Source organism: Klebsiella sp. JN_Kp126, from assembly GCF_033843325.1.
Classification (GTDB): Bacteria; Pseudomonadota; Gammaproteobacteria; order Enterobacterales; family Enterobacteriaceae; genus Klebsiella; species Klebsiella michiganensis.
This window is the reverse complement of sequence record NZ_JAWXQV010000100.1, coordinates 1-48020: the sequence shown is the minus strand read 5'-3', so window position 1 is coordinate 48020 and position 48020 is coordinate 1. Positions and strand designations below refer to the sequence as shown.

The following is a 48020-nucleotide window of genomic DNA, read 5'->3' as shown; positions in this document are numbered from 1 at the left end:
TACCGAAGTATGGTGCTGGTTTATTAGCACTGTTTTATGGGGATCCCTCAGCGCCTCGTGCGGGTTTTTTCGTTTTTACCAACGACTCCTCGTCCTGCATCGCGAATATCGCTACACGGCAGAAAGATGAGGCGTTGCGATCTATCAACGATTGCTCCGCAGTAAATCATGAAGATGATAATTATAGCCCCTTCGAGGCGTGATATCCTTTGTGACGGGAGACGTTGGAAGAAAATTACGTCATCATGCCAATCATGCAATTAACAATAAAAAACAGAAAACTCACAATATTTTCACTCCCCGCCCTCAGCCCTATCCGGGAGGTTTAAACTGTTTTTTCTTCTTGAGCGCAGCAACGTCCGCGCATAAATACCGTAACAGTAGACAAGTTAATACCGCAGCTCTGCCTGATATGACCGCACCAGAGCTCACGCCTCCGATTGCTTTCCTGCTTTTATATCACCGCCATTCGGCATTATCATATCCATACAAGCTCAGCCAGAGAAACGTAAAACAATACCCGCCGAGGAATATGTCCACGGTAATAAAAACCCAGGTTGACACCGACCACGAGTTGGCGTCAAATACTTATATTCCAGGGGCTCATTGCTTATATCGACCGTGCATTCAGTCTCTTAGCCGCCCCTTTGCAAAATTGATGTAAATCAATAAATGATTAATTACACCTTGAAAAAAAATATATCCAGAGAAGCGTTCAGGTACATTATCGTTGGCCTGGCAAATACAGCCATTACGGCAGTTGTTATATTTGGCCTGATGCATGTCGGCGTGGGAGTCTACCTTTCAAATGCAACAGGTTATGTCGTTGGTATTATTTTCAGTTTTGTTATGAATGCGAAGTTCACTTTCTCAACGACATTAAGCCCCCTGAGATTTATCAAATTCCTGTCCACATGCGCTTTTTGTTACATTTTAAATTTAATAGCAATGAAAGTTTTTTTCATCGTCATACCTAATGCTATTTATACAGCGCAAGTTGTAGGCATGGTGATTTACACAACAGCTGGTTTTATTCTAAACAAATACTGGTCAATGAAATGAAAGAAATTAATATAAACCACACGAGGAGCAAAATACCTTCGTTAGCAATCGTTGTTCCTTGTTATAATGAAAAAGAGGCCTTTCCATACTGCCTGGAGGGGCTTACCACGGTATTACAAAACCTCCTCGAAAAAGAAAAAATCGCTCGAAATAGTTATATCCTCTTTGTCGATGATGGCAGTAAAGACAACACCTGGGAACAAATTAAATCCACATCACAGGAAAAGTCATTCGTCCGCGGTCTGAAATTATCAAGGAACCGGGGCCATCAGATCGCCCTGCTGGCGGGGTTGGCAAACGCGGATACGGACGTTACCGTAAGTATTGATGCAGACTTACAGGATGATATAGGTTGCATTGAGGAAATGATAGACAAATATAATGAAGGGTTTGAGATTGTTTATGGCGTACGCGACAACAGGAGTAGTGACTCAGTATTCAAAAGGGCAACAGCCAATAAATTCTATTCTCTGATGTCAGGGCTGGGTGTCAATCAGGTTCCTAACCATGCGGACTTCCGGCTTCTTAGCCGTACAGCGTTGACAGCATTAAAGGATTTTAAAGAACAAAATTTATATTTAAGGGGGCTAATTCCGCTGTTGGGTTATAAGTCCAGCAGCGTTTATTATAGCAGAGATGAAAGGGTTGCAGGCGAATCAAAATACCCCTTAAAAAAGATGGTAGCACTGGCGTTAGAAGGAATAACGTCTCTGACAATTACCCCATTACGTATGATCGCTGCCGCTGGGGTTGCCACATGCCTTCTATCTTCACTAGCTGCAATCTATGCCTTCATTGAGAAGCTCCTGGGAAATACCGTTGCGGGTTGGACATCGGTAATGATTGCGATTTTCTTCCTTGGCGGTGTCCAGATGCTTTCTTTGGGGATAATTGGCGAATACGTTGGGAAAATATATATGGAATCCAAAAATCGGCCCAAATATTTTATCGAAGAGGTAGCAAAACACGAAATGAGAGGCGAGCAATGAACACTGAGGACGAACGGATGACGTCTTACTCTAAAAAAATTATTGCAATGTTTTACCTCGCGGCAATTTTCTTAGTTTATAGCCCAACGATTATATTTAGTTACGCATTTTCAGATGACTGGTCGACACTTTCCGATGTTTTTTCAGGGAAAGGCTCTCCGTTTCAATGGGATATGCAATCCGGCAGACCCTTGTATGCCGTTGCCAGACGACTTGCCTTTACGCTAGTTCACAATATCGATGACCTTGCCTATCTTAGATTTTTTACCGTAATATCGGTATTTATGCTTTGCTTTTTCCTTTTTTCATTTATAGAAAAAAGAAACATATTCGAGCGTAAAATAACAACGATCGTATTCCCTTTATTAATATGCCTGACGCCCGCAGTACAGGTTTATAATTCCTGGGCGACATGTTTCCCTTTTGTACTCTCCATACTCCTTGCCGGAATAAGTTATGCGACATTAAAACCGATCAATAAGAAAACGACAATTATAAGATTTGCAGCATCCGTCATTATTTTATGGTTTGCATTTGCCATATATCAACCAACGGCGATGGCATTTTTATTTTTCGTCATGCTTGATAACTGTCTGAAAAAAGACAAACCCTTTTCCATCAACATTGTTTTAATCAGTGGCGCAGCTTTATTTATCGGCATGCTTGGCAGCCTGCTATTTTCAAAATTTATACCTGTATGGTTATATGGCAGTTCAATTGCACGTGCCGAGTTAACTAATAATCCACTTGAGAAATTACGATGGTTTATAAAAGAACCGTTGATTAACGCTATCAACAACTTTAATATAACTCCAGGCACCTTTTTCACAACGCTCTCATTAATAATTTGCGCAATAGGTTTACTTTCAATAATAAAAGGCAAATCAGGCCCGATTAAGGTTCTCATGTTTATTATCATGGGGATTGGTGCCTACTCTCCAAACTTATTAGTCAAGGAAAACTGGGCTGCATATAGATCACTGATAGCACTGGAATTCTTCACATGCGCTCTTATTATTATTGGGTTAGATGCCTTGACAAGCAAACTCAACATAGCAAAAAAAGCGCTACCCATATTGACGGTATTCGCGATGATCGCTGCATCATACAATATCTTTAATGGTTTCATTATCCCACAAAAATCGGAGTTAAACGCATTAGCCAGCGCGCTTTCCTACAAGGTGGGGAAAACATTTACAGGGGATGTTCTTTTTGACATCCAAGATCCTGCCTATAACGCCTTTACTAAAACACAACGTTATGACGAGTTTGGCAATATTTCCCTTGCGGCTCCCTGGGCTATCAAGGGGATGGCGGAGCAAATCTTAATTAGCAAGTCAATGCATTTCAGGCTTCCCGATAATGTTATTCTGACGGCAAAGGAGCAATGCGCCACTGATTGCATCATTATAAAAACGGGCGATGCGATGAGGAGTTCAACCTCCAACTATTGAAACTTTTCGCCACCCCGCATACCGGTATATGATCCCGCGCCAGATCCGCGCGGGATAGTTTTTATCCCGGCAGCTCGGGCCTGGGTCATAAGTCTCTCTATCACCTCACAGCGCTCGACAGTCAACCATGCTTCCTGTGCTTTTCTGAGTTCGCTTCTTTTCATCCATCAACCCTTCTCTTGAGGATATCCTTACAGAATCCTAGTGTAGCAAGGGCAGTTAACTGCTTTGTTATCTGTGATGCAAGACGGGCTAAGCTATTGTAAAGAGTGTGAGCTTGTGAACTAAAGAGGATAAAAGTGGATGCCCAACAAGAGGCAACATGGTAAAAAAGACAGCGTTAGAGGCGAGAAAACAGAGCGATAGAAAGAAATTTTAATGCAGGGATTCATGCAGGGCAAAATCAAAAGCGCTTTGCGACTGGTTGATTTTGATGAATAGTGGCGGAGAGAGGGGGATTTGAACCCCCGGTAGAGTTGCCCCTACTCCGGTTTTCGAGACCGGTCCGTTCAGCCGCTCCGGCATCTCTCCGCTGTTGAGGTTGCTATAATGCCAGGTTCTTTGGCATTTTAATAGTTCCTGTCTCTTTAATTCAGTTCAAGTGACGACTTTGCGAGCAATATGATGTTTAAATGGCCCTGGAAAGTAGATGAAGAGTCCGGCAACGCGGAAATCCCCTGGGAAAAGGCGCTTGCCATCCCTGTATTAGCCAACCTCTCCGACCATGAGCAGCAGCAGCTGGCGCAAATGGCATCCCGCTTTTTGCAACAGAAGCGTCTGGTTGCATTACAGGGGCTGGAGCTCACTCCCCTACAGAGCGCACGTATCGCGCTCCTGTTTTGCCTGCCGGTTCTCGAACTGGGCATCGAGTGGTTAGATGGTTTTCACGAAGTACTTATCTACCCTGCCCCGTTCGTTGTCGACGACGAATGGGAAGATGATATCGGCCTGGTGCATAGCCAGCGAATCGTGCAATCAGGGCAAAGCTGGCAGCAAGGGCCCATTGTTCTAAACTGGCTGGACATTCAGGACTCCTTCGACGCTTCCGGTTTCAATCTGATTATTCATGAAGTGGCGCATAAGCTGGATACCCGCAATGGCGATCGCGCGAGCGGCGTGCCGTTTATCCCCCTGCGCGAGGTGGCAGGCTGGGAACACGATCTCCATGCTGCCATGAACAATATTCAGGATGAGATCGATCTGGTCGGTGAAAGCGCCGCCAGTATTGACGCCTACGCGGCCACCGATCCTGGCGAATGTTTCGCCGTGCTCTCTGAATACTTCTTTAGCGCGCCAGAGCTGTTCGCCCCGCGTTTTCCCGCGCTTTGGCAGCGTTTTTGCCTGTTCTATCGCCAGGATCCGCTGGAGAGATTACGTGAGAATACCCCACCGGATGGCGGCGATAGCCCGGCAGTACACTAAAACAACGACCTGCACTAAATTTAGCCATTTGAATCAGCAAGTTAAATTTAGGGTTGACACAAAAATCCGAGACCAGTAGTATTCGCCCCGTTCACACAATTCCTCTGTAGTTCAGTCGGTAGAACGGCGGACTGTTAATCCGTATGTCACTGGTTCGAGTCCAGTCAGAGGAGCCAAATTTGAAAAGCCTGCTTTTGAAGCGGGCTTTTTTATTTTCATTTTCTCCTCCACATCGGAAGAATTTTGAGGTCAAGCGGATTCGAGGACGGCGTGCCCCCAATGTCCCTTAACGCCTCAAAATCAGAAAGTTAGTACCATCCGAAAAACGCTTCTAATAGCATCCTGCCGCCACGCACTCATCCTGGTCAAACGCGCGTCATGGCTTCATCACGATCCGGCCAAGCGGTTTCGCTGTCTCAGCAAATTCGTGGGCCGCGGCAGCGTTAGCCAGGGGAAAGATGCGGTCAATGACAACCGTGACGCGCCCTGCTGCTACAGCCTGCAGCATCTCGTCCACGCTGGTTCGAACTCCATGCCTTGCAAAAAGAGGTCCCATGAATACCCCCATGAGCGTCTGGTTAGACTGCATTGCCGGCCATAAGTCGACAGTCAGACTGTCGCCGCCAGCATTACCGACGAAGACCAGACGACCTTCCGGAGCGAGTGCAGAAAGCGAAACAGGCAACGTCGTTCCCACCGGATCGATGACGAGGTCAACACCGGTACCATGGGTGTACTGTCGGACACTGTCCACGATGTTATCCTTTGTACGATCCACAACATGATCGGCACCAAGTTCACGCAACCGACCTCGTCGCTGCGTTCCGCTTACCACGGCGATGACCGTTGCGCCTGCTTGTGAGGCAAGCTGAACGGCCGCGAGCCCCACGCCACCCGCTGCGGCCTGAATAAGAACGGTTTCTCCCTGCCGGAGCATGCCTCGCGTGAAAAGGCAATGATGCGCGGTACCAAATGAAATCGGCAACGCTGCCGCTTCTGCCATTCCCACCCCATCGGGTATAAGCCAGGTGCGTTCCGCGGGCACAGCCCAACGTTCCGAATGCGATCCCTGCATGTGAAAAGCAGCGACTCTGTCCCCAACCGTACGGCTTCGGACTTTCGATCCGACGGCAACAACTGTGCCCGCGGCCGCGTAGCCACCGATCCATAAAGGAAGCGGCGGCGGCGTTGAACGGCGGTTAATCAGATCGCCACCCTCAATCGAGATAGCCTCGACAGAAATCAGGATGTCGTCGGGCCCTGTGACCGGCTCCGGGACATCGACATATTTCAGGACGCCGGGAGAACCTTCCACGTCATAGACCGCTGCTTTCATAAATTTTCCTCTGTCTTATCTTTTGACTGGCGGAAAGCCCCGTCACGCGCAGGGCAGCCTGGCAATCACCTTAATCTCAAACTGGAATCCGTAAAGCCACGTCACGCCGATCCCGGTCAACGTAGGGTAAGGCGCTTCCCCCCAATATTCTGGCAGGATACTCCAGATAGCGTCGAGATTTGACTCGGGATCGACAACAAAGAGGGTCACGTCAATCACGTCACCGAACGTGCAGCCCGCAGCCGCGAGAACAGCATTGAGATTATTGAATGCCAGCCTGACCTGCGCTTTTAGTTCGGGCTCAGGCGAACCATCCTCGCGGCTACCAACCTGCCCGGAAACGAACAAGAAACCATTGGATTTGATGGCCGGTGAATAGCGATTGCGCTCATAGAGCGCCTGCCGACCGAGGGGAAAAACGGCTTCGCGTGCTGTCATGTTTGTACCTCTGCAATGGGGCAAAATCAGCCCGGTGAACGTAAAGACACTTTACAGGTGCTGAATCGGGCGGATAAACAAGCGACTTTGTCCATCATTGTTTGTAAAATCCAAACAATCGGTGAAAAGGGGGGGGGTAAGGAATGGATCGTTTCGATGCGATGCGCGCCTTTGCTCGCGTGGTGGAGGCAGGGAGCTTCACAAAGGCTGCCCAAACGCTTCATATGAGTAAAACCACGGTGACGCAGCTCATTCAGCAGCTGGAAGCGCGCCTGCGCGTCAAGTTGCTCCATCGCACCACCCGCAGGCTCGGCGTGACTGCCGATGGCGCGGTCTACTACGAGCGCGTCATCCGCCTGCTGGCGGACATGGAGGATGCTGAAAACAGCCTGTCCAGTGCGGCGATGACCCCCAGGGGACGGCTACGGGTGGATGTGCCCAGTCCGCTGGCCCGCCTCGTCCTGATACCGGAGCTACCGGCTTTCCACGCGCGCTACCCTGACATCCAGTTCGACATGGGCGTCAGCGACCGGGTGGTGGACCTGATCGGCGACAACGTGGATTGCGTCCTGCGCGGTGGCGACATTAACGACCAGTCCCTGATCGCGCGCCATGTCGGCGATTTGCAAATCGGCGTCTACGCCGCCCCTGGCTATGCGGAACGCCTTGGCGCCCCTGCGCACCCGCGAGAGCTGGAAAACACCGACCATCGCATAGTGGGATTCTTGTCCTCACGCACCGGTAAGATTGAGCCTCTGGTCCTGCGCAGTGGGAGTGAACATATTGAAATCACAGGCCGCTATGTACTTGCCGTGGATGATGGCAATGCTTACCTCGAAGCGGGGCTCGCTGGCTTAGGCGTGATTGCGCTGCCAACCTATATGGCGGCAAAACATCGGGCCAGTGGCGCTTTAATTCCGTTATTTGAACAATGGCGTATCAGTCCAATGCCATTGTACCTGGCGTTTCCGCCAAACCGCCATGTCAACGCCAAACTGCGTGTTTTTATTGATTGGATCGTTGAATTGATGCAGCAGCATGTTCCCAATTCCAATAATAAGTAACGCCATCCCGGTCAGAGGATCCCTGTTTAAGAAGCCCGGCAGCCATCGCGCAGCCGGGATCACCCCCTGCGGTGCCAGCGCAGCGCGTCGACCACCAGCGTAAACGCCGCCGGAAGATGCTGTCGGCTCGGGTAGTAAAGATAGTATCCCGGGAAATGAGGGCACCAGTCGGCAAGTAGCGGTACCAGTTCCCCCGTAGCGATATATTTCGCCGCTAAGTCGTGAGGAACATAGGCAATCCCTGCTCCGTCCAGCGCGGCCTGAATCATCAGAAAGGTATTGTTGAAAACGGTTTGCCCGTCAACGCGAACGCTGGTCTTTTGACTTCCCTTTTCAAACTCCCAGGCGTAAAGCCCGCCGTGGGTGGGCAAACGCAAATTAACGCAGTTATGCGTCATCAGATCCTCAGGACGTCTTACTGCCGCCCTGCCGGCAAGATAAGCGGGGGCGGCAACCACCGCCATCTGCACATCGGGCGTGATGCGCACCGCAATCATGTCCTTATCCACCTGATCGCCCATCCGTACGCCGGCATCAAAACGCTGGGCGGCAATGTCGGTCAGCTCGTACCCGACGCTGAACTCAATATGAATATCCGGGTATTGCGTTAATAAAGGCCGCAGACGCGGCCACAGCACGGTGACGATGGCATGATCGTTGGCGGTAATGCGTACCGTTCCGGCGGGTTTATCTCGTGAAGCGCGCAGAGAAGCCAGTTCAGCTTCGATTTCATTCAGCCGCGGCGCCAGAACGGCCAGAAGACGGTTCCCGGCATCGGTTGGCGAGACGCTGCGCGTGGTGCGGATTAACAGCCTTATCCCGAGACGCGCTTCCAGAGCCAGCAGCGTATGGCTCAGCGCTGACCGGGAAACACCCAGAATCGCGGCCGCCCGGGTAAAGCTGCGCTCGTGAGCCACCGTGGCAAAAGCCTGCAGGTCGTTAAGTTTTTCTTTGCTCATCATTGGTGAATTTTGTGCACCAGTGTATTCATATTTGCGCATCTTATCATTTAATCAAACCTTCTCTACACTTTGTTCAACGAGTCGTAAGGGGCCGCTTAAAAGCCCGAAACTGAAATGTGGAGACATCATGAACCAACAATTTGACGGTAACGGTATCTTCCCCAAGGGGGAGAAAAACGAGGCCTATGCGCAGTATTTTCAGGGTACCAGCTACCTGAATATGCTCTCCACGGAAGGGGTCAATATCGGTAACGTGGTCTTCGAGCCCGGCTGCCGTAACCACTGGCATATCCATCATAAAGGCGGGCAAATTTTACTGGTGACCGGCGGTCGCGGCTGGTATCAGGAGTGGAATCAACCGCCGCGCGAGCTTACCGCTGGGGACGTCGTGAATATTCCCGCCGGCGTCAAGCACTGGCACGGCGCGGCCGCCGATAGCTGGTTTGCCCATATCGCCGTTGCCGTCCCTGCCGAAGGTGCGTCTAACGAATGGCTGGAGCCGGTCGCCGACGACGCCTATCGTCAGCTGCCTTAAGCATCGAAACAGCAGGGCTCGCCAGTTAATGCGCCCTACTCTCATTCGGCGGTATGCGAAAATGCATCTTCGACTAATTGCCCGAGCCCAGGGGAAAACCGCTCATCGCCAGCAGCGCGCTTTGCAGCGAGGCGCTAAACATCTCCCCGTGAGACAGCCCGGGATAGGGCCACCAGTTGACCGCCACGCCATTTTTCTTGAGCAGGGAAACCGTCTGCAGAACGTTGCTCCGGATCTCTTCTGCCCCTGTGGAAGAGGCCCGCTGGGTCGCAACCGCCCCCTCCATCAGGTACAGGGACTTCCGGTTAAACGCATCCGCCTTCGCCTCGGCCATTTTTGCTAACAGCGAGGCGTTGCCCCGTCCCAGAGAGGGACTGGCAGAAAAATAGATTTGGAAGCGGGATGACGCCAACCAGGCGTCAATGATAAATAATCCGCCATAGGAGTGCCCCCAGATAGCCCGCTGCTGAGGGTTGATCGCGATCCCGCGCTCAACTTTTTCCACGATGGTATTTTCTAATAGCTGACGAAATGCTTCGCTGCCGCCGCTCTTCCGTCGGTCCCATCCGGCGTCGGCAGGATTCTCCTCTACTTTCGGCCGGTAGTCATAGGCTCGGGCAGGCTGATCGAAGGGCAAATTCGTTTGATAGCCGATGGCCACAATAACGGGCGGCGTTTTTTGCGTAAACGTCTCAAGCAGCGAGTCGGACAACCGGTCCATCACCGCGTTGCCGTCCAGAGCGTACAGAATCGGATACCCCTGCGCGGGCGGCGCCGCGTTCGGTATCGCAGTCCAGACCTTATAATGCCGTTCGCCATCAAGGGAATCGAAATAAGCAACGTTGAAGTGATAATACGCGGAGCCGCGGTCGGCGATATTCGGCCCCAGCGGGCGCATATCCGGCCTGGCGTAAGCGTTAATGCCATAAAGCGTGGAGACCAGCGCGGCGATAAAAATCCGCCCTTTCGGCGGAGAAGCAAAACAAAACTTGCGAAGCGACATCGGTTGATTGTTTCCAGCACACCCTCGGTATTGATAATGATTGCTAATATCAATCTCAATTGCAAGCAACGAGGTTATCCCGGGAGCGGCGAGTTGCGCCTGCCCGGGGAACCCATCATCACATCACGGGTAGCCCGGCTCGCGCAGCGCTTAGCCGGGCTACCGGGAATGCCGCGTTCTGCTCAATATCAGGCCGTACGCCATCTCCGGGTCAGCGGCTTCTCGACTTCCACAATCAGGAACATCACAAAACCGATAATAAAGGTGATAACCCAGTAGCGGAACGGCAGCGCTTCGGTACCAAACAGCATCTGCATAAACGGCGCGTAGATAATCAGCAGCTGCAGCACCAGCAGCACCCCGCTGACAATCCAGATCCCCCGGTTCGCCAGCAGCCCTTTACTCAGCGAGAAGCCGTCCGCCACCCGGCAGTTGAGCATATAGAACCACTGGGCGGTAACCAGCGTCTGCAGCAGCACCGTGCGGATAAACTCAGGCGAATAGCCGCGCGGCTGTAGCCAGGCTTCAAGCACAAAGGCGCTGACGGCAATCATCGAACCGACAAAAATCACCCGCCAGATAGCAAAGCCGTCCATTACGTGCAGTTTGGGATCGCGCGGCGGACGCCGCATGATGTTCTTCTCGCCCGCTTCGAACGCCAGGCCGAACGACAGCGTGGCGGAGGTTGCCATGTTCATCCACAGGATCAGCACCGGCGTCAGCGGAATTAAATTCCCCGCCAGCAGCGCAATAATGATCAACAGCCCCTGCGCCAGGTTGGTCGGCATAATGAAGAGAATGGTTTTCTTCAGGTTGTCGTATACCCGACGCCCTTCCCTGACGGCGCTGGCGATGGTGGCGAAATTATCGTCGGTCAGCACCATATCCGCGGCCTCTTTGGTCACTTCGGTGCCCTTAATCCCCATCGCGATACCGACATCGGCCTGCTTCAGCGCCGGGGCGTCGTTCACGCCGTCGCCGGTCATCCCGACCACCTCTTTCCTGCTTTGCAGCGCCTGCACCAGGCGGAATTTATCTTCCGGGCTGGTACGCGCGAAAATATCGAATTTCTGCGCCGCTTCGCTGAGCTGAATATCGTCCATCACCTCCAGTTCTCTGCCGGTGATGGCGTTTTCCGCATTGCCGATCCCCAGCATCTTGCCGATGCTCATCGCGGTTTGCGGGTGGTCGCCGGTGATCATCTTCACGCGGATCCCGGCCTGCAGGCAGTCGCCGATCGCCGTAATCGCCTCCGGTCGCGGCGGATCCATCATCCCGGCAACCCCCAGCAGAATGACGCCCTGCTGCAAATCCTCATGGCTAAGCTCCGTTTGCCCGTCGGCTGCCGGTTTCCACGCCGCCGCCACCATCCGCAGCCCTTCCCGCGCGTACTCTTCGATTTTCGCTTCCCAGTAAGGCTGATCGAGCGGCGCCAGGCCATGGTCGGTTTGCTGATGCTGACACAGACGGAACAGGACATCGGGCGCGCCGGTAATCAAAATCATCTCTTCATCGCCGATGCGGTACAGCGTCGACATATATTTATACTGTGAATCAAAGGGGATTTTGCTGCGCAGCTCGGTGTTGACCGTCGGGAGCGGGACTTTCGCCGCCAGCACCTTCAGCGCCCCTTCGGTCGGGCCGCCGGTAATTTTCCACAGCCCGCTTTCGTCTTTGATAAGCTGACTGTCGTTACACAGATCGATGGTGCGCAGATAGCGTTCCAGCAGCGTGCCGGGGGCAACGGTTATCGGATCGGGCTCATCGATCGGATGAATATTCCCTACCGGTTCGTAGCTGTCGCCCTCCACCCGATAAACGTTATCGGCGGTAATAACGGCCTTCACCGTCATCTCGTTCATGGTCAGCGTTCCGGTTTTATCCGAGCAGATCACCGTCATCGCCCCAAGGGTTTCCACTGTGGGCAGCTTGCGGATAATCGCCTTCTGACGGGCCATGGTTTGCACGCCGAGCGAGAGGATTATCGAGATAATCGCCGGTAAACCCTCTGGCACCGACGCCACCGCGAGGCTAATCAACGACAGCATCAGCTCAGAAACCGGCATATCGCGGAACAGCAGGCTGAAGACAAACAGCGCGGCCATCATCACCAGGATGATGATAAAAATGGCTTTGCCGAGCTTATCCATTTGCACCAGCAGCGGCGTACGGTGTTTTTCGATATCCGACATCATCTGGTTAATATGGCCCAGCTCGGTATCGCCGCCGGTGGCGACCACCAGGCCTTTTCCGCCGCCCGAACTCACCGTGGTGCCGGAAAACAGCAGATTGGTACGATCGCCTAGCGGCAGTTCGCCGCTGAGCGCCTCGGTGCTTTTCTCCACCACCGTCGATTCGCCGGTCAGAATCGCCTCTTCCACCCGCAGGTTATGCGCTTCGATCACCCGCAGGTCGGCGGGAATGCGATCGCCTGCGCGGATGACGACGATATCGCCGGGGACCAGGGCGGTTGTCGGGATCGTTTCATGGTTGCCCTGACGAATAACCACCGCCTCGCTGGAGAGCATGTTGCGAATGCTCTGAAGCGATTTTTCCGCATTGCTCTCCTGGATATGGCCGATCAGGGCGTTAATCACCGCCACGCCGAGGATCACCAGGGTATCCACCCAGTGCCCCATGACCGCCGTCAGCAGCGCCGCCGCCAGCAGCACATAGATCAGCACATCGTTAAAATGCGCCAGAAAGCGCAGCCACGCCGGCTTTCCCGCCTTTTGCGGCAGCGCATTTTCGCCATACTGCTGCAAACGCGTCGCCGCCTCGGCGCCGCTGATGCCTTCCGGAGTGCTGTTGGTGCTGGTCAGGGTTTCTTCTACGGAGAGCTGATAGAACGGGCCGCCCGGTTTTTCTGTATTCATAGTTATCTCCTCACTCCTGTAACGGAAATCAGGACAGCCTCAGGCCGCCCTTAACGCACCACAAAAACCGGAACATGGGCATAGCGAACGATTCCTGCCGCCTCCGACCCCAGCAGATGCGTCTGAATATTCGGGTTGCGCGAACCGATGATCACCACATCCGCTTTCAGTTCATCGGCCAGTTTGGTCACCTCATCGCGAATGTTGCCGCTGCGAATGTGAATCTGAATATCCTTTTCCGTCAGCGCGAGTTTCTTGATCAGCTCTGCCAGCTTTTCCTTAGCAGTATTAATCAGATAGTCTTCCATTTTTCGTGCATCGGAAATAAAACCGCGCGTCAGCACCGGAGAAAAAGAGGGAATGACGTGTACCAGATGAATCTGTCCCGAAGAGCTTTGCGCAAGGAATTGGGCGTGGGACAAGGCCTTGTCCGCCAGACCGATTTCAAACACATCAACCGGCACGAGGATATTTTTATACATAGAGACAATCCTTTTATTACCTATAAAAAAAGGTGGTGAAAACAGCCCGGGCAATGGCGCTGAGGAAAAGATCTCAAGAACAAAATCTGCAAGACGTGTAGGTATAATTAAACGTAGCACACCACGATAAACATTATTAAGCTGCCAATTAATATATTGAAAAATATCACAGAGTCAGGCGCAGCCAGACAATTCGACTACAAACCCGGTAAAATCGTCGACATCGCCATAATTTTTGCTCTTTTTAACATTTCCGTTTTACTACGACTATCCTCATTATCAGTGGCTTGCTCGTTTTCTGGCGCCCCACAATAATTATTAAGATAAGAATTTACTTAGCCAGCTATTTAAGCTAAAGGAGGAACGATGTTCGGTTACAGTCTGTTTCGCCTGAGCCTGTTTATTGCCCTGGCAATAATCGCCTGTACGGCTACCGGGTTAATTACCTATTTCGTTGTCTCGGCCCTCGCTGAATAAAACCAGCGATTGTGAACAATATGTAAAACATGGCCTTTAACTCCGAGGGGAATACAGTGAACCGTTATTTTTCTCTCATTCCGCTTGTTATTTTAATAACAACGGCTTGCGATCGGAAAGCGCCTGAAATTACGCCGTTACCGCGGATGGTCAAAGTCGCCGAGGTGGTGGCTATCGGTGATGCGCAGCAGCGCGTATTTCCCGCCCGCATTGAGTCCGGGGACTCCACCGATTTGTCTTTCAAACGCGGCGGCCAGATTGAATCTCTTGATGTCCGTCAGGGAGCCAATATTACTCAGGGGCAGCCCCTTGCCAGGCTCAACGCCCGGGAAGCGCAGCAGCGCGTGAATGAACGGCAAACCGCTGCCACCCTCGCCCAGCGGCAGTTCGATCGCTTCCAGACGCTGGCCGGGCGTCAGGCGATTTCAAAGGCGGAAATGGATATCCAGCGGGCCAACCGCGACGCCGCTAACGCCGCGCTGAAAATCGCCCGCGAAGAGCTGTCGCAAATGACGTTGACCGCCCCGTTCAGCGGCGTTGCCGCTTACGTCCCGGTACGTAACCATCAGGTGGTTGCCGCCGGGCAGCCAATTGTGACTCTGACGCGAAACGATCTGCTCGACGTGGTGTTTAGCGTTCCGGAAAATCTCTTTACCGCGCTCGATATTCGCAACGCGCAGTATCGTCCTGTCGTCAAAATTAACGCCATGCCGGATCGCCAGTTTACCGCCGACTACAAAGAACACACCGGCAGCAGCGACAGCAGCACGCTCACCTGGCAAATCATACTGACTATGCCGAGGCCGGCCGACTTCCCCGCGGTGGGCGGCGTTAGCGGAACGGTGACAATCAACCTGGCGAACCTGCCCGCCAGCGCCGGACAAAACGCGGTGGTGGTGCCGGTTGAAGCGGTGTTTAACCCGGATAATCGCCCGCGCAATGAACCCCACGTCTGGGTGGTACAGGGAAGCGGCGACCAGCTCAAGCTGGAAGAGAGAAAAGTCGGCGTGGGCCCGGTGACCTCTCAGGGCGTGGTGATTACCGAAGGGCTCAGCGTCGGCGAGCGCGTAGTGGCGGCAGGCGTCAGCGAATTACATGCGCAACAGCCGGTTCGTATCTGGACGCGTGAACGAGGTTTGTAATGGATATTTCCCGCCAGTTTATTAACAACCCGGTCCGCGTCTGGCTGACCATTTTGCTGCTGGGCATCGGCGGGATCTTCGCTCTGCTGAATATTGGCCGCCTGGAAGATCCGGCGTTTACCATCAAAACCGCGGTGGTGGTCACCCACTATCCCGGCGCGTCGGCGCAGCAGGTGGAAGAAGAAGTCACCCTGCCGCTGGAAAACGCGCTGCAGCAGCTGCCGTATCTCGACAACGTCAGCTCAATTTCCTCCAACGGTCTGTCGCAAATTACCGTCAATATCGCCTCGCGCTACCACTCCCGCGAGCTGCCGCAAATCTGGGATGAACTGCGCCGCCGGGTGGGCGACGCCGCCCGCCAGTTCCCTCCCGGCGTCGCCGCTCCGTTTGTGAACGACGATTTTGGCGATGTCTTTGGCTTCTTCTTTGCCCTCTCCGGCGAGAGCTTTACCAACCCTGAGCTGGTTCGCTATGCCGAGCAGCTGCGTCGTGAACTGGTGCTGGTCCCCGGCGTCGGCAAAGTCGCCATCGGCGGGGCGATCCCCCAGCAGATCAACATCGATATCTCGCTGGCGAAAATGGCCGCCCGCGGAATCACGCTCAACCAGCTGGCGGCGATACTGAGCAGGTTGAACGTGGTGTCTAACGCCGGTGAGATTAAATCCGGCAGCGAATCGATTCGCCTGCATCCCACGGGCGAGTTTGCCAACCTCGACGAGCTTGGCGACCTGTTAATCAGCCCGCACGGCTCGGCAACGGCGACGCGGCTGCGCGATATTGCCACCCTCTCGCGCGGGCTGAGCGAATCGCCTTCCAGCATTTACCACGCCAACGGCCGACAGGCGGTCACTATGGGGGTGTCGTTTATACCCGGGGTTAACGTGATTGACGTTGGCCGCGCGCTGGAAAGCAAGCTGGTGCAGATGTCGGCGGAAAAACCGGCCGGGATCAACATTGACCTGTTCTACGATCAGGCGGCGGAAGTCGCCCATTCGGTCAACGGCTTTATCACCAACTTCCTGATGGCGCTGGCGATTGTGGTTGGCGTGCTGCTGATCTTTATGGGCGTACGCAGCGGCATTATTATCGCCCTGTCGCTGGCGCTCAACGTGCTCGGTACGCTGCTGATCATGTACCTGTGGGGTATCGAGCTGCAGCGTATCTCGCTGGGGGCGTTGATTATCGCCCTGAGCATGCTGGTCGATAACGCTATCGTCATCGTCGAAGGCGTGCTGATCGCCCGCCAGCAGGGGTCAACGCTGCTCATGGCGATTAACTACGTGATCCGCCGTTCGGCGCTGCCGCTGCTGGGGGCCACGGTGATTGCCATTCTCGCCTTTGCGCCGATTGGCCTGTCGCAGGACTCAACCGGGGAATACTGTAAATCGCTGTTCCAGGTGCTGCTGATTTCGCTCATGCTGAGCTGGTTCTCGGCGCTGACCATTACCCCGGTGCTGATTAAATGGTGGCTGTTTAAAAATCAATCGCAGCCGGTGGCGCAGGCCGACGCCAATCCGTACGGCGGGCGCTTTTACCGTCTGTACCAGCAGGCTCTGCGTGCTCTTCTGCTGCGCAAAACCATTACGCTGACCGTCATGGCGGCGCTGCTGGCCGCCGCTATCTGGGGATTCGGCTCGGTGCGGCAAAACTTTTTCCCCTCGTCAAATACGCCGATTTTCTTTGTCGATCTCTGGCTACCCTACGGTACCGATATCGCGACCACCGAAAAGATGACCAGCGATATTGAGACCACCATTAACGGCCAGCCCGGGGTAGTCACCACCGTGGCCACCGTCGGTCAGGGCAGCATGCGGTTTATCCTCACCTACAGCGGGCAACGGCAGTACAGCAACTATGCGCAGATCATGGTGCGCATGGACGACCAGCGCAGCATTGCCGCCCTGACGCAGCATGTGGATCGCTATATTGCGCGCAACTACCCGCAGGTGAACGCCAGCACGAAGCGCGTGATGTTCGGTCCCTCCGGCGACAGCGCCATCGAGGTGCGGATTAAAGGTCCGGACCCCGACCGTCTGCGCCTGCTCGCCAGCCAGGTTGGCGATATCCTCTCCGCAGACCCGGCCACCGACGGCGTTCGCAACGACTGGCAAAACCGTAGCAAAGTTATTCGTCCGCAGTACTCCCCCGCGCTTGGGCGCGAGTTAGGCGTTGATAAACAGGATATTGATAACGCCCTGGAGATGAACTTCTCCGGCAGCCGCGTTGGATTGTACCGTGAGGGAGCCGACCTGCTGCCGACGATCGTCCGCCCGCCCGCCGCCGAGCGCCAGGACGCGAATCACCTGAATAACGTGCTGGTCTGGAGCCAGAGCCGCCAGCAGTATATTCCGCTCAGTAACGTGGTCAGCGGCTTTCACCTTGAATGGGAAGATCCGCTGATTCTGCGCCGCGATCGCAGCCGGGTGCTGACGGTACAGACCGATCCCGACCCGCTCAGCCACCAGACGTCGGGGGATATCCTGTCCCGCGTGAAGCCGCAGATTGATGCGCTCGCTCTGCCGCACGGTTACAGCATTGAGTGGGGTGGCGATGCGGAGAACTCCAGCGAGGCGCAGCAGGGGCTGTTTACTACCCTGCCGCTGGGTTACCTGGTGATGTTTGTCATCACCGTCCTGATGTTCAGTTCGCTGAAAAATGCGATCGCCATCTGGCTGACCGTGCCGCTGGCGCTGATTGGCGTAACGCCGGGCTTTTTAATCACCGGGATCCCTTTTGGGTTTATGGCGTTAATCGGTCTGCTGAGCCTGAGCGGAATGCTGATTCGTAACGGCATCGTGCTGGTAGAAGAGATTGAACAGCAGAAACAGGAAAAAGCGCAGCAGGACGCGATTATTGATGCCGCCACTTCGCGTCTGCGCCCTATCCTGCTGACGGCGTTCACCACCGTGCTCGGCCTGGCGCCTTTATTACTCGACGTTTTCTTCCAGAGCATGGCGGTCGTTATCATGTTTGGTCTGGGTTTTGCTACTATTCTGACGCTGCTGGTTCTGCCGGTAATCTACGCCTGTTTCCACAATCAGAATATGAAGCGACAACCATGAACAGTACCGGATTAAATATTATTAAAACGCTGGGATGCATGACGGCGGTGACCTTCTTCACCATTTACAACACCTGGGATAGCTATGATTATGACTATCACTGGATCCTCGGGTTTTTGACGTTTATTTCCACTATCGCCACGCCGCTGTTTTTTGTAGTGGCGGGCTATCTGGATTCACAGTCTCGCCACGACTCACAATGGCAGTTGGGCAAAATCAAAAGCGTGGTGATCGTCTTTCTGTTCTGGATGACGGTGTACTATCTCTGGGAGCCCTACCAGCGCGGCTATCTTATCCAGCCGTGGTTTGTGTTTGCGTTTATCGTCATTTATACCTTTCACCCGGTTATCGAGTGGCTCAGCCAAAGACGCACAGCCTTCTTTGCCGCGGTGTTCACGCTGCTGCTGCTCTCGTATGGTTACGATCTTTTGTCCGCGCTGTACCCGGATGTTCATGCGCTGAGCCTGGCGCCGCAGTACCGCCTGTGGACCTGGCTGCTGTTTTATCTGACCGGTCAGCTGTTCAGCGACCCGCTGGTCGCCGACTGGCTCAGGCGAGAAAAAGTGGTCAAAGGCGCGATGATCGCCATTCCGTTTATTTACCTTTTTACCTGGTTTTACGAGCGGCATTTCTTTTTCGCCCTGTTTAAGGCCGACAGAAATGCGTTCATTCTGACCGGTTCACAAATCTATATTCTGGTGGTTGCGCTGGTTATTGCCGCCAACGGCGTGCGGTTTCGCAAAAACAGCGAGTTTAAAGAGACCCTTCTCGCCACCATTAGCAAAACGATGACCGGCGTCTATATTCTCCACTACTCCGTTTTTCACCTGCTCACCGCGTTTATCCCGATTAACTCGCTGGGGACAAAATTAATGCTGATTGTCCTTACGTTTATCACTTCGGTACTGATTTCGATGCTCGCGCTGTCCAATTCGGTGGTCAAAAAAGTGATTACGATTTGACGCTCGCCGGTTCAGGTCATGGCCGCCTGCGCATTTAAAAACCGTAGCGCAGCCAGGCAAACAGTACGTTGCCGTTATTATAGGTGCCGGGAATATAGGTGAACTGCACGCTCAGACGGCGGTAGCTGGCGGAGAAGAGCGGCAAAATAATCGGCAGAGGTACGTAGTTGGCAAAGTCATCGCGGGCGGTGATCCCGGCGGTGACGCCAAGACCCAGGCGAAAGTCACGACGGCTATCAAGATACCAGCCCTTCTCCCAACCGTAGCCGACAATCGGCTGCCACTCGTTGTGCGAATCTTTGAACATCATGGCGTAGAGCGAACTCCAGTTGCCCTCCGCGTTATATCTGGAAACGCCGAAACCTCCGCCCCACGGCATTTCATTATAGTTATCCGTTTTCTCTTTATCGTACATAAAGCGGTTGTGCCAGCTGAGAAACGGCAGATATAAATCGTAGTTTTGCGGCTCATTCCAGGTCTGCGAGACGTCGTTTTTCAACCAGCTCCACCAGCCGCTGATGCGCTGCTCGCCATAGACCTTCGTTTCAGCCTGTACCGACAAGGCGAAAATAAACGCTATTCCCCACGCTAGCCGCAGACAACGTCGCATCGTTTTATCCTTAAAGAAAGTCGCCCGGTGTTCATTCAGTTTGGGAACAAAAAACGGGCTTTGCAAATATCAACCAACAAATTTTCTGCACCGTCCCGGGCTAATTGCAAGTCCAGTTAAACGCCCGTTTCAGGACAGAGAGCGCCGCCGCGGTGATTTCATTTCCTTGCCGCTGGGATTATGATGGCGCTAATTATCCTTTCTGCCCGCAGTGATTGAGAAATAGATGGACTTCATCAGCATTATTATGTCGGCGGGGAAAACCTCCGTCGATGTGGCGCTTTATACGCTGTTGCCAATCATGGTCGTCATGCTCATCGTGATGAAATATCTGGAGGTCCGCGGGGTACTGGACGCCATCGTTCGCTGGCTCGCCCCGCTGCTTAAGCCGTTCGGCTTAACCGGGATGAGCGCTTTTGCCCTGATTCAGATGAATTTTGTCAGCTTCGCCGCCCCGCTGGCGACCCTCGCGATTATGGATAAACGCGGCGCTTCGGACCGGCATATGGCCGCCACGCTGGCGATGCTTTTCGCCATGGGTCAAGGCAACGTTTTCTACCCGTTAACGCCCTTCGGCCTGCACTGGCTGGCCTCAATCATCATTTCGATTGTCGGCGGGCTGTGCGCCGCCGCGGTCACCTGGCATATCGCCGGCCGCAGGCTATCGATGGTTGAAAACGTGCGGGCCGACGCGCTGCCTGAGGCGGAGCAAAATAGCCAGGGGATTATCGCCGTTATCAACAGCGCCGGTGCCGACGCCATCCGCCTGGCCCTCGGCGCGGTGCCCATGCTGATCCTGTCGCTGGCCATCGTCGGATTTATGCAGGCGGCAGGCCTGATTGAGATGCTTCAGCGCCTGCTGCTGCCGCTGCTGCTGTGGCTGAATATTCCGGTTAACTTCGTGCTGCCGGCGCTGGTCAAATGCGTTGCCGGCGGTACGGCCTATTTCGGCGTGGTCTCCGAGCTCGTCCAGCAGGGTAAAGCGACCGTAAGCCAGATCAACGCCTCGGCGGGCCTGCTAGTGCAAACGTTCGATCTTCCCGGCATCGGCATCTTTCTGGGCGTCAGCTCGCGCTTCGTACGCCTGTTCCGCTTCGCCGCGATTGGCGCTATCGCCGGGATCGCCATCCGCACCGTGATGCACCTCACGCTATTCTGAGGCCGCCTCCTGCGAACGGAGACAGGCAGCGATATCCGCCTGCTCGCTACAGGCGATATGATGGTTAATGCGCGCCATCATCCACGGGAAAAACGGGTTGGACGTGACGCGCATCAGCGTATCCAGCCCGACGCTCAGGGTTGAGGTTTCCCCACGCAACGAGATCGTGCCGATGCTGATCCCGTAGCGATTTTTCTCCGCCGGTTCGCGGCCATAGAGCGAGTCGGTCAGCGGGAACGGCACCGCCACGTGCGATAGTGAATACATATCCTGCGGCCAGGCGATATTCAGCGGCGTCACGGTTTCGCTTCGCGTCCCGGCAAGCGTGGTGCGGGCCACCGTCTCGTAGGTGTCGGGCGCGGCGTTGGTAATCACCGTGGTGCCGTAGGGCCGAGGCGCCGGCGGCAATAACGTATTGACCGCCGAATAGAGCGAGGGACGAAATAGCGCGCGCAAATTCGCCGCCTGGTTAATGTCGAAAATCACCAGTTCGCTACCGTTATCCGGCAGATAACGATAGAGCGAATCCACCACCGCCCGGGTGCTCACCGTTGAATCCATCACCGACTGAAAAGTTAACACCGGCGCCAGTTCAGAAAGCCGCTGACGCTGCGCTTCCTGCACGATTTGCTGCTGCAGCGCCTGCGACAACAGCCATGACTGCCTTGCCGCCTTCACCGGGAACGAATTGTATTTATAGGGATTAAACTCCGGGACGACGTTCAGCCACGCCGCGCGAGCGAAAGCCGGAAATACTGAAGGCAAACCGGCCAGCCCGGCAAAACGCGCAAACGCGGTAACGCCAATCATCGGCGACAGCAGAATGACCTGCTGCGGCCGGCGCAGCGATTTATCCTCAAGGCTATCGAGGGCGTACTTCAGCGCCAGCGCCCCGCCGTTGGAGTAGCCAACCACGTGCAGAGGTGCGTCATCCCCCGCCAACCGCGTCGCTTCGCGCACCGCAAGCCGGGTTGTCGCTATCCACTCTTCGCGGTCCACCGCGGTGAGCGCGCCGGGGGCGGTACCGTGTCCAGGCAGCCGCGGCGCGACGGCAACAAATCCCAGCTGCTGATAGCGCTGCGCCAGATAATGTACGCTATAGGGAGAATCCGTCAGGCCGTGCAGCAGCACCGCCGCGCCGCGCGGTTTGCCCTGCGGCAGCAGAATAAAGGAGCGGTTCCAGTCGGGATGAAACTTATCCGGATAGACCAGACTTTGCGAGTAAAAGCGGTTAATGGCCGTTTTTTCATCGTCGCTCAGCGTGTCGGTAATGCTGCTTTTCATATCGCGGAAAATCGCCGCTTCCCGCGTCTGGTATTCGGCAAAAGTGGCGCGGTCAATCTCGCTGGCGCTCATTTCATTCGCCGTCCAGGTATGCCAGCGGTGCAGCGCCGGACCGCGCTGCGATTCGTAAATACGGCCAATAAAAAAGACGATCACGACCACCAGCAGCCCAATGATGGCTTTTTTCGCCACCGAGACTATTCTCAATCCCGACTTATTCAGCAGCCGGGTAAAACGCATCATTGCCATATTTCTGTCCGAATTATCTCTTTAGCTGCCAGGGTGGGCTATTATGCAGAAGGAATCCGATCCTGCGATTCACTTATTAAACATAGACTAAACCAACCGCCTGTTCTTATTGTCAGATGAGGAGCAAACATGAATTATCGCCGGAGTGTAACAGGTCAGGAATAAACAAATGGAATGGTGGATTAAGAAACTACGCGAGGCCTCGACGTCTACACATACCCACGCGGTTCTGCAAAGCGGCCAGCTAACCATCATTGCGGAACTCACTTCCTGCGGCCGGCGTCTACAGGAGGGCGATAAGCTGACGCCGTTGGCTAACGCCCTGTACTGCATTAACGACAATAAGTCGATCACCCTAAAAGTGCTCAACGCCACGCATTTCAGCGCTGAACGCTGGGGCGCCATCGCGAATATCACCGCGCATTAATCGACATCCCCCAGCATCAACTGGTTCTAATCTCAGTACTTTCTCAACTAAGCGGGTTAAATTGTCCTGCGCCTTTTTCAGTCTGTGACATACTAAGCAAAACGTCAGCAGAGCAGAAACAAGGAGTACGTCATGAATCAGAAAGCCGCCAGGCTGACCCCAGAACAGGCGCTTACGCAGCTCGAAGCGCTCTATGAAAAATCGGTCAATGCGCTGCGTAAAGCCCTCGGCGATTATATTCACCATAATATCCTCCCCGAGAATAGCGCCCGTGCGGAAGGACTGTTCGTTTACCCGCAGCTGTCGGTATCGTGGGACGGCGCGGAACATAAAGCGTTAAAAACCCGGGCCTGGGGTCGCTTCACCCATAGCGGTTGCTATACCACCACCATCACCAACCCTAAACTGTTTCGCGCCTATCTGCTGGAGCAGCTCACCATGCTGTATCAGGATTACGATGCCGCGATTACCGTCGGGCTGTCGCAGCATGAGATCCCCTATCCGTACGTTATTGATGGCTCCGAACTCACGCTCGATCGCTCAATGAGCGCCGGCCTGACGCGTTTTTTCCCCACCACCGAGCTGTCGCAAATTGGCGATGAAACCGCCGATGGCCTGTTTCATTCGACGGAATACTATCCACTTTCCCACTTCGACGCCCGCCGCGTCGATTTCTCGCTGGCGCGCCTGCGCCACTATACCGGCACGCCGGTTGACCATTTCCAGCCGTATATGCTGTTTACCAACTACACCCGCTACGTCGATGAGTTCGTGCGCTGGGGCTGTAGCCAAATTCTCGATCCCGAGAGCCCCTATATCGCCCTCTCCTGCGCGGGCGGGATCTGGATAACGGCGGACACGGAGGCACCGGAGGAAGCGATTTCCGATCTGGCGTGGAAAAAGCACCAGATGCCCGCCTGGCATCTGATAACCAAAGACGGACAGGGGATCACGCTGATTAATATTGGCGTCGGCCCGGCAAATGCCAAAAATATCTGCGACCATCTGGCGGTGCTGCGTCCGGACGTCTGGCTGATGATTGGCCACTGCGGCGGCCTGCGTGAAAGCCAGAATATCGGCGACTACGTGCTGGCCCATGCCTATCTGCGCGACGACCACGTGCTGGATGCGGTGCTGCCGCCGGATATCCCTATTCCGAGCATCGCCGAAGTTCAGCGCGCGCTCTACGACGCCACGAAGCAGGTCAGCGGCATGCCGGGCGAAGAGGTAAAGCAGCGGCTGCGTACCGGAACGGTGGTCACTACCGACGATCGCAACTGGGAGCTGCGCTACTCGGCCTCAGCGCTGCGCTTTAACCTCAGCCGCGCGGTGGCTATCGATATGGAAAGCGCAACCATTGCCGCCCAGGGCTATCGCTTCCGCGTTCCTTACGGCACCCTGCTGTGCGTCTCCGATAAACCGCTGCACGGCGAGATTAAGCTGCCGGGACAGGCTAACCGATTCTATGAAGGGGCCATTTCCGAACATTTGCAGATTGGTATTCGGGCGATTGACCTGCTGCGCGCCGAAGGCGACCACATGCATTCGCGCAAGCTGAGAACCTTCAACGAACCGCCGTTCCGCTAAGCGCTGATATCATACGAGCAGAATACACTCAGTCCGGATCGCGTAAAATATTTACGCGGCCACCAGCCGGACTGAGCGTTATAAAATAAAGCGTTTATTTTTGTTAGGGGTAAAAATTTCTCAGAACACATCCATATGGTATATCCGCGCAATATTATTATTGCTATGCCAATTAAAAAATAAACATTTTATTAACATATAGGCATCATTTGCCCCGTGGTCATAAAACGCTCAACCGGGGTCTGATTAACACTTGAATTGAGTCTCGTAACCTATTAAATTAATTAGATAAATTCACATGTCACAAAAAAGCGGTACAAAATAGCCAGCGCCAGGGAGAGATTAAAATAATCAAAGAGTTACCTATGGGCGCTACTCTACTCTGGAATCATCCTTTAATAGCGACAGGTTGTTTGCAACAAATACCTTGTTACTAAATTACCAGAGATAAAATTGCGCATGTCGACAGTAAGCAACCATGGATATGCTTATCTATCGCGACCGGCAATGTACTATTTTCGTAAAAGTATGGACGACAGCTTTATGAAATTAACCGTAGGGAATATCCGCCTGTTTATTTTATTAGCAACTCTTTTTTTCTGGACTGCCGCGATCGGGCTAATTTCCCTTATTGTATCCTGGTTTTAAGACCCTGACGGTGCGCAGGGAATGTTCTTGTGCCCCGGCGTTGCCACCATCGTGGCTATGGAATAGAAAGCAAAAAGCCCGCTTAAGTTTCCTTAAGCGGGCTTCTTAAATATGGCTCCTCTGACTGGACTCGAACCAGTGACATACGGATTAACAGTCCGCCGTTCTACCGACTGAACTACAGAGGAATCGTTTGAACGAGGCGCATATTATCGATGGCGCCCCACCTTGTCAAAGGCTGTTTTCACATTTCAAACCGTTTGCCGAATAATTCTCCACTTTGGGCGAAAAGTCCCGTTTCGCCCACCACATGTTACGTTTCTTCAACCTGCGCGCGGGTCTCGTCGGCCTGCGCTTTCGTTCGCGGGTACTTCCACAGCCAGCGCCCGCTGACCATCCGGCAGTAAAACAAAACGCCGCGCACCGCCCAGTCAAGCACCATACCCAGCCAGACGCCGATCACCCCCATGCCCAGCACAATCCCCAGCGTGTAGCCCGCCACCACGCGACAGCCCCACATGCCGAGCATTGAGACCCACATGGTGTAACGCACGTCGCGCGCTCCTTTAAAGGCGCACGGCAGCGTCCAGGCCATCGCCCAGATCGGCATAAAGAAGGCGTTCAGCCACAGCAGCTCTTTCACCACCACTTTGACGTCCTCTTCGCTGGTATAGAACGAGGCGATCAGGCCGGCAAGCGGCGCGGTTCCCCAGGCGATCGCCGTCAAAATGATGGTCGACAGCCAGAAGACGTGCCACGCCTGACGCTCCGCCTGAGCGATCTGCCCTTTTCCGAGGCGTCGGCCGGTGATAATAGTCGATGCTGAACCGAGCGCGTTCCCCGGCAGGTTGATCAGCGCGGCCACGGAGAAAGCGATAAAGTTACCGGCAATCACGTTGGTCCCCATCCCGGCAACAAACATCTGCGTCAGCAGCTTACCGCCGTTGAACAAAACCGATTCAATGCTGGCGGGGATCCCGATGCCCATCACTTCCCAGATAATGGCGAAGTTAAACGGCTTAAAATAGCTCTTCAGCGAAATGCGCAGCGCCGGGTTAAAACCGATCATTAGCACCCAAATGGTGGCCACCGCGCCAATGTAGCGGGCAATCGTTAATCCCAGCCCCGCCCCGACAAACCCCATGCCGGGCCACGAGAAAATGCCGTAAATCAGGATGCTGCTGATAATAATATTGAGGATATTCATCCCGCCGTTGATCAGCAGCGGAATTTTGGTGGTCCCGGCGCCGCGCAGCGCGCCGCTGCCGATCAGGGCAATTGCCGCCGCCGGATAGCTCAGCACCGTCAGCTCCAGATAGGTCAGCGCCAGACCTTTTACCTCTTCTGTCGCATCCCCGGCGACAAAATTAATGATTTCCGCGCCGAAGGCATGGATGACCGCCGCGAGAATAATCGAGAACAGGGTCATTATCGCCAGCGACTGGCGCGCTGCCGCCCTTGCCCGCCGCCGGTCCCGCTTACCCAGGCTAAAAGCCACCACCACGGTCGTACCGAGGTCGATGGCGGCAAAAAAGGACATGATCACCATATTGAAGCTGTCGGCCAGGCCTACGCCCGCCATGGCCTCTTTACCGAGCCAACTGACCAAAAAAGTACTCAACACGCCCATCAGCAATACGCAGGCGTTTTCCAGCAAAATGGGGACCGCAAGCGGGCTGATTTCACGCCAGTAGAGGACGCGATAGCTCTTGCGTTTTTTAAACCAGGACGTGCGTTCGACGGACTGGCGTAATGCGGCGGTGACGTTCAAGGGAGACCTTAGTGAGAAAAGTTGAAACTACATTTCAAATGATGATAGAGAAAAGCTAATCCTGCAAAGCATTTTTCCCGATAAATTGTCGATAATGGCGACAATTTGTTGATGGATGCGCCAGTTGAGCCTCGGACGGCGAATAGATGTTTGACAAAAGTTTTTTCGCCGCTAAGATACGACTCCACAACGATTCCTCTGTAGTTCAGTCGGTAGAACGGCGGACTGTTAATCCGTATGTCACTGGTTCGAGTCCAGTCAGAGGAGCCATATTTGAAAAGCCTGCTTTTGAAGCAGGCTTTTTGCTTTTCTGCGTCCTGCGTTAACTTAAAATTGCATCCAGCCTGGCAAGCACTTCATTTACCACAGCGTCTGGTATGCGTTCCAGCCGCTTGCCGTTCCGGGCAGCCATATTTATGGTTCTGGGCTGGTCGCAGCGAATAACGCCCGTTGTTTTTGTCCCTGCCCCTTCCAGTGAAACGGTGAAACCAGCCGTGCGAGCAAAGTACCGCTAAAGCGCTTCCTGCTGCATGTCGGCGCCGATCTCAGCGCGCTTGTCGACTTTCAGTGCGCGGATCGCTTGATATGGCCACCGCGCTGCATCCGAAAACCCTTCTGGCGCTGGATTTTGCCGGTAAGTCGTTGGCTGTGGAGTATGGTTTTCCGCTACGATTGCGGGTGCCGGCCAAACTGAGGTTCAAAAACGCCAGGCATATCGCCGCCATTTTCGTCAGCGATACCAACCCCGGCGGCTACCGGGAGGATCGGGGCTACAACGGGTTTAGCGGTATTTTGCACCCGTGCAGCCCCGGAACCGGACAGCGTTAATGGCGCGGGATGGCGACCGGACGATAAAGCCGCAGAAGCGTCAGGCGTACAGACAATACAAAAGAGCGTGATAAAATCAGTTTTTCATCCCGTCTATTTTCACCCGCCGTTTCACATGCTATTGCTGCAGGATATTTTTATTCATCGACATCACCCATGTTATAAATGTTCTCAGGGGGACCGGGATATGTTTGCGGCTCGGATAGTAAATATTAAAATGATCGGCAGGATAATGATAATCAGACAGTAAGCGGACAAGCCCGCCTTCTTTAATTTTATCCTGAACCAGATTCTCATATACAAAGGCAATACCTAATCCGGATTCCGCAGCCTGTATCATCGCCGCATCGGAATCCATCACCAGATCGCCCTTCACAGCCACTTCCGTTATAACGCCCGTAGCGCTAATAAACTCCCAGCGGTACAGATCCCCACCTGGAAAGCAACGATTAATGCATCTGAAATTAACGAGATCTTTTGGTGAAGAGGGTGCGCCGCATTTTTTTATAAAATCCGCACTCGCCACTGGAATAAGAGATAGCGGCTCTCCAAAGGGTATGGCAATCATATCTTTAGGCACATCTTGCGTATAGCGTATACCCGCATCAAATCCTGAATCTATAATATTGACTTTTCTGTCCGTGGTGAATAACTCAAGTTTAATATCCGGATACTCATTTTTGAACGGTGCGAAGTAACGTTGAAAGAAGAGATCCAGCACAATGCGTGGCAAGTTTAGCCTCACCACCCCTTCCGGCTTTGCTCTGTGCTCATTAAGGTTATCAATCACCCGCCTGTAGTCATTGAGCACAGGAGTAACGTCATTCAGAAATTCCTGGCCGATAGCGGTCAGGGAAAGACTGCGCGTAGAACGATTTAAAAGCCTCGCGCCCAGTTTCTCTTCCAGATTATTTATGGCAATAGTTAACGTTGGTGGAGAAATATTCAACTCTTTTGCTGCCTGACGAAAACTTCCATGCTTCACAATAAGAACAAGCATTTCTACATGTTGCAATTCGGGAATATTTTTCATTGTTAACATCCGTAAAATACTGCATTAGAAAGAGATTAATTGTTGTGAATGGAAAAGGGAAGTATATATTTCAGCACATTGTACGAGTGAGGAAAATAAAATGGAAACACGTTATCTGGGAAAGAACAAATTTCAGGTGTCGGCATTAGGTCTGGGTTGTATGGGAATGAGTTTTGCCTATGGCGGAGCCGAAGAGCCGCAGGCAATTAACACCATTCACGCTGCGGTTGATTTGGGCGTCACCTTTCTTGATACCGCAGAAGTTTATGGCCCATTTGAGAATGAAGTGCTGATCGGAAAAGCAATCAAAGGCGTTCGCGACAAGGTACAGATTGCGACCAAATTTGGTTTCCGCATTCTTCCTGGCGGTCGGGGGCTTGAGCGTATGGCCGGCGTTGACAGTCGTCCTGAACATATCCGCGAGGCGGTAGAAGGTTCCCTAAAACGTCTCAACGTCGAGACTATTGATCTCCTTTATCAGCACCGCGTTGATCCCACCGTCCCCGTTGAAGACGTAGTGGGAACAATGGCAGATCTGGTCAAGGAAGGGAAAATTCTCCATATCGGACTTTCCGAGGTCTCTGCCAATACTTTACGCCGGGCCTGTGAAGTTCATCCGATCGCCGCCGTTCAGACCGAATATTCTCTGTGGACCCGCGAGCCGGAAGAAAACATTCTTAAAACTTGCCGCGAATTAGGGGTAGGATTTGTGCCCTATAGCCCGCTGGGTCGTGGATTTTTAACCGGCAAAATCACCGATCGGTCCGGCTTCGCCGAGGATGATTTTCGGCGCAATCTTCCTCGCTTCCAGCACGATGCCATGCGGAAAAACCAGCAGCTACTCAGCCAGCTGCGGGATGTGGCCGATAAATATCGCTCTACCCTGGCCCAGCTCGCTCTCGCGTGGGTGATGAGTAAAGGCGATGATATCGTCCCCATTCCCGGCGCGCGCCAAATCGCGCATTTGCAGGATAATGCCGGCGCAGCCAGCCTGGCTATTTCCAATGTTGATATTAAACTCATCGATCGTATCTTTACCCCTGACAATATTCACGGATTAAGGTATACCCAGGGTGATTTTCATTTAATCGATAAGTAACATCCTGCTATAAATTCTCCCGCCTTTCCGGCGGGAGCTAAGGTTTACCGCCTCGCGCACATTTCTCCTCCACCGCGCCAGTTTGCTGGCGCCACGCGGTAACCTCCTCATCAAGCCAGGCCTTAAATAGAATGGCTTCGTTTTTCTGCTCTGCGCCCTGCGATGAAACCAGCCAGTAAGGCCACGGATAAGGGGCGGTGAAAGTCGTAAGCTGTACCAGCTCACCTCTGGAGAGCGCATCCTGGACTAAAGAGCGGCGTTCCAGCGCGATACCTTTACCGAGCCGGACGGCCTCCAGCACCAGGTTTGAGTCGTTGATGCACAGGCCGCCTGGCACAATCTCTCTTTCAAGCCCCGCGTTGATACACCATGCTTTCCACGACTCCATGGAAAAGATAATGTTGCTCTTCGCTATCTCTGACGGCGTACGGGGGAGCACGCCGCCGTTATAGGTTGGCGCGGCCACAACGATAAGCTGATCGGAGAAAAGGTAATGGCTCTCCGTTCCTTCCCAGTCGCCTTTTCCCATGCGTATAGCCAAATCCGCCCCTTCCTGCTGCATGCTGGTTATCGCCAGGCTCGCCTGTATTCGCAGCGAGATATGGGGGTATTTCTCCCGAAACCGTTCCAGGCGAGGCAACAACCAGTGGCAGCCGAACGAGGGCACCATCGCCAGGGTCAGCTCCTGCCTACGGGGGTTGACCTGCACCAGCCGGGTGGCATCAGCAATATGGTGCAAAGCCTCGCGGACCTGTAAGGCATAGAGCCGCCCTTCTTCATTAATCTGCACGCCGCGGCCGTGACGGATAAACAGCTTGAGGCCGACCATCTCCTCCAGCACTTTAATCTGCTGGCTGATGGCTGAATGCGTAACGTGTAGCTCTTTCGCCGCCAGCGTCACGCTGCCAAGACGCGCCACGGCTTCAAAACTACGTAAACTCGCAATAGGGGGAAAATCCGCCATGTTACCGCTCCCACAACCTGACGCGTAAAACGTGACCCACAATCTGTCAGTAATACTAACCCAACCCGTAAGATACTGAAGATATTCGCCATGACGAATTTACTGTACTGTTTCTTCACCGCCGGCAATGAAGCATTAACCCCAGCCTATTTCACCAGCACAGGAAAACAGGAATCATGATGAAGCTTATTGGCATGATGGATTCGCCTTATGTAAGGCGCGTGGCGATTTCCCTTGAACTCTACGGCGTCGAGTTTGCAAGTCACCCGCTGTCCGTATTCAGCAGCTTTGAAGCCTTTTCCAGGATAAACCCTGCGGTCAAAGCGCCGACGCTGGTGCTGGATAACGGAATTCGCCTGATGGATTCGTCGCTGATACTCTCTTATTTTGAAGCCCAGGCCGCCCCGGGGCGCAAGCTGCTGCCGGTCGCGCCGGACGCGCTGGCAAGCGATCTGCAAACGCTGGGCTTTATTCTCGCCGCGGGTGAAAAGGCGGTACAAAATGTCTATGAACACAATCTGCGCCCGGCGGAAAAGCAGCATAATCCGTGGATAGCGCGCATCACGACTCAGCTGCTGGCAGCCTGCACGGAGTGGAACAGGCTACTGGAGGAGCGTCCGGCGGCCGCGGTTCCCGATCAGGTGGCCGTAACAAGTACGGTTATCTGGACCTTTATTCAGTCAACGATCCCTCACGTGGTTCATGCGGGAGACTTTAATCATATCCGGTCCGTTGCCGAATTATTTGAAACCCATAGCGCCTTTAAAAAACATCCCTTTAGCTAAAGCATCAGCTCAATGCGATGAAGCTAAACCCTGAACGTGAATCGCCACGGCAACCGAGAGCGCCCGGCAACCGCGGGCGCGTTATCCTGATGGAAGAAATCGCCTGGCGTGAGGGAAAGGGTTAAAAACCGCTACCGGCGTGCAGTGCTGCACGACCAATCTCCACCGGCATCCCTGAACGGCGTTCAAGCGCCTGCTCCGCGTGATTCACATCCACCCCCTCGCCCTTCACAAAGGCCTGAATCGCCGGCGTGATGGGGAGCGGCACCTTCCGGTCCGATTCATACTCCGCGCGGTTACGCGACAACGGTTCGTGAACCTCAACCCAGCGGCTGCCGTCCGGCTCGGAGGTATACTTCACCGGCTGGTCGATGATTTGCACGCGCGTCCCGACCGGAACGGTATCAAACAGGTATTTGATGTCGTCGTTACGCAGGCGGATGCAGCCCTGGCTCACGCGCAGGCCAATGCCGAAATTGGCGTTGGTGCCGTGGATCGCGTAGAGCCTGCCGATGTAAATCGCGTACAGGCCCATGGGATTATCCGGCCCTGCGGGCACAAACGCGGGCAGGCTTTCGCCACGGCTGGCGTATTCACGACGGGTATTGGCGGTGGGCGTCCAGGTCGGCGCCTCCTGCTTACGCTCCACGGCGGTGACCCAGTTACGCGGAGTTTCGCGTCCTGCCTGGCCAATGCCAATCGGCAGAACGTCAACCGTTGTGCCATCGGGCGGATAGTAGTAGAGACGCATTTCAGCCACGTTGATCACGATCCCGTTGCGGACCGTGGCGGGCAGGATAAGCTGCTGCGGGACCACCAGCGTGGAGCCCGACTTCGGCAGGTACACGTCGACGCCGGGGTTGGCCTCAAGCATATTGCTCAGGCCCTGACCGTACTGAGCGGCGAAGGCCTCCAGCGGCTGGGTATTGTGTTGCGGAATGGTGATGGTCAGCGGGCTGCCCACCAGGCGGCTTCCTTCCGGCGGTAACGGGTAGCTCACCGCCAGAGCGCTCTGGCTGGTGAGGATCATAATAAGAGAACAAAGCAGTTTCACACGCCGCACAATTTCCCTTCCTTTGTGGCGATAATCGTGAATAAATTATAGCTTCGTTTACTCTCTCATATCTGATTTATCATCCTGCTAAATCTGATAATCGATTGCGGCCTCTTCCGGCTCCATCGCCTGACGTTTAATTTCCTCCAGCGACAGCCCTGCGTTACACAGTTCAATAAAGCGCCAGACGTAATTTCGCTGCAGCTGACCGCGCTTCAGGCCCAGCCAGACGGTATTGGCATCGAACAGATGGCGGGTATCGAGACGCGTAAAGGTATCAGATTCCCGCGCGTCGCCTGACTGTTCCGCCACCAGCCCCACGCCCAGCCCCAGCTCGACGTAGGTTTTGATAACGTCGGAGTCCTGAGCGCTTAATACGATATCCGGCATCAGCCCTTTACGGTTAAAGGCTTCGTCAATACGTGAACGCCCGGTAATCCCCTGGCGATAGGTAATAAGCGGCCAGCGGGCGATGGCATCGAGGGTTAACGGCGTCACCTGGGTCAGCGGGTGATCTTTGGGGACCAGCAGGCTGTGGTGCCAGCGGAACCAGGGGAAAGCCACCAACGTCGGGTCGTTGCTCAAGCGCTCGCTGGCGATGCCGATATCCGCGCCGCCGTTGTGCAGCAGCGCTTCAATTTCCTGCGGCGTCCCCTGAACTAATTCAAGACGTACGTCGGAAAAGAGTTCGCGGAAGGCTTTAATCACCGGCGGCAGGCTATAGCGCGCCTGGGTGTGGGTGGTGGCGATGGTTAAGACGCCGGACGCATCGTTGGTAAACAGGTCCGCCAGGCGACGAACGTTGCTGGCTTCATTCAGAATACGCTCGGCAATCGACAGCAACGCTTTGCCCGGCTCCGTCATCCCCAGCAGGCGTTTGCCGCGGCGGATAAAAATCTCGATCCCCAGCTCTTCTTCCAGTTCACGAATATGACGGCTGACGCCCGATTGCGATGTATAGAGCATATTGGCGACTTCCGTCAGGTTGTAATCCTGACGGGCCGCTTCACGAATAATTTTGAGTTGCTGGAAGTTCACCCTTTCCTCCGGGCTATCAGACATAACATAGGCGCTATTGTTAAAGTCTGTTGTCCCTGCTAACAAATAATAAAAACCAGCAACTTATTCCATTCAGGAATATAGCCTAACTTACTAACAATAATTCACGGTTTTCCAGCGACGGACGGCTCACCAGCGACATTAAAATTTCCTTAACCGCCTGCGCCTGCGGCGACAGACTGCCGCGTGCCGACATATTGACCGACAGCGACAGGCTCATTGACGGCGTGCTGATGCGCGCCATCCAGCCATTCGCCGCGCTGCACAGCGAACGGGCGGCGGACTCAGGCAGAACGGTGACGCCCATGCCGCTGGCAATAGCCGCCGTCAGGGTGGTAATGGATTCAATTTCGCCGATAATTTTTGCCGACAGTCGACGCAGAGTGAAGGCTTCGGTGACCCTTGCGCGAACGGCGCTGTAATCACGCGGCAGGAACAGATTCATTTCCGCAACCGCCGTCAAATCCACGCTCTGCCCCGGGCAATCCCGGGTTCCGACCAGGTAGAGATCTTCCTTCAGCAGCGGCTGACTGACGATCCCGGCGACCGGAGAACGTTCATAGAGCACGGCCATATCCAGCTGACCGTCGATAAGCTTCTCGTTGAGGATCGTTCCGCTGCTTTCCTGCAGATAGACCATAACTTCCGGAAGCTCGTTACGCACCGTTTGCAGCAGCGGCATGGTAATGGCCGAAGCCGCCGTGCCCGGAGCCAGCCCAATTGACACCTGGCCGCTTAGCGTCTGACCGACGTTGTTAACCGCCAGCTGCGCCTGCTCGCACTGGCGCAGGATAGTCCGGGCGTGGGTGTAAAGGATCTTGCCCGCTTCGGTCGGCGTCACGCCGCGCTTGGTGCGGATCAACAGCTGCTGGTCCAGCTCGCCTTCCAGGGTCGCAACCTGCTGGCTCAGCGCCGGTTGTGCGATGTGCAAGACTTCAGCGGCCTGGGTCAGACTGCCGATATCGACGATTTTCACAAAATACTTCAGTCGTCTTAAGTTCATTTTGCCTCCTGTAAGGAACACCAGTACCAACACTGGCCGTTTAGATGCAGAAGGTTTTGCAATTTGCTTGCCAGCTTTTTTGCGGGGACGCAAATGCCGCTGCAGGCCGCGTAATAAGGGATACTGATAGCAAACCGCGATTTTGTTGCCCGGTAAGCGGATTGCGGTATGCCCCATTAGGGGTATAAATGCACCGCAACGGTGCACCCGGCGGCGCAATGCCGTAAAAACAGGCACTCTGCTGAAATTGTCAGCAAACGAACAAGTTAAGGTGATTCAGGCTTTGACAAGGGGGATGGTCATCGTTAATATGCGCCCCGTTCACACGATTCCTCTGTAGTTCAGTCGGTAGAACGGCGGACTGTTAATCCGTATGTCACTGGTTCGAGTCCAGTCAGAGGAGCCAATTTCCTGCTTTCATGCATCCTTGCGAATCATTATATGATGTTGGTTCAACAGGTTAGCGTGAAAACTCTTCCCGATGCATTTTGATTTTATCCTCCGCATCGGGAGAATTTGGTGGTCAGATTTGGGGTCAGTTTGGTTCGATTATGGAGTGACCCCCATATGTCTCTCAACGACACGAAAATCCGCAGTCTCAAACCTTCTGAAAAATCCTTCAAAGTCTCCGATTCACACGGTCTATACCTCTTGGTCAATCCAGGCGGCTCACGTCTCTGGTATCTTAAGTATCGAATTAACGGTAAAGAATCCCGCCTTGGCTTAGGCGCTTATCCCGATGTATCCCTTTCCGACGCCCGGCAACAACGAGACGGTATCCGCAAGTTGCTGGCGCAGAACATTAACCCCGCTCAGCAACGTATAGCCGAAAGAGCCGCCCGCTCACCGGAAAAGGTCTTTAAGACAGTGGCGCTGGCGTGGCATAAAAGCAATAAAAAATGGTCGCAGAATACCGCTGACCGTCTGCTTGCCAGCATGCACAATCATATTTTTCCGGTTATCGGACATCTGTCCGTCACGGAACTTAAACCCCGTCATTTCATTGACCTGCTGAAAAGCATTGAGAAAAAAGGTCTGCTGGAAGTCGCGTCCCGCACGCGGCAGCACCTCTGTAACATCATGCGTCATGCGGTTCATCAGGGATTCATTGACAGCAACCCGGCGGCAAACCTTGACGGCGTGACAGCGCCCCCCGTTAAGCGCCACTACCCCGCCCTGCCGCTGGAACGCCTGCCGGAATTGCTGGGGCGCATTGATGGTTATCAGCAGGGACGAGGGTTAACCCGTCAAGCGGTCCTTCTGACCCTTCACCTGTTTATCCGTTCCAGTGAACTGCGTTTCGCCCGATGGAGCGAGTTTGATTTCAGGAACTGTATCTGGACCATCCCCGCTACCCGCGAAGCTCTTCCCGGTGTTCGTTATTCCGGACGCGGAGCCAAAATGCGCACGCCCCACATTGTTCCATTATCCCGGCAAGCCATCGTTATCCTGAAACAAGTAGAGGAAATCTCAGGTCATCTGGAACTAGTGTTCCCCGGTGACCATAACCCTTACAGGCCAATGTGTGAAAATACAGTCAACAAGGCACTGCGACTGATGGGCTATGACACAAAAATGGACATTTGCGGCCATGGCTTTCGGGCAATGGCATGCAGCGCCTTAATGGAATCCGGACTCTGGTCGAAGGATGCTGTTGAACGCCAAATGAGTCATCAGGAACGCAACAGCGTGCGGATAGCTTATATCCACAAAGCTGAACATCTGGAAGCCCGTAAAGCGATGATGCAGTGGTGGTCTGATTATCTTTATACGTGCCGGGAAAACTATGTTCCCCCATATATATATAGTAAAAATATCAGTCATGAAGCTACCTGAGTCAGCAAAAAACTAATCAGGATTACGATAACAACAGCATCTGACAACGCAGATGCTGTTGTTATTTTTCTGTATCTTCTTCATGGTATTTCCCCTTCCATTTATCCTTGTCAGTTGGTATTAAAATCCGCCCTGTAATTTTAGAACAAAACAATGAGGGGTATGATATTCACAGAGGGTTATAACTCATCACGCTTTATACCAGAACTCTTTTTCAGAACAGGTTTATTCCTTCTGACAGCCCCTGGTGTATGATGCATTTCATTTCTCATCGCTCGGGTAAATACCTGCTGACTGGTAAACCCGAGCATAAAGCACACCTCTATGACGGGTATATCCGTATTCTCCAGTAAAAAATAAGCACGTCTTAGTTTTTCAAGCTTTATATATTTCCCTAGACTTATTCCTGCCACCTCCTTGAACATCCGTTGAAAATGCCATTTTGAATAACCAGCTTTTGCAGAAACATCCTCAACCTTCAGCGGCTCCTCCAGATGCTCATCAATCCATTGCATAATTTCATACACCACAAGTCGGTTTATCTTTTCCTTCCGTATTTTTTTTATGTCCATATATAGCCCCCCACAATGAGGCAGACAGGAATAACAGAAAGGCCAAAGCCCTGTTCACATCATCTGATGATTGAGATTCCACATGATCCACAACGACCCGGTAATAATGATAAAGATAATGACAGCGGAAAAGACAATGGTTACGAGGTTCCAGCGCATTTCAGAAGAAGCATTCAGGTGAAGAAAATACACCAGATGTACCAGCACCTGAACAACGGCACACGTCATGACCCCGCCTGCGATGATCCCTGCGGAAACACCACTGTCCATAACCAGCCAGAACGGGATCACCGTCAGAATGACCGACAGGAGAAAGCCGGTTATATAAGACATCGTATTGCCGTAAGCTACGCCCTGTGCGTCTGCAGAATGTCTCATGGCATTGCTCCCATCAGGTAAACAATACTGAACACGCAAATCCAGATGACATCGAGGAAATGCCAGAACAGACTCAGGCATATCAGACGGGGGCGACTGAATCCTGACAGACCTCGTCGGGCAACCTGATACATCAGGATCAGCATCCAGATCAGTCCACATGTCACATGCAGACCATGGGTGCCCACCAGAGTAAACAGCGCTGACAGGAAGCCACTGCGCTGTGGGCCGAAACCCTCAGCAGTCAGGTGACTGAACTCCCAGACTTCCATTCCGATAAAACCCAGACCACACAGAAATGTCAGGGTCAGCCATCCAAGTACACCGCCCTCGCGGTCTTTATCCATGCTGATAACAGCAAAACCATAGGTAATCGAGCTAAACAGAAGCAGCACAGTTTCCGCCAGTACAAACGGAGGTTCGAAAATATCCTTACCCGCCGGACCACCTGCAATGTTATGAACCATGACGCCGTAAGTCGCGAACTGGGTGGCGAAGATAATGCAGTCGCTCATCAGGTAGATCCAGAAGCCGAAGACCTTACTGGTACCTGTACCCTGATGCCCGTGCTCAGCACGGGTGCGGAAGGATGAATCCAGGGCTTCACTTACCATATGTCACACCGGCTTTGTTTATTTCTGCAAAGTGCTGATCCTCGATTTTTTTTATCTCGGCGACGGGTACGTAATAATCCACATCTTCATCGAAGCTTTTAATAACCCAGGTCAGGATAATCCCGAGGAATGACAATCCCGCCAGCCACCAGATATGCCAGATAGCCCCGAAGCCAAACCCGATGCAGAGCAGACCAATAATCAGCCCCGCCCCGCTGTTTTTCGGCATATGGATTTCGGCATAGTTAGCAGGTTGCTTGTATGCCTCCCCTCTTTCCTTCATTTCCCAGAACGCATCACGTTCGTGGACAAAAGGCACTTCAGCAAAGTTATAGAATGGCGGCGGGGAAGAGGTGGACCACTCCAGTGTCCGTCCGCCCCACGGGTCGCCGGTCATATCCCGGTTTTCGTGGCGGTCGCGCACCGACACCCAGAACATAATGACCTGGCACAGTATCCCGCAGGCTATCAGCGCAGCACCGCTGGCTGCCACGACCAGCAGGGGATGGAACTGGGGGTCAATATTCTGACTCAAGCGGCGGGTCATCCCCATGAACCCCAGCACATAGAGCGGCATAAACGCCACATAAAATCCGATGATCCAGAACCAGAACGCCCTCTTGTTCCATTTTTCATTCAGGGTGAACCCCATCGCTTTCGGGAACCAGTAGGACACACCAGCCATACTGCCGAACACCACTCCGCCGATAATGACATTATGGAAGTGGGCAATCAGGAACAGGCTGTTGTGCAGGACAAAGTCAGCTCCCGGCACGGCCAGCAGGACGCCGGTCATACCCCCTATAGAAAAGGTGACAATAAAACCTACCGTCCATAACATAGCGGAGTGCATCTGAATGCGCCCCTGATACATGGTGAACAACCAGTTGAAGATTTTCACACCAGTCGGGATAGCGATAATCATCGTCATGATCCCGAAGAAGGCGTTAACGTTCGCACCGGCTCCCATGGTGAAGAAGTGATGCAGCCATACCAGGAAGGAAAGCAAAGTGATGGCGACCGTTGCCCACACCAGCGAGGTATAACCGAACAGACGTTTCCTGGAAAAGGTTGCCACCACTTCCGAGTAGACCCCGAAGACCGGCAACACCAGTATATACACTTCCGGATGGCCCCACGCCCAAATCAGGTTGACGTACATCATCATGTTGCCGCCCATATCATTGGTGAAGAAATGGAAGCCCAGATAGCGGTCAAGGGTCAGCAATGTCAGCGTGACGGTCAGCACAGGGAAAGAAGCGATAATCAGCACGTTGGTACACAACGACGCCCAGGTGAACACCGGCATCTTAAACATCGTCATACCCGGTGCACGCATTTTCAGTATGGTGACGAAGAAGTTAATCCCGGTCAGTGTGGTCCCGATCCCCGACAGCTGGAGTGTCCATATCCAGTAATCCACCCCGACACCGGGACTGTACGCTAACTCCGAAAGCGGCGGATATGCCAGCCAGCCGGTGGTCGCAAACTCCCCCACTCCCAGGCAGAGATTAACCAGCACCACGCCTACCACCGTTAACCAGAAACTCAGGTTGTTCAGGAAAGGAAAAGCCACATCACGCGCGCCAATCTGCAGGGGCACCACAATATTCATCAGGCCGATAACGAAAGGCATCGCCACGAAAAAAATCATGATTACACCGTGACCCGTAAAAATTTGATCGTAGTGCCAGGGCGGCAGATACCCCGCCCCTTCCACTCCGGATGAGGCCAGTACCTGCTGGCTGCGCATCATGATTGCATCGGAAAAGCCGCGCAGTAACATCACGAACGCGACGATGATGTACATGATCCCGAGCTTTTTATGGTCAACGGAGGTCAGCCATTCGGACCATAAATATTTCCACTTACCGTAATATGTGATGGCGGCAACAATTGCCACACCAAGTATCAGAATAGCAACGATCGTTACCCTGACAATCGGGTCCTCAGGTATGGCATCCAGCGTCAGTTTTCCTGTGAGCATAATTAATTTCCCCGCGCTCTGTGTGAGAGGTGTTGTTCCGGCTCTGACCCAGTCATTCCCGTCTCCTTATCGTGATCGTGTGCTTTAAATTTTTCAGTCACGTATCTGAACAACGTCGGATCGATGACAGAGAAGAATTCAACCGGGTGGTTTTCGTCAGGCTCAGCCAGTTTTTCAAAATCAGCCGGACCGAGCAGCATATCCGGTGATTTCTTCACATCAGCGATCCACTGTTCAAACGCGGTATTATCCGGTACGGCAGTCGCTTTAAATTTCATGCCGGAAAAGCCCCTGCCGCTGTAACTGGACGAGATTCCGTTGAAGGTTCCCGTTTCACCGGCGATCAGATGCAGCCGGGTCTGCATGCCCGGCATCGCATAAATCTGGCTGCCGAGTGCCGGAATAAAAAAGCCATTCATCACGGAATTGGATGTAATACGCAAATTCAAGGGGGTATTTACCGGGAATACAATCTGATTGACGGTGGCAATGCCCTGTTGGGGATAAATAAACAACCATTTCCAGTCCAGGGAGATGACTTCGATATCGATGGGTTTCACCGCAGAGGTCAGTGGCCTGGATGGGTCAAGCGCATGGGTGGACTTCCATGTCAGCACGGCCAGAAACAGAATAATCAGGACGGGCACCGTCCAGACCACCGCCTCCACTTTATTGGAGTGGGACCAGTCAGGCGTATATTTCGCCGTGGTATTCGTGGTCCGGTATTTCCAGGTAAACACAACTGCCATCAGAACCACGGGAATAACGACCACTAACATCAGACAAAAAGCCGTAATGATTAGCGCCCGTTGTTCAATAGCGATTTGCCCTTTGGGATCAAGTAAAACAGCATGACATCCGCTTAGTAATAACGTCCCTGTTATTACCGGCAGGCATTTCACAATGGTCTTATATTTATGATATCGCATGGGACAACCTCATTTCACGGACTTGCAGACCGGCAATAAATAATGAAACCTTTTCACGGGGAGATACTCTGCCCTTCTCATTCCCGCTACCGCCATTCCTGTTATTTAATGGCCCGACATCTTCTGAAGCGGCCCTTTCGGTTTTTTGATTAGCCAGATAATGCCTATGGACCCCAGCATCAGAACGGTGGCCGACTGATAGAAATCGTTCGTTGCCAGCATGATGGCCTGACTGTCGATCATTCTCGAAAACAGAGCCGCTGACGTGTCTGTCGGAATACCGGCCGCGCCCAGCGTGTTGCTGACAATCCCTGGCACGTCAGGATTGATTGCCGTCACCAGCTCCGCTCGGTTAAATTTTGTCATATGTTCCCAGTAGGTCTGGGTCAGGGAAGAGCCTACCGCCATGCACATGACACGCAGGAAGTTCTGCAGCCCGGAACCGGCTGCCACTTTCTCCGGCGGCAGTTCGGACACGCCCAGCGAGGTGAGCGTGATAAGGCAGGCGGGAACTCCGGCCCCCAGAACGAACATGGGAACGGCAACTGACATAAAGTCAGCCTGCGACGTCAGCAGGGCACGCATCACAAAGGAGACCGCCAGTACCCCCATGCCATAGCTCACCAGCAGACGGGGATCGACCTTCGGCAGCAGACGACCAATTATGGGCGAGCTCAGGACGGCCAGGATCCCCATGGGGCCCGTCGCATACCCGGCCCAGGTTGCCGTGTATCCCATCCATTGCTGTAACCAGAGGGGGGTCAGCACGATATTCCCGAAGAAAATACCGAACATCAGACAGAGCGTGACGGTAGATACCACCCAGTTACGTGACTTAAATACGCTCAGATCCAGCACCGGTTGCTCAGCGGTGAGCTCCCAGATAATCAGCGAGATCAGGGCAATAGCGGCCACAATGGCGCAGACAATGATAATATCCGAGGAAAACCAGTCCAGTTCACGTCCTTTATCCAGCATGATCTGAAAGGCTGCCACAAAGATGACGAGCAGACCCAGCCCCACGCTGTCCAGCCGGGAACGGCTGATATGTGTTTCTTTCCCCTTCAGCACCCACCAGGTCCCAAACCCCACAATCAGACCAAAGCCGATATTGATGTAAAATACCCACTGCCAGCTCCAGTTATCCGAGATAAGCCCACCCAGTATCGGACCGAATATAGGCGCTACTACCGTCATCATTCCCCAGAGCGCCACGGCAATGTTGGCCTGTTTCTTCGGGAAGGCTGCAAGCAGCAACGTGGAAGAAAGCGGGATCAGCGGGCCACCGGCAAGCCCCTGCAGCACACGGAAAATGGCCAGGCTCGGTAGTGACCAGGAAAGACCGCAGCAGACAGAAAAAATCACAAATGCAACAACAGAAAAAAGGAATACGCGCACCTGACCGAACTGCATCGCCAGCCAGCCGGTCAGCGGCACCGTGATGGCTTCAGCCACCGCATAGGCGGTGATGATCCAGATTCCTTCTGTTGTCGACACGCCCAGGTAACCGGATATTGTGGGCATCGCGACGTTAGTAATGGTGGTATCGAGTACCACCATAAAATTCCCGAGCGAGAGCACGATTGCCGCAACAACCAGTTTGAATCCGGACAGAGGTGGAAATGCTGAACCAGACATACCTTATTTCTCCGTGTGGTCATCTCTGGCATTCGATGTCAGGTCCACCGTCACTTCCATGGACAGCCCGATGCGCAGAGGATTTTTACGCAGTTCTTCCCGCTCCAGACGAACACGCACCGGCAGTCGCTGCACGACCTTAATCCAGTTACCCGTGGCATTCTGCGCCGGTATCAGTGAAAGCGCGGAACCGGAGCCTCCGTCAAATCCCTGAACCACACCGTGATAAACAACACCGCTGCCGTACAGGTCTGAAGTCAGCTCTACCTTCTGGCCCGGTCTGACGTCGCTGAGCTGACCTTCCTTGAAATTCGCATCAACATAAATATCCTCGATGGGCACAACCCGCATCAGCCGGTTTCCAGCCTGAACATGCTGCCCGATATCCACTGAGCGCTGTGTTACCACTCCATCCACCGGGGCCCGGATAACCATACGCGCCAGGTTTATACGGGCCTGATCGAGACGGGTTCTGGCCGCCACCACAATGGGGTTAGTTTCAACGGTACTGTTCAGAAACAGGGCCTCGTTCGCCTGCCGGGATCCTTTTGCTTCGACACTGCCAGCGCGAGCAGCTTTCAGACTGGCTTCCGCTTCTCCCAGCGCGGCCGTTGCCTCCCGTAATTCTGTCTGCGCATCCGTAAAATCCTGCTCAGATACGGCCCCGGCTTTCACCAGATTCCGGCGACGTCGCTCATCAAGGGTGGCCTTATCAAACCGGGCTCGTGCCCTCGCCACATCATGTTCGGCGCTCTGAATACCTGCTTCACGCGAATCAAGCTGTCCGCTCAGAGCGGTGTCATTGGCCATAATCTGCATCACCTTCCGCCGGGCGCTGCCAAGCTCAGCTTCAGCCTGTGACACCGCAATTCTGGCGTCCGTCTCATCAAGCACGACCAGTACATCACCGGCATGCACAAGCTGCGTGTTGACCACATTTACTTTCTTCACCGGTCCGCCGACAAGCGGCGTGACGTCTGCGACTTCGGCAGCGGTATAGGCGTTATCCGTTGAGACGGATTTACCGGCAAAGAAAATCAGCCAGATGGCATAACCGATGGCGATAAGAATCAGGACGCCACCAAACAAAGCGAATAATTTACGGCGATGCTTTTTTTTATCACCGCTATCCGGTTTTGCATTCGTGTTATCCAGAGCCCTGTCCATATCCTGTGGGCCGTTTTTATCTTTATCTTCAGTCATTACGGTTTCACCTGCGCATCAAATGTTGAACTGGATTCAAATCCGCCCCCAAGGGCCTTGACGAGTGACACATCCAAGACATAACCCCGGGAATGCATGGCTGTATTCGCCAGCTCAGCCTGGAGTAACGCATCTTCAGAAATGAGAACTTCCTGATAATCGGCCAGCCCCCCCTGATACCGGGCTTTTGCCAGATGATAAGCTTCCTCGCTGTGGGACAAAGCAGATGCGGTTGCTTCTGACCTGCCCACCAGAGCAGCAAGGCTCCGTGTAACATCAGCAGTTTCACGTAATGCCTGTGTCAGCGCCTCGTTATACGACGCCACCGCATATTCATATTCCGCTCTCGCACCTTTATAGTTGGCGCGTAAACGCCCGCCTTCAAAAAGGGGTAAGCTGATGGCAGGTCCGACGCTCCCGATATCAGAGCCCGAGCTGAACAGGTTATTCAGCCCCAGTGACTGGTATCCGACGAAGGCCATCAGGTTCACGTTCGGGTAAAACTGCGCTCTGGCAACACCGATATTGCTGGCGGCGGCTTCAACCCGCCACCGTGCGGCCACCACTTCCGGATTGCGTCCGAGCAGGTTTGCGTTCAGCGCATCAGGTAACCCGACAGGGCGGCGCATCTGCAACCGGGGTCTGAGGATATCCAGCCCTCTGTCCGGCCCCCGGCCCAGTAAAGCCGCGATGCCGTTTTGGGTTAATTTGATTTGCTCATCGGCTTCAGCCAGCGCCGCTCTGGCGACATCCAGCCGGGCACCGCTTTCTTCCACGGAGACTCTGGAATCAAGTCCCTGAGCATGGCGTAACTGCACCAGCCTGACGGTATCCGTCCGGTTACGCAGTTGTCGGGCCGCAATGTCACGACTGTCATACTGGTACTGCAGACGGATATAAGCGTCCGCGAGCATCGTCGTCAGCATCAGTTTCGCGGCGGCGGCATCTGCCTCAGCAGCGCTGGCTTCGGATGTCGCGGCACGCAGCGCATCCCGGTTTTTACCCCAGAAATCCAGTTCCCAGCTAAAGTTGAGGCTGGCCTGCCCCATATCATTCCATCCGTGCGGCACGGCTGTTTTAGGGTAGATGTAGTTGTAGCTGAGCTTCTCTTTATCAATGGACGCGCTGGCGTCCATTGACGGGTATAACCGGGAACGGGCGACACCGGTTCTGGCCGTGGCTTCACGCACCCGGGCTTCTGCCTGTGCCAGAGAAGGTGAATGCGCGGTGGCTTCACTCATCAGCTGGTTAAGCTGCGTATCGCCGAAGGCCATCCACCATTTTTCCTGCGGCCAGTCAGCATGCGGAGCGGAAAAACTGCGTTGTGAAATCAGCGCCGCAGCCTGCTCCGGCTGAGGAGCAGTTCCCAGATCGGGGATCGCAGCACATGACCCCAAAGCAAGACTGAGCACGGAGATAACACATCCTTTCAGATAATGCGGACGGTACCTTACTGACTTCGTCCCATGTGCAAATCTGTAACCTGACACACACCTCATTCTTGATCGCCCTGTTTATTCTAGTTTACGGCGAACAAAGTAAACCGATCGGTTCGGTACAGTCAAGACCAAATTTCACTCAACTACGTCGCAAAAATACGTGAGTAGCACTCAGGCCTGAACGATATGATTTCGAGTTTCATCTTATGGTAAGATCAAGCTTTATTCCGGATAAGGAAGTGCAGATGTCGGTATCAACAAAGACCTCAATTGACACTAGAAGAAAAAATAAAATACTTTCTAATGATATAGTTAGTAACTTACCTGAAAAAGCACAACGCGTGCTTGAAGGAGCAAAAGCTATTTTTCTGGAAAGAGGCTATGCAGCAGCATCAACAGATATGATCCAACAGGCTGCTGGAGTCTCAAAATCAACCGTATATGCATATTATCCAAATAAAGAAGCATTATTTACAGCAGTGATTGAAATAGAATGTGAGCGTTTTCTTCAAAAAGTACATAAAATTAAAATTTCGGGAAAAGATATTTATGATAAATTATTTAAAATAGCCCGAACGTATCTGGATATTGTGCTTTCGGAAAATGGCCTCGCTCTCTACCGTGTTGTAGCTTCTGAAACACCGCGTTTTCCTGAATTAGGTAGACGTTTCTATTTAGCAGGTCCAGAAAAGATAAATAACATTGTTGAAGAAATACTACAACAAGCTGAATCTAAAGGAGAAATCTCGTTAGGTGGTATTGGGCGAAATGCAGTTGCTTCCTTATTCGTGAATATGGTACGCGGTGAGCCTCAAATACAGTGCTTAATGCATCCAAAATCTTCCACTTCTGCTGCACAGCGTGATCAATGGGCAAAGGATGCGGTCAATGCCTTTTTATTAGCCTTTCGTAAAGGATAATTATAATCTCCAGTTTTAAAGAAATTAGAAGATGCTCAGGAGTTTATAATATTATCAATTTGTTCCATATTATTATATGGAACACTACCATCAAGTGGATTACATTTTCCGAATCGTTCTTCTCTATAACTCCAGGCGACTAAATTTAGTTAGCGCCCTAACTTGCCTCTTGACAGAAATTTTGTCTATCCTGATCAAATCGAACCGTACCGTTCGTTTTAGTCAGGAGACGTTAGCATGATCGGAGTAGTAAGGTTTTCAGAACTAATGGAGCACTGGGAGGCAATTTCTCTACCAGCACCAGGAAGCATCTATGAGCCAAAGCAGCGCTCAAGCAACTGCCTCAAACATAACCCTTGCAACATAAAAGATTGGATTACTATTGAATTCTCTCAACAGGGATCCTACAAACGAAAATATGAAAATTTTCGCCATAAAGATCTTGTACTACTACTCTTTATTATTTCGGCTCGATATTTTATTCATAGAGTTTTATCTTCGTTAGTCTTAATATTATTCAGTTCATCCTTCATTATGCTCTCAGGAAATTGTCTCCTCATCCATAGTTACGAGAGAAAATTTCATAGCGAACTAAAAACTAGTTTAACAATTTTATTTTTAAACTCTTTACTTTATAAAATAGGGTTCATTTGTACATTATCGATAATATTCATGAATAATGAAACAGTGAATCGTAATTTAAGTTTTGCATAGAAAAATATGTAAAAGGAGTTTTTCATGTTGAAAAGCAGCGAGATCATAAACGGTTCGCTTCCGAAACCTGACTGGGTAACCATACAAGAAGCCGTTAACATAATTAATACAGAGAGCAACGAAAGAATCAAAGAGAGTGATATTTACCGTTATGCATTATATAATAAAATTAATCTCGCCATATACTTTCAATCTCCAATTATTCTGAGAAAAATAAAATATGCATTTCAAAAAGTAAAAATGCATCCAGCTAGAGGGACATTGATTCATCGTTTATGTCTGCTAGAAAAAAATAGCTTTATTAATGGATGGGACTCAATTTTCAGTACTGAGGGCAGATACGTCCACTCCACACAAAATATTATTGATACATCACTTATTGGGTTTGAATGTATTTTAATAAAGCAATTTCTCGCATGCTCATTGAATATACCATTACCAATTATTGGGAAAAACACGGTAAATTATGGCATCACTGTTACTATGTCCAATGAAGTTTTTCAGCTGTTTGAAAAAACAACCTGGAAGTGTAGAATTGAACATCAAATAAAAAACCTACCAACAGATCTGGCGTTTGATATTATGGAGAGAATTTCTTCAGAGGGAACGATAAATCAAAATACAAAGCAAGAATATTTCCCCCTCTATAATTTGCCTCAGGATTCCTGCTTTGTTATTCGTTACTCAGAGATTGAGAAACTAATTAGCACCCAGGTTACAGAGAAATCCCTCCCCTCTTCAACTAGAATATCCACACCCTTGTCAAGGTTATTTTGGCTCGCTTGTAGGCACAATGATGTTATCAGTCCATTAATAAAACAACCCTATAAATTATTGACAATTTTTGAAGAATGGGCGGCAGCTGATGGTATCACTGACCGTCTAAGCGGTGATACTTTAAAAACAGCACTAAATAGCTGCGCGGAATAGTAGATCACTGAAAGGGAACTCAGCCCGGATTGTG

At 52.8% G+C, this 48020-nt stretch carries 41 protein-coding genes, 5 tRNA genes and 2 pseudogenes; 22 read left to right on the top strand and 26 right to left on the bottom strand.

Annotation, left to right across the window (positions count from 1 at the left end):
* From SIK97_RS28495 to SIK97_RS28480, 4 genes are all read left to right on the top strand, one after another.
* Nucleotides 1-203: hypothetical protein (locus SIK97_RS28495; RefSeq protein ID WP_319610979.1), on the top strand; the 203-nt coding region annotated here is incomplete at its 5' end.
* A 469-nt stretch (nucleotides 204-672) separates the two neighbouring features.
* Entirely contained in the window at nucleotides 673-1062 is a 390-nt protein-coding gene (locus SIK97_RS28490) for a GtrA family protein (protein ID WP_049069769.1), read from the top strand.
* Complete coding sequence (locus SIK97_RS28485; protein WP_047723436.1) at nucleotides 1059-2051, top strand: glycosyltransferase family 2 protein; 993 nt, start codon at nucleotides 1059-1061, stop codon at nucleotides 2049-2051. The genes SIK97_RS28490 and SIK97_RS28485 overlap by 4 nt, the downstream gene beginning before the upstream one ends.
* Nucleotides 2048-3505 (top strand): glucosyltransferase domain-containing protein, encoded by a 1458-nt coding sequence (locus SIK97_RS28480; RefSeq protein ID WP_057174023.1) that lies wholly within the window; start codon nucleotides 2048-2050, stop codon nucleotides 3503-3505. Before SIK97_RS28485 ends, SIK97_RS28480 begins: the two co-directional genes overlap by 4 nt.
* 441 nt (nucleotides 3506-3946) lie before the next feature.
* On the opposite strand, the gene SIK97_RS28475 is transcribed toward SIK97_RS28480, so the two are convergent.
* Nucleotides 3947-4036 (bottom strand) — tRNA-Ser (locus SIK97_RS28475).
* Nucleotides 4037-4126: 90 nt separating this feature from the next.
* Here SIK97_RS28475 and mtfA point away from each other — a divergent pair.
* Together mtfA and SIK97_RS28465 are read left to right on the top strand one after the other, a co-directional pair.
* Entirely contained in the window at nucleotides 4127-4927 is an 801-nt protein-coding gene (gene mtfA / locus SIK97_RS28470) for a DgsA anti-repressor MtfA (RefSeq protein WP_162557678.1), read from the top strand.
* 100 nt (nucleotides 4928-5027) lie between these two features.
* Nucleotides 5028-5103: transfer RNA gene (locus tag SIK97_RS28465), tRNA-Asn, on the top strand.
* 200 nt (nucleotides 5104-5303) lie between these two features.
* Here SIK97_RS28465 and SIK97_RS28460 read toward each other — a convergent pair.
* Together SIK97_RS28460 and SIK97_RS28455 are read right to left on the bottom strand one after the other, a co-directional pair.
* A complete protein-coding gene (locus SIK97_RS28460) occupies nucleotides 5304-6263 on the bottom strand; it encodes a quinone oxidoreductase family protein (protein WP_057174022.1) in 960 nt (319 codons plus the stop codon).
* Between the two features lie 42 nt (nucleotides 6264-6305).
* Nucleotides 6306-6701 carry a RidA family protein gene (locus tag SIK97_RS28455; protein ID WP_049083417.1) on the bottom strand — a complete coding sequence of 132 codons (396 nt, stop codon included), beginning with the start codon at nucleotides 6699-6701 and terminating at the stop codon, nucleotides 6306-6308.
* 143 nt (nucleotides 6702-6844) lie between these two features.
* Here SIK97_RS28455 and SIK97_RS28450 point away from each other — a divergent pair, with 143 nt between their 5' ends.
* Nucleotides 6845-7765 carry a LysR family transcriptional regulator gene (locus SIK97_RS28450; protein ID WP_057174021.1) on the top strand — a complete coding sequence of 307 codons (921 nt, stop codon included), beginning with the start codon at nucleotides 6845-6847 and terminating at the stop codon, nucleotides 7763-7765.
* A gap of 59 nt (nucleotides 7766-7824) precedes the next feature.
* Here the strand turns inward: SIK97_RS28450 and SIK97_RS28445 are convergent, their stop codons facing one another.
* Complete coding sequence (locus tag SIK97_RS28445; RefSeq protein ID WP_057174020.1) at nucleotides 7825-8727, bottom strand: LysR family transcriptional regulator; 903 nt, start codon at nucleotides 8725-8727, stop codon at nucleotides 7825-7827.
* A gap of 127 nt (nucleotides 8728-8854) precedes the next feature.
* Between SIK97_RS28445 and SIK97_RS28440 the strand changes: the two genes are divergently transcribed.
* Complete coding sequence (locus SIK97_RS28440; RefSeq protein ID WP_025106080.1) at nucleotides 8855-9262, top strand: cupin domain-containing protein; 408 nt, start codon at nucleotides 8855-8857, stop codon at nucleotides 9260-9262.
* 73 nt (nucleotides 9263-9335) lie between these two features.
* On the opposite strand, the gene SIK97_RS28435 is transcribed toward SIK97_RS28440, so the two are convergent.
* From SIK97_RS28435 to SIK97_RS28425, 3 genes are all read right to left on the bottom strand, one after another.
* Nucleotides 9336-10265, bottom strand: a complete 930-nt coding sequence (locus SIK97_RS28435; protein WP_057174019.1) for an alpha/beta hydrolase — start codon at nucleotides 10263-10265, stop codon at nucleotides 9336-9338.
* Between the two features lie 188 nt (nucleotides 10266-10453).
* Nucleotides 10454-13141 (bottom strand): cation-transporting P-type ATPase, encoded by a 2688-nt coding sequence (locus SIK97_RS28430; protein ID WP_046878079.1) that lies wholly within the window; start codon nucleotides 13139-13141, stop codon nucleotides 10454-10456.
* A gap of 50 nt (nucleotides 13142-13191) precedes the next feature.
* Nucleotides 13192-13623, bottom strand: coding sequence for a universal stress protein (locus SIK97_RS28425; protein WP_047723422.1), 432 nt, complete (start codon nucleotides 13621-13623; stop codon nucleotides 13192-13194).
* Between the two features lie 533 nt (nucleotides 13624-14156).
* Between SIK97_RS28425 and SIK97_RS28420 the strand changes: the two genes are divergently transcribed.
* From SIK97_RS28420 to SIK97_RS28410, 3 genes are read left to right on the top strand one after another with little or no spacing between them, the layout of a single operon-like run.
* Nucleotides 14157-15242: an efflux RND transporter periplasmic adaptor subunit gene (locus tag SIK97_RS28420; RefSeq protein WP_057174018.1), complete on the top strand. Its 1086-nt coding sequence runs from the start codon at nucleotides 14157-14159 to the stop codon at nucleotides 15240-15242.
* Nucleotides 15242-18304 (top strand): efflux RND transporter permease subunit, encoded by a 3063-nt coding sequence (locus SIK97_RS28415; RefSeq protein ID WP_057174017.1) that lies wholly within the window; start codon nucleotides 15242-15244, stop codon nucleotides 18302-18304. Before SIK97_RS28420 ends, SIK97_RS28415 begins: the two co-directional genes overlap by 1 nt.
* A 38-nt stretch (nucleotides 18305-18342) precedes the next feature.
* Nucleotides 18343-19266, top strand: a complete 924-nt coding sequence (locus SIK97_RS28410) for an acyltransferase (RefSeq protein ID WP_160741211.1) — start codon at nucleotides 18343-18345, stop codon at nucleotides 19264-19266.
* Between the two features lie 34 nt (nucleotides 19267-19300).
* On the opposite strand, the gene pagP is transcribed toward SIK97_RS28410, so the two are convergent.
* On the bottom strand, nucleotides 19301-19876 hold the full coding sequence (pagP, locus tag SIK97_RS28405; RefSeq protein ID WP_025106074.1) for a lipid IV(A) palmitoyltransferase PagP: 576 nt from the start codon (nucleotides 19874-19876) through the stop codon (nucleotides 19301-19303).
* A 226-nt stretch (nucleotides 19877-20102) separates the two neighbouring features.
* On the opposite strand from pagP, the gene SIK97_RS28400 reads away from it, so the two are divergent.
* Nucleotides 20103-21035: a nucleoside recognition domain-containing protein gene (locus SIK97_RS28400; protein ID WP_014229906.1), complete on the top strand. Its 933-nt coding sequence runs from the start codon at nucleotides 20103-20105 to the stop codon at nucleotides 21033-21035.
* Here SIK97_RS28400 and SIK97_RS28395 read toward each other — a convergent pair.
* Nucleotides 21027-22568: an alpha/beta hydrolase gene (locus SIK97_RS28395; protein ID WP_057174016.1), complete on the bottom strand. Its 1542-nt coding sequence runs from the start codon at nucleotides 22566-22568 to the stop codon at nucleotides 21027-21029. The two genes, SIK97_RS28400 and SIK97_RS28395, sit on opposite strands and share 9 nt — an antisense overlap.
* 169 nt (nucleotides 22569-22737) lie before the next feature.
* On the opposite strand from SIK97_RS28395, the gene SIK97_RS28390 reads away from it, so the two are divergent.
* Nucleotides 22738-22995, top strand: coding sequence for a histidine kinase (locus SIK97_RS28390; protein ID WP_014229908.1), 258 nt, complete (start codon nucleotides 22738-22740; stop codon nucleotides 22993-22995).
* Nucleotides 22996-23127: 132 nt separating this feature from the next.
* Nucleotides 23128-24582 carry an AMP nucleosidase gene (locus SIK97_RS28385; protein ID WP_014229909.1) on the top strand — a complete coding sequence of 485 codons (1455 nt, stop codon included), beginning with the start codon at nucleotides 23128-23130 and terminating at the stop codon, nucleotides 24580-24582.
* 760 nt (nucleotides 24583-25342) lie between these two features.
* Here the strand turns inward: SIK97_RS28385 and SIK97_RS28380 are convergent.
* The 3 genes from SIK97_RS28380 to SIK97_RS29755 all read right to left on the bottom strand — a co-directional run bounded on the left by SIK97_RS28380 (nucleotide 25343) and on the right by SIK97_RS29755 (nucleotide 27189).
* Nucleotides 25343-25418 (bottom strand) — tRNA-Asn (locus SIK97_RS28380).
* Nucleotides 25419-25543: 125 nt separating this feature from the next.
* A complete protein-coding gene (locus tag SIK97_RS28375; protein WP_025106072.1) occupies nucleotides 25544-27001 on the bottom strand; it encodes an EmmdR/YeeO family multidrug/toxin efflux MATE transporter in 1458 nt (485 codons plus the stop codon).
* 8 nt (nucleotides 27002-27009) lie between these two features.
* Entirely contained in the window at nucleotides 27010-27189 is a 180-nt protein-coding gene (locus SIK97_RS29755) for a DUF5951 family protein (protein WP_219538927.1), read from the bottom strand.
* 6 nt (nucleotides 27190-27195) lie between these two features.
* On the opposite strand from SIK97_RS29755, the gene SIK97_RS28370 reads away from it, so the two are divergent.
* Nucleotides 27196-27271 (top strand) — tRNA-Asn (locus SIK97_RS28370).
* A 52-nt stretch (nucleotides 27272-27323) separates the two neighbouring features.
* Here the strand turns inward: SIK97_RS28370 and SIK97_RS28365 are convergent.
* Nucleotides 27324-27503, bottom strand: a pseudogene (locus tag SIK97_RS28365) (type II toxin-antitoxin system PemK/MazF family toxin); the annotation flags it as partial.
* A 3-nt stretch (nucleotides 27504-27506) separates the two neighbouring features.
* Here SIK97_RS28365 and SIK97_RS28360 point away from each other — a divergent pair.
* Nucleotides 27507-27829: pseudogene (locus SIK97_RS28360) on the top strand (molybdopterin-dependent oxidoreductase); the annotation flags it as partial.
* Between the two features lie 118 nt (nucleotides 27830-27947).
* On the opposite strand, the gene SIK97_RS28355 reads toward SIK97_RS28360, so the two are convergent.
* Nucleotides 27948-28862 (bottom strand): LysR family transcriptional regulator, encoded by a 915-nt coding sequence (locus SIK97_RS28355; RefSeq protein WP_057174015.1) that lies wholly within the window; start codon nucleotides 28860-28862, stop codon nucleotides 27948-27950.
* Between the two features lie 100 nt (nucleotides 28863-28962).
* Between SIK97_RS28355 and SIK97_RS28350 the strand changes: the two genes are divergently transcribed.
* Entirely contained in the window at nucleotides 28963-29961 is a 999-nt protein-coding gene (locus tag SIK97_RS28350; protein WP_057174014.1) for an aldo/keto reductase, read from the top strand.
* 37 nt (nucleotides 29962-29998) lie between these two features.
* On the opposite strand, the gene SIK97_RS28345 is transcribed toward SIK97_RS28350, so the two are convergent.
* A complete protein-coding gene (locus SIK97_RS28345; protein WP_047723407.1) occupies nucleotides 29999-30925 on the bottom strand; it encodes a LysR substrate-binding domain-containing protein in 927 nt (308 codons plus the stop codon).
* Nucleotides 30926-31104: 179 nt separating this feature from the next.
* Between SIK97_RS28345 and SIK97_RS28340 the strand changes: the two genes are divergently transcribed.
* The gene (locus tag SIK97_RS28340) at nucleotides 31105-31710 is read left to right on the top strand and encodes a glutathione S-transferase family protein (protein WP_047723405.1); all 606 of its coding nucleotides are present in this window, start codon (nucleotides 31105-31107) and stop codon (nucleotides 31708-31710) included.
* A gap of 121 nt (nucleotides 31711-31831) precedes the next feature.
* Here SIK97_RS28340 and ldtA read toward each other — a convergent pair whose 3' ends face one another.
* From ldtA to nac, 3 genes are all read right to left on the bottom strand, one after another.
* Nucleotides 31832-32773: a L,D-transpeptidase gene (gene ldtA, locus SIK97_RS28335; protein ID WP_047723403.1), complete on the bottom strand. Its 942-nt coding sequence runs from the start codon at nucleotides 32771-32773 to the stop codon at nucleotides 31832-31834.
* A gap of 78 nt (nucleotides 32774-32851) precedes the next feature.
* Nucleotides 32852-33802, bottom strand: a complete 951-nt coding sequence (cbl, locus tag SIK97_RS28330; protein ID WP_014229985.1) for an HTH-type transcriptional regulator Cbl — start codon at nucleotides 33800-33802, stop codon at nucleotides 32852-32854.
* Between the two features lie 106 nt (nucleotides 33803-33908).
* Complete coding sequence (nac, locus tag SIK97_RS28325) at nucleotides 33909-34826, bottom strand: nitrogen assimilation transcriptional regulator NAC (protein WP_046878091.1); 918 nt, start codon at nucleotides 34824-34826, stop codon at nucleotides 33909-33911.
* A 330-nt stretch (nucleotides 34827-35156) separates the two neighbouring features.
* On the opposite strand from nac, the gene SIK97_RS28320 reads away from it, so the two are divergent.
* Nucleotides 35157-35232 (top strand) — tRNA-Asn (locus SIK97_RS28320).
* 161 nt (nucleotides 35233-35393) lie between these two features.
* Entirely contained in the window at nucleotides 35394-36662 is a 1269-nt protein-coding gene (locus SIK97_RS28315) for a tyrosine-type recombinase/integrase (RefSeq protein WP_003030858.1), read from the top strand.
* 179 nt (nucleotides 36663-36841) lie between these two features.
* Here the strand turns inward: SIK97_RS28315 and SIK97_RS28310 are convergent, their stop codons facing one another.
* The 8 genes from SIK97_RS28310 to SIK97_RS28275 form a co-directional block, all read right to left on the bottom strand.
* A complete protein-coding gene (locus SIK97_RS28310; RefSeq protein WP_003030860.1) occupies nucleotides 36842-37234 on the bottom strand; it encodes a helix-turn-helix domain-containing protein in 393 nt (130 codons plus the stop codon).
* A gap of 54 nt (nucleotides 37235-37288) precedes the next feature.
* Nucleotides 37289-37612: a cytochrome o ubiquinol oxidase subunit IV gene (gene cyoD, locus SIK97_RS28305; RefSeq protein WP_023137324.1), complete on the bottom strand. Its 324-nt coding sequence runs from the start codon at nucleotides 37610-37612 to the stop codon at nucleotides 37289-37291.
* A complete protein-coding gene (gene cyoC / locus SIK97_RS28300) occupies nucleotides 37609-38226 on the bottom strand; it encodes a cytochrome o ubiquinol oxidase subunit III (RefSeq protein WP_023137325.1) in 618 nt (205 codons plus the stop codon). Before cyoC ends, cyoD begins: the two co-directional genes overlap by 4 nt.
* A complete protein-coding gene (gene cyoB / locus SIK97_RS28295) occupies nucleotides 38216-40213 on the bottom strand; it encodes a cytochrome o ubiquinol oxidase subunit I (RefSeq protein ID WP_023137326.1) in 1998 nt (665 codons plus the stop codon). The genes cyoC and cyoB overlap by 11 nt, the downstream gene beginning before the upstream one ends.
* Nucleotides 40214-40215: 2 nt before the next feature.
* On the bottom strand, nucleotides 40216-41142 hold the full coding sequence (cyoA, locus tag SIK97_RS28290; RefSeq protein WP_023137327.1) for a ubiquinol oxidase subunit II: 927 nt from the start codon (nucleotides 41140-41142) through the stop codon (nucleotides 40216-40218).
* 105 nt (nucleotides 41143-41247) lie between these two features.
* A complete protein-coding gene (locus SIK97_RS28285; RefSeq protein WP_023137328.1) occupies nucleotides 41248-42780 on the bottom strand; it encodes a DHA2 family efflux MFS transporter permease subunit in 1533 nt (510 codons plus the stop codon).
* 3 nt (nucleotides 42781-42783) lie between these two features.
* A complete protein-coding gene (locus SIK97_RS28280) occupies nucleotides 42784-43983 on the bottom strand; it encodes an HlyD family efflux transporter periplasmic adaptor subunit (RefSeq protein WP_003036413.1) in 1200 nt (399 codons plus the stop codon).
* The gene (locus SIK97_RS28275) at nucleotides 43983-45482 is read right to left on the bottom strand and encodes an efflux transporter outer membrane subunit (protein WP_111736784.1); all 1500 of its coding nucleotides are present in this window, start codon (nucleotides 45480-45482) and stop codon (nucleotides 43983-43985) included. The genes SIK97_RS28280 and SIK97_RS28275 overlap by 1 nt, the downstream gene beginning before the upstream one ends.
* A gap of 185 nt (nucleotides 45483-45667) precedes the next feature.
* Between SIK97_RS28275 and SIK97_RS28270 the strand changes: the two genes are divergently transcribed.
* Together SIK97_RS28270 and SIK97_RS28265 are read left to right on the top strand one after the other, a co-directional pair.
* Entirely contained in the window at nucleotides 45668-46342 is a 675-nt protein-coding gene (locus SIK97_RS28270; protein ID WP_003036407.1) for a TetR/AcrR family transcriptional regulator, read from the top strand.
* 738 nt (nucleotides 46343-47080) lie between these two features.
* On the top strand, nucleotides 47081-47986 hold the full coding sequence (locus SIK97_RS28265; protein WP_319610978.1) for a hypothetical protein: 906 nt from the start codon (nucleotides 47081-47083) through the stop codon (nucleotides 47984-47986).
* Nucleotides 47987-48020: the final 34 nt, after the last annotated feature.

Excerpts from the sequence above, each read along its gene's own strand:
- nac (WP_046878091.1), bottom strand. The coding sequence starts at position 34,826 with ATGAACTTAAGACGACTGAAGTATTTTGTGAAAATCGTCGATATCGGC.
- SIK97_RS28425 (WP_047723422.1), bottom strand. The coding sequence starts at position 13,623 with ATGTATAAAAATATCCTCGTGCCGGTTGATGTGTTTGAAATCGGTCTG.
- SIK97_RS28345 (WP_047723407.1), bottom strand. The coding sequence starts at position 30,925 with ATGGCGGATTTTCCCCCTATTGCGAGTTTACGTAGTTTTGAAGCCGTG.
- SIK97_RS28340 (WP_047723405.1), top strand. The coding sequence starts at position 31,105 with ATGAAGCTTATTGGCATGATGGATTCGCCTTATGTAAGGCGCGTGGCG.
- SIK97_RS28400 (WP_014229906.1), top strand. The coding sequence starts at position 20,103 with ATGGACTTCATCAGCATTATTATGTCGGCGGGGAAAACCTCCGTCGAT.
- SIK97_RS28315 (WP_003030858.1), top strand. The coding sequence starts at position 35,394 with ATGTCTCTCAACGACACGAAAATCCGCAGTCTCAAACCTTCTGAAAAA.
- SIK97_RS28455 (WP_049083417.1), bottom strand. The coding sequence starts at position 6,701 with ATGACAGCACGCGAAGCCGTTTTTCCCCTCGGTCGGCAGGCGCTCTAT.
- SIK97_RS28430 (WP_046878079.1), bottom strand. The coding sequence starts at position 13,141 with ATGAATACAGAAAAACCGGGCGGCCCGTTCTATCAGCTCTCCGTAGAA.
- SIK97_RS28270 (WP_003036407.1), top strand. The coding sequence starts at position 45,668 with ATGTCGGTATCAACAAAGACCTCAATTGACACTAGAAGAAAAAATAAA.
- SIK97_RS28435 (WP_057174019.1), bottom strand. The coding sequence starts at position 10,265 with ATGTCGCTTCGCAAGTTTTGTTTTGCTTCTCCGCCGAAAGGGCGGATT.
- SIK97_RS28415 (WP_057174017.1), top strand. The coding sequence starts at position 15,242 with ATGGATATTTCCCGCCAGTTTATTAACAACCCGGTCCGCGTCTGGCTG.
- SIK97_RS28310 (WP_003030860.1), bottom strand. The coding sequence starts at position 37,234 with ATGGACATAAAAAAAATACGGAAGGAAAAGATAAACCGACTTGTGGTG.
- SIK97_RS28280 (WP_003036413.1), bottom strand. The coding sequence starts at position 43,983 with ATGACTGAAGATAAAGATAAAAACGGCCCACAGGATATGGACAGGGCT.
- SIK97_RS28490 (WP_049069769.1), top strand. The coding sequence starts at position 673 with ATGATTAATTACACCTTGAAAAAAAATATATCCAGAGAAGCGTTCAGG.
- SIK97_RS28450 (WP_057174021.1), top strand. The coding sequence starts at position 6,845 with ATGGATCGTTTCGATGCGATGCGCGCCTTTGCTCGCGTGGTGGAGGCA.
- cyoA (WP_023137327.1), bottom strand. The coding sequence starts at position 41,142 with ATGCGATATCATAAATATAAGACCATTGTGAAATGCCTGCCGGTAATA.
- SIK97_RS28485 (WP_047723436.1), top strand. The coding sequence starts at position 1,059 with ATGAAAGAAATTAATATAAACCACACGAGGAGCAAAATACCTTCGTTA.
- cyoD (WP_023137324.1), bottom strand. The coding sequence starts at position 37,612 with ATGAGACATTCTGCAGACGCACAGGGCGTAGCTTACGGCAATACGATG.
- cyoC (WP_023137325.1), bottom strand. The coding sequence starts at position 38,226 with ATGGTAAGTGAAGCCCTGGATTCATCCTTCCGCACCCGTGCTGAGCAC.
- cyoB (WP_023137326.1), bottom strand. The coding sequence starts at position 40,213 with ATGCTCACAGGAAAACTGACGCTGGATGCCATACCTGAGGACCCGATT.
- SIK97_RS28445 (WP_057174020.1), bottom strand. The coding sequence starts at position 8,727 with ATGATGAGCAAAGAAAAACTTAACGACCTGCAGGCTTTTGCCACGGTG.
- SIK97_RS28355 (WP_057174015.1), bottom strand. The coding sequence starts at position 28,862 with ATGAAAAATATTCCCGAATTGCAACATGTAGAAATGCTTGTTCTTATT.
- SIK97_RS28390 (WP_014229908.1), top strand. The coding sequence starts at position 22,738 with ATGGAATGGTGGATTAAGAAACTACGCGAGGCCTCGACGTCTACACAT.
- SIK97_RS28460 (WP_057174022.1), bottom strand. The coding sequence starts at position 6,263 with ATGAAAGCAGCGGTCTATGACGTGGAAGGTTCTCCCGGCGTCCTGAAA.
- mtfA (WP_162557678.1), top strand. The coding sequence starts at position 4,127 with ATGATGTTTAAATGGCCCTGGAAAGTAGATGAAGAGTCCGGCAACGCG.
- pagP (WP_025106074.1), bottom strand. The coding sequence starts at position 19,876 with ATGCGACGTTGTCTGCGGCTAGCGTGGGGAATAGCGTTTATTTTCGCC.
- SIK97_RS28440 (WP_025106080.1), top strand. The coding sequence starts at position 8,855 with ATGAACCAACAATTTGACGGTAACGGTATCTTCCCCAAGGGGGAGAAA.
- SIK97_RS28480 (WP_057174023.1), top strand. The coding sequence starts at position 2,048 with ATGAACACTGAGGACGAACGGATGACGTCTTACTCTAAAAAAATTATT.
- SIK97_RS28385 (WP_014229909.1), top strand. The coding sequence starts at position 23,128 with ATGAATCAGAAAGCCGCCAGGCTGACCCCAGAACAGGCGCTTACGCAG.
- SIK97_RS28395 (WP_057174016.1), bottom strand. The coding sequence starts at position 22,568 with ATGGCAATGATGCGTTTTACCCGGCTGCTGAATAAGTCGGGATTGAGA.
- SIK97_RS28275 (WP_111736784.1), bottom strand. The coding sequence starts at position 45,482 with ATGAGGTGTGTGTCAGGTTACAGATTTGCACATGGGACGAAGTCAGTA.
- SIK97_RS28285 (WP_023137328.1), bottom strand. The coding sequence starts at position 42,780 with ATGTCTGGTTCAGCATTTCCACCTCTGTCCGGATTCAAACTGGTTGTT.
- SIK97_RS28350 (WP_057174014.1), top strand. The coding sequence starts at position 28,963 with ATGGAAACACGTTATCTGGGAAAGAACAAATTTCAGGTGTCGGCATTA.
- SIK97_RS28410 (WP_160741211.1), top strand. The coding sequence starts at position 18,343 with ATGACGGCGGTGACCTTCTTCACCATTTACAACACCTGGGATAGCTAT.
- SIK97_RS28265 (WP_319610978.1), top strand. The coding sequence starts at position 47,081 with ATGTTGAAAAGCAGCGAGATCATAAACGGTTCGCTTCCGAAACCTGAC.